35 protein-coding genes, 1 tRNA gene and 1 pseudogene are annotated in these 45,499 nt (G+C 46.2%); 33 read left to right on the forward strand and 4 right to left on the reverse strand.

Features of this window, described 5'->3' with window-relative positions:
• Window positions 1-646 precede the first annotated feature (646 nt).
• The 10 genes from ald (at window position 647) to ACESPQ_RS20385 (ending at window position 12,352) form a co-directional block, all read left to right on the forward strand.
• Window positions 647-1,756 carry an alanine dehydrogenase gene (ald, locus tag ACESPQ_RS20340; protein WP_257270629.1) on the forward strand — a complete coding sequence of 370 codons (1,110 nt, stop codon included), beginning with the start codon at window positions 647-649 and terminating at the stop codon, window positions 1,754-1,756.
• 404 nt (window positions 1,757-2,160) lie between these two features.
• The gene (locus tag ACESPQ_RS20345) at window positions 2,161-2,610 is read left to right on the forward strand and encodes a potassium channel family protein (protein ID WP_002608527.1); all 450 of its coding nucleotides are present in this window, start codon (window positions 2,161-2,163) and stop codon (window positions 2,608-2,610) included.
• Complete coding sequence (locus tag ACESPQ_RS20350) at window positions 2,607-3,278, forward strand: potassium channel family protein (protein ID WP_002608528.1); 672 nt, start codon at window positions 2,607-2,609, stop codon at window positions 3,276-3,278. The genes ACESPQ_RS20345 and ACESPQ_RS20350 overlap by 4 nt, the downstream gene beginning before the upstream one ends.
• Complete coding sequence (locus ACESPQ_RS20355) at window positions 3,275-4,777, forward strand: TrkH family potassium uptake protein (RefSeq protein WP_109771547.1); 1,503 nt, start codon at window positions 3,275-3,277, stop codon at window positions 4,775-4,777. Before ACESPQ_RS20350 ends, ACESPQ_RS20355 begins: the two co-directional genes overlap by 4 nt.
• A 35-nt stretch (window positions 4,778-4,812) precedes the next feature.
• Window positions 4,813-6,321: a DUF4118 domain-containing protein gene (locus tag ACESPQ_RS20360; protein WP_233108959.1), complete on the forward strand. Its 1,509-nt coding sequence runs from the start codon at window positions 4,813-4,815 to the stop codon at window positions 6,319-6,321.
• Window positions 6,314-6,997 (forward strand): response regulator, encoded by a 684-nt coding sequence (locus ACESPQ_RS20365; RefSeq protein WP_002608531.1) that lies wholly within the window; start codon window positions 6,314-6,316, stop codon window positions 6,995-6,997. Before ACESPQ_RS20360 ends, ACESPQ_RS20365 begins: the two co-directional genes overlap by 8 nt.
• A 757-nt stretch (window positions 6,998-7,754) precedes the next feature.
• The gene (gene kdpA, locus ACESPQ_RS20370) at window positions 7,755-9,473 is read left to right on the forward strand and encodes a potassium-transporting ATPase subunit KdpA (RefSeq protein ID WP_074747975.1); all 1,719 of its coding nucleotides are present in this window, start codon (window positions 7,755-7,757) and stop codon (window positions 9,471-9,473) included.
• A gap of 18 nt (window positions 9,474-9,491) precedes the next feature.
• Complete coding sequence (kdpB, locus tag ACESPQ_RS20375) at window positions 9,492-11,549, forward strand: potassium-transporting ATPase subunit KdpB (protein ID WP_373144850.1); 2,058 nt, start codon at window positions 9,492-9,494, stop codon at window positions 11,547-11,549.
• Window positions 11,550-11,560: 11 nt separating this feature from the next.
• On the forward strand, window positions 11,561-12,136 hold the full coding sequence (locus ACESPQ_RS20380; RefSeq protein WP_002608534.1) for a potassium-transporting ATPase subunit C: 576 nt from the start codon (window positions 11,561-11,563) through the stop codon (window positions 12,134-12,136).
• 93 nt (window positions 12,137-12,229) lie between these two features.
• A complete protein-coding gene (locus ACESPQ_RS20385) occupies window positions 12,230-12,352 on the forward strand; it encodes a hypothetical protein (protein WP_009587526.1) in 123 nt (40 codons plus the stop codon).
• A 241-nt stretch (window positions 12,353-12,593) separates the two neighbouring features.
• Here ACESPQ_RS20385 and ACESPQ_RS20390 read toward each other — a convergent pair whose 3' ends face one another.
• The gene (locus tag ACESPQ_RS20390; RefSeq protein ID WP_109771546.1) at window positions 12,594-13,661 is read right to left on the reverse strand and encodes an FUSC family protein; all 1,068 of its coding nucleotides are present in this window, start codon (window positions 13,659-13,661) and stop codon (window positions 12,594-12,596) included.
• A gap of 156 nt (window positions 13,662-13,817) precedes the next feature.
• On the opposite strand from ACESPQ_RS20390, the gene ACESPQ_RS20395 reads away from it, so the two are divergent.
• The gene (locus tag ACESPQ_RS20395; RefSeq protein WP_002608537.1) at window positions 13,818-14,255 is read left to right on the forward strand and encodes a MarR family winged helix-turn-helix transcriptional regulator; all 438 of its coding nucleotides are present in this window, start codon (window positions 13,818-13,820) and stop codon (window positions 14,253-14,255) included.
• A 418-nt stretch (window positions 14,256-14,673) separates the two neighbouring features.
• Here the strand turns inward: ACESPQ_RS20395 and ACESPQ_RS20400 are convergent, their stop codons facing one another.
• Window positions 14,674-15,450 (reverse strand): HAD-IIB family hydrolase, encoded by a 777-nt coding sequence (locus ACESPQ_RS20400; protein ID WP_008727532.1) that lies wholly within the window; start codon window positions 15,448-15,450, stop codon window positions 14,674-14,676.
• Between the two features lie 192 nt (window positions 15,451-15,642).
• Here ACESPQ_RS20400 and uvsE point away from each other — a divergent pair, with 192 nt between their 5' ends.
• The 10 genes from uvsE to ACESPQ_RS20450 all read left to right on the forward strand — a co-directional run bounded on the left by uvsE (window position 15,643) and on the right by ACESPQ_RS20450 (window position 26,646).
• Window positions 15,643-16,896 (forward strand): UV DNA damage repair endonuclease UvsE, encoded by a 1,254-nt coding sequence (gene uvsE / locus ACESPQ_RS20405; RefSeq protein ID WP_373144852.1) that lies wholly within the window; start codon window positions 15,643-15,645, stop codon window positions 16,894-16,896.
• 44 nt (window positions 16,897-16,940) lie between these two features.
• Window positions 16,941-17,561: a hypothetical protein gene (locus tag ACESPQ_RS20410; protein ID WP_008819492.1), complete on the forward strand. Its 621-nt coding sequence runs from the start codon at window positions 16,941-16,943 to the stop codon at window positions 17,559-17,561.
• 263 nt (window positions 17,562-17,824) lie between these two features.
• Window positions 17,825-18,181 carry a hypothetical protein gene (locus ACESPQ_RS20415; protein WP_224720960.1) on the forward strand — a complete coding sequence of 119 codons (357 nt, stop codon included), beginning with the start codon at window positions 17,825-17,827 and terminating at the stop codon, window positions 18,179-18,181.
• Between the two features lie 12 nt (window positions 18,182-18,193).
• The gene (locus ACESPQ_RS20420) at window positions 18,194-19,135 is read left to right on the forward strand and encodes a helix-turn-helix transcriptional regulator (RefSeq protein ID WP_002608542.1); all 942 of its coding nucleotides are present in this window, start codon (window positions 18,194-18,196) and stop codon (window positions 19,133-19,135) included.
• Between the two features lie 49 nt (window positions 19,136-19,184).
• Window positions 19,185-20,648 (forward strand): DUF2779 domain-containing protein, encoded by a 1,464-nt coding sequence (locus ACESPQ_RS20425; RefSeq protein WP_002608543.1) that lies wholly within the window; start codon window positions 19,185-19,187, stop codon window positions 20,646-20,648.
• Entirely contained in the window at window positions 20,641-21,492 is an 852-nt protein-coding gene (locus tag ACESPQ_RS20430) for a DMT family transporter (protein WP_257338009.1), read from the forward strand. Before ACESPQ_RS20425 ends, ACESPQ_RS20430 begins: the two co-directional genes overlap by 8 nt.
• A 326-nt stretch (window positions 21,493-21,818) precedes the next feature.
• Window positions 21,819-22,739 carry a CorA family divalent cation transporter gene (locus tag ACESPQ_RS20435; protein WP_008727533.1) on the forward strand — a complete coding sequence of 307 codons (921 nt, stop codon included), beginning with the start codon at window positions 21,819-21,821 and terminating at the stop codon, window positions 22,737-22,739.
• Window positions 22,740-23,714: 975 nt separating this feature from the next.
• On the forward strand, window positions 23,715-25,598 hold the full coding sequence (locus ACESPQ_RS20440; RefSeq protein WP_257338011.1) for a YgiQ family radical SAM protein: 1,884 nt from the start codon (window positions 23,715-23,717) through the stop codon (window positions 25,596-25,598).
• Entirely contained in the window at window positions 25,595-25,948 is a 354-nt protein-coding gene (locus ACESPQ_RS20445) for a CidA/LrgA family protein (protein ID WP_002608547.1), read from the forward strand. Before ACESPQ_RS20440 ends, ACESPQ_RS20445 begins: the two co-directional genes overlap by 4 nt.
• Window positions 25,945-26,646, forward strand: coding sequence for an LrgB family protein (locus ACESPQ_RS20450; protein WP_109771542.1), 702 nt, complete (start codon window positions 25,945-25,947; stop codon window positions 26,644-26,646). Before ACESPQ_RS20445 ends, ACESPQ_RS20450 begins: the two co-directional genes overlap by 4 nt.
• Window positions 26,647-26,724: 78 nt before the next feature.
• Here the strand turns inward: ACESPQ_RS20450 and ACESPQ_RS20455 are convergent, their stop codons facing one another.
• Entirely contained in the window at window positions 26,725-27,843 is a 1,119-nt protein-coding gene (locus tag ACESPQ_RS20455) for a hypothetical protein (protein ID WP_233108960.1), read from the reverse strand.
• Window positions 27,844-28,253: 410 nt separating this feature from the next.
• On the opposite strand from ACESPQ_RS20455, the gene ACESPQ_RS20460 reads away from it, so the two are divergent.
• The 5 genes and pseudogenes from ACESPQ_RS20460 to ACESPQ_RS20480 all read left to right on the forward strand — a co-directional run bounded on the left by ACESPQ_RS20460 (window position 28,254) and on the right by ACESPQ_RS20480 (window position 36,981).
• Entirely contained in the window at window positions 28,254-28,496 is a 243-nt protein-coding gene (locus tag ACESPQ_RS20460) for a hypothetical protein (protein ID WP_002608550.1), read from the forward strand.
• A pseudogene (gene ftsH / locus ACESPQ_RS20465) lies at window positions 28,489-30,341 on the forward strand (ATP-dependent zinc metalloprotease FtsH). Before ACESPQ_RS20460 ends, ftsH begins: the two are co-directional and overlap by 8 nt.
• A 98-nt stretch (window positions 30,342-30,439) precedes the next feature.
• Window positions 30,440-31,414 carry a zinc dependent phospholipase C family protein gene (locus tag ACESPQ_RS20470; protein ID WP_002608552.1) on the forward strand — a complete coding sequence of 325 codons (975 nt, stop codon included), beginning with the start codon at window positions 30,440-30,442 and terminating at the stop codon, window positions 31,412-31,414.
• Window positions 31,415-31,526: 112 nt separating this feature from the next.
• Window positions 31,527-32,456: a dipeptidase gene (locus tag ACESPQ_RS20475; protein WP_002608553.1), complete on the forward strand. Its 930-nt coding sequence runs from the start codon at window positions 31,527-31,529 to the stop codon at window positions 32,454-32,456.
• 289 nt (window positions 32,457-32,745) lie between these two features.
• Window positions 32,746-36,981 (forward strand): DUF7601 domain-containing protein, encoded by a 4,236-nt coding sequence (locus ACESPQ_RS20480; RefSeq protein WP_373144856.1) that lies wholly within the window; start codon window positions 32,746-32,748, stop codon window positions 36,979-36,981.
• 378 nt (window positions 36,982-37,359) lie between these two features.
• Here the strand turns inward: ACESPQ_RS20480 and ACESPQ_RS20485 are convergent, their stop codons facing one another.
• The gene (locus tag ACESPQ_RS20485; protein WP_002608555.1) at window positions 37,360-37,779 is read right to left on the reverse strand and encodes a DUF1893 domain-containing protein; all 420 of its coding nucleotides are present in this window, start codon (window positions 37,777-37,779) and stop codon (window positions 37,360-37,362) included.
• Between the two features lie 202 nt (window positions 37,780-37,981).
• Here ACESPQ_RS20485 and hpf point away from each other — a divergent pair, with 202 nt between their 5' ends.
• The 7 genes from hpf to ACESPQ_RS20520 all read left to right on the forward strand — a co-directional run bounded on the left by hpf (window position 37,982) and on the right by ACESPQ_RS20520 (window position 45,421).
• The gene (gene hpf, locus ACESPQ_RS20490; RefSeq protein WP_002608556.1) at window positions 37,982-38,518 is read left to right on the forward strand and encodes a ribosome hibernation-promoting factor, HPF/YfiA family; all 537 of its coding nucleotides are present in this window, start codon (window positions 37,982-37,984) and stop codon (window positions 38,516-38,518) included.
• 472 nt (window positions 38,519-38,990) lie between these two features.
• A complete protein-coding gene (locus ACESPQ_RS20495; protein ID WP_109771549.1) occupies window positions 38,991-39,224 on the forward strand; it encodes a helix-turn-helix domain-containing protein in 234 nt (77 codons plus the stop codon).
• Window positions 39,140-39,865, forward strand: coding sequence for a hypothetical protein (locus ACESPQ_RS20500; RefSeq protein WP_181952870.1), 726 nt, complete (start codon window positions 39,140-39,142; stop codon window positions 39,863-39,865). The genes ACESPQ_RS20495 and ACESPQ_RS20500 overlap by 85 nt, the downstream gene beginning before the upstream one ends.
• Window positions 39,858-41,549, forward strand: coding sequence for an ABC transporter ATP-binding protein (locus tag ACESPQ_RS20505; RefSeq protein ID WP_257338022.1), 1,692 nt, complete (start codon window positions 39,858-39,860; stop codon window positions 41,547-41,549). Before ACESPQ_RS20500 ends, ACESPQ_RS20505 begins: the two co-directional genes overlap by 8 nt.
• A gap of 107 nt (window positions 41,550-41,656) precedes the next feature.
• Window positions 41,657-41,733, forward strand: a tRNA-Arg gene (locus tag ACESPQ_RS20510).
• Window positions 41,734-42,065: 332 nt separating this feature from the next.
• Window positions 42,066-43,346, forward strand: a complete 1,281-nt coding sequence (locus tag ACESPQ_RS20515) for a GGDEF domain-containing protein (protein WP_242409918.1) — start codon at window positions 42,066-42,068, stop codon at window positions 43,344-43,346.
• Between the two features lie 491 nt (window positions 43,347-43,837).
• Window positions 43,838-45,421 (forward strand): sensor domain-containing diguanylate cyclase, encoded by a 1,584-nt coding sequence (locus ACESPQ_RS20520; RefSeq protein WP_109771538.1) that lies wholly within the window; start codon window positions 43,838-43,840, stop codon window positions 45,419-45,421.
• The last annotated feature ends 78 nt before the right edge of the window (window positions 45,422-45,499 follow it).

Consider the following 45,499-nt stretch of genomic DNA (forward strand, 5'->3'; position numbering starts at 1 on the left):
CGAGAGCGATGGAGTAGAGGTACGGTGAACGTACCAGTTACGTGTATCTGAACACGAACAAAAAGTTTTGATGAATGTGCAAGCATTCATTGGAAGCCGCTTGCTCTATAGCTGGCGGTAGTTCACTCAGCAGATAATCTCGATCAAAAGCAATGGGATAAACGAAGTCTGGGAAATGCTGAAAACATCGAAGTAAAGAAGAATATTGTCGATATCGCAATGCAGCTGTCTCTGTAGCTTGCAAGTGAGTAAACGTGGTTGTTAAATGGAATGTAATAATGACTAATTGCTGTACATCATATTTATATATCCTAGCGGTCAACACTCTTTCATAGCTTTCATCATTTAGCTGTCAGATAGATATGCAGTTATCTGTTTTTCCTTCGATTGATGATGTTTGTGAGAAAGGCGTGGCAAAGATAACTGCGGCGTCCTCCTTTTAAAGGCAGTAGCTGTTATTGATGTAGAATTCATAAAACACGTATACATAACACTGTTAATGAAGTAAAAACAGTATGAGAAAAAGGGTGGTCATTTTTACAATTTATGAAAAATGTTACAGAAAACTTTGTGATTCAGGAAGACTGAGCATGGAAACCTTTACCAAAAAGTGTTATAATGAAGCACATAAGGAGTGTGAATCATTATGAAGATTGGAATCCCTAAAGAAATAAAAAACAATGAAAATCGTGTATCCTGTACACCTGCGGGTGTATTTGCATTGTGCAAGGCTGGACATGAGGTGTATGTGGAAACAAATGCCGGAGCAGGAAGCGGCTTTTTGGATAAGGAATATGAAGAGGCCGGTGCACAGATCAAAGCGGCCGATGAAGTATTTGCTTTGGCTGATCTGATTGTGAAGGTCAAGGAATATCTGCCACAGGAATATCATTATCTGCGTGAGAATCAGCTGGTTTTCACGTATCTGCATATCGCGAATGATGAAGCCTTTGCGAACGCATTGCTGGAATCAAAGACAACCTCCATTGCCTATGAAACAGTACGTGACAAAAAAGGCGGACTTCCGCTGCTGACACCGATGAGTGAGGTAGCGGGGCGCATGGCGGTTCAGGTCGGAGCAACAATGCTGCAGAAAAACAACGGAGGACGCGGGTTGCTGCTGGGGGGAGTTCCCGGTGTATTCCCTGCCGAGGTTGTGGTGATCGGCGGAGGTACCGTTGGTCTCAATGCGGCAAAGATTGCCTGCGGCTTAGGCGCAATCGTAACAATCTTCGATATCAGTGCCGATCGTATGGGCTATATTGATGATATTTCCGGAGGAACGATTCATACAGCCTACAATAATGAATATAATCTGCGCAGAGCGCTGCGCACAGCGGACCTCGTTATCGGGGCAGTGCTTGTACCGGGCGCAAAGGCACCGAAAATTGTGACCGAGGATATGGTCAAAACAATGAAGCCTGGAAGTGCGATCGTCGATGTGGCGATTGATCAGGGTGGATGCATTGAAACAAGCGATCATATCACAACACACGATGATCCGTATTTTGAACGCTATGGTGTTATGCATTATTCTGTGGCTAATATGCCGGGTGCGGTACCTCGTACCTCAACGATGGCTCTTTCCAATGCAACGCTGCCGTATATCTTAAAGCTTGCGGAAAAGGGTGTGGATGCTTTGAAGGAGGATGCAGGCTTCCTTGCTGGATTGAATACATGCAAGGGGCATATCACCTGTCAGGGAGTCAGTGATGCTCTGCAGCTGCCGTATGCTGCTCCCATGGAGCTGCTGTAGGCACAGAAAGGATAAAACAAGTATCATGCATGTTGAGAATGGCTTTGCTTAAGGCTGTTCGTCAGCCTTCCTTATCAGATACAGATGGCATAAGAATTCAAATCAGGTGGGATTTGGATTCTTTTTTTATTTGGGGAGGAAAGGACAGTATGTATTGTTTCATGAATTTCTATCGTAAATTGCATTGCACTTCTTTAAAAAAGTTAACAATTTCCATATGTATGCTGTTCTCTATATGATTCCTTAACAGAAAAGCTGCAAAATCTTTATATTCTTAACGGAAATACCATCACTCTTAATGCAGTCTTTATACGTTCTTAACATTGGCTGCGGTTTGCTTACACTGTCTTTATATGCAACCTGTTACTATAGGGGTGGGAAGAAAAAGGTAAGAGGTGTTTATTATGTTTACAAGAAATCAATTAAGAAATCAGAAGGTGCTGGTTGCAGGCTGTGGAAGATTTGGAGCCTGCCTGGCTGCGGCATTGAGTGAGGCGGGGTATGATATACTGGTGATAGATAAACAAAAAAGTGCCTTCAGGCGTCTTTCTGACAGCTTTCAGGGCTTTGAAATCGAAGGGGATGCTGCGGATGTGAATGTGCTGGAAGCCTGTGATATCAGCCATTGCAATATTGTGCTGGTGGCAACGGACAATGACAATACCAACTGCATGATTGCCCAGATTGCCGCAACGATTTATCATATTGAGCAGGTGTATATCCGATTGAATGATCCCGACAAGGAAAAGCTGCTGGAGCAGACCTCCATTCGAGCAATTTATCCTGCACGGCTTTCCGTACAGGAATTTGAACAAATCAGCCATATCGCATTAAAAGGAGCTGCTGTTTTATGAAAATCGTTGTAGCCGGAGGACGCAGCAAGGCGGATTTTTTAATCGGATCTTTGCTGGAAAAGAAGCACGAGGTAACGGTAATCAACGATGAGGAAGCATATTGCCGGTATCTTTCTGAAAAATATAATATCCCGGTCGTTGTGGGAAATCCCTGCAAGCGGTATGTGCTGGAGGAGGCGGAAATCGATCATGCGGACATTCTCATAGCACTTCGCCCCGGTGATCCGGATAATCTGGCAATCTGTCAGACTGCAAAAAAAATATTCCATGTGAAACGGGCAGTGGCAACCGTTTCCAATCCCAGAAATGTTTCTGTCTTCAAAAAGCTCGGTGTAAATACGGCCATATCCGCAACGTATACGATTGCAAAGATTATTGAACAGGCAAGCACCATCGAGAATCTGGTCAATTCACTGTCCATAGAGCAGGAAAATATCGTGTTGAGCGAGCTGCTGCTGACCGGAAAGTGTGCGGTAGTAAACAAAAAGCTGAAGGAGCTGACCCTGCCAAAAAACGTTATCATCTGCTGTATCCTGCGCAATGTGGATATGATCGTACCAAATGGGGAAACCGTGCTGCAGGAGCATGACAAGCTGCTGCTTCTTTGCCCCACTGCTTTGCAGGAGCGTGTGCTCGATATGTTGACAGCGCAAGGGTTGGCATCATGAAAGAAAGGCTGCTACTGAAACAGCATGAGGTAACCGGATTTGGGCTGATGCTGGGCTATATCGGGGTTCTGCTGATGCTGATTGGAGGCATTGTACTGCTGCCGCTGCTCACGTTATTATGGTACCCAGAGGAGGCGTACGAGGCGAAGTACTTCATACTGCCCGGTATCGGAAGCATTCTGCTTGGCTATCTGCTATTCTATAATATCCGGGGAAGAGAAACAGGACGGCTGCAGCGCAATCAGGACGCCGTTATCGTTGTGACCTGCTGGATTCTGGCAATCATGATCTGTGCATTGCCCTTTCTGTTGAGTGGTAACTATACGTTCACGCAGGCGGTTTTTGAAACAACCAGTGCCTGGAGCACCACGGGATTGAGCGTTGTTGATGTGGAGCATACCTCCCACCTGTTTCTGATGCACCGCAGCACCATTCTGTTTTTCGGAGGTATCGGACTTGTGCTGGTCATGCTTTCCGTCTTATCCGACACGTATGGCATGCGCCTGTATGCGGCTGAGGGTCACAATGACCGCCTTCTTCCCAACCTGTTAAAATCCGCACGCATCATACTGACGATGTATCTGTGTTACATCCTGTCCGGAGTCGCATTGTATTGTCTGTTTGGTATGCCGCTGTTTGATGCACTGATTCATTCCATCGGAGCCTTATCAACGGGCGGCTTCTCCTCACATGCACAGAGTATCGGATATTATGATAATATCTGGATTGAAATGATTACAATCGTATTGATGCTGCTTGGCAATATCAATTTTCTGGCGCATTTGTTTCTGATTCGCGGTAAGCTGAGAAATTTCTTTCAGTATTGTGAAATTCGTTTTTCCTTTCTTGTGATTGCACTGGCTGTACCGGTTTTTGGATTCCTGTTATGCGCGGGTATGGGGACCGCCCTGCCGCATGCGCTGCGAACTGCATTGTTTCAAGTCGTATCCGCATTAACGACAACCGGCTTTCAAACGGTGGACACGTTTGTGACGCTGCCCTCCGCAGCCCTGCTTTTATTGATTGTACTGCAGCTGATCGGTGGAGGCATCGGATCAACTGCAGGCGGAATCAAGCAGTATCGCATCTATGCGCTATGCAAGGGCATCTGGTGGAATATAGAAAGTCAACTGCGTTGCGGAAATGTGATTCGTTCCCATAAAATCAACCGTGTTGATAAAAAGGAGGCTATCAGTCCTACCGAGCTTTCGCAAATGGGGCTGTATGTAGTGCTGTATTTCTGTTTGTTTCTTCTGGGAAGCTTTATCCTGTGCTGCTATGGTCATCCGCTTGCATACAGCATGTTTGAATTCTCCAGTGCACTTGGCACCGTTGGACTTTCCGCTGGCATCATGACCTGTGATGCACCTTCTCTTGTCCTGTGGACAGGAACGATTGGGATGTTTATCGGCAGGCTGGAAATCTATGTTGTACTGCTTGCGGCAGCAAGGCTGGGAAAAGATATCTGCAGCTGTGTAAGGCGTAGGAAAACGGCATGAAATCTGCTATAATTGGAACGGAAAAGAGGGGTCTGATGAAAAACAGTCATATATGGAAAAATCTGTGTATTACGACAGTGATACTGTTTCTCTGCACACTGGTATCCTTTGTCTTTGATGATATAGAAATACGCACCGAAAACATCATGCTGATCTATCTGATCGGGGTACTGCTGATCGTTGTGGAAACCGGAAGCTTTCTGTGGGGCATCACCTCCAGCCTGCTGAGTATTCTTACCTTTAATTACCTGTTTACCAATCCGACATTTTCATTGCAAATTGACGATTTCAATTATATTATCACGATTATCGTGTTCCTGATCGTATCCTTTGTGACGGGCTCTCTTGTCAATAAGCTGCAGCAGCATGCCCATAAGGCCAGAAGCAGTGCACGTCAAACCAGTGCCTTATATGAAATTACGAGAGCCTATCTAACCCTGTCCGGTGTGGATACGATTCTGCAGCATACGATTCGCTCACTGTATACTGCCCAGCAGACCATCTGTACCGTTTACTATACAGATGGGGAAGCCTTAAAGAAAATACGGGAGCCAATGGATACAGCTGCTGAGCCGGATGACGGTATGGCGGCGTGGTGTATGGAAAAGGACTGCGACTGCGGCAGGGGAACCTCCTTTTATGAAGAACAGGCCTGGACCTATCATCCCATGCACTGCAACAACCAGCTGATGGGTGTGTATGCGCTGTATGAGGAAACCTCCCTGCGTGAGGAACAGCGTCTGTTTGTTCATACGCTGATTTCACAGATGATGATGGCAGTGGAACGGGAGATGCTGTATGCGGAGCAGGAGCAAAGCAGGGTCGAAATAGAAAAGGAAAAGCTTCGCAACAATCTTCTGCGCAGTATCTCCCATGATCTTCGCACCCCCCTGACCGGTATTGCAGGAAGCAGTACGCTGATCTGTGAAAATTATCAGGATCTGGATGATGATACCATCTATCATCTGGTGAAATCCATCAGCAGTGATGCCCTGTGGCTCAATCAGCTGGTGGAGAATCTATTGAATATGACAAGGATTCAGGATGGAAAGCTGCTGCTGAAACAGCAGGAGGAGGTTGTGGATGATATCATCTGTGAGGCCGTATCGCGATGTGAAAGCAGAAAGCGGGAGCATACGCTGAAGGTGACGCTGCCGGATGAGGTTTTGCTTGTGGAAATGGATGGACGGCTGATCATACAGGTGCTGGTCAATATGATTGATAATGCCATCAAGCATACACCGGATGCGACAATGATCGATATTCGCTGCTATAAGGACCACGGCTGGGCGGTGTTTGAAGTCATTGATCAGGGAGAAGGCATTGATGAATCCATCCGCGAGCATCTATTTGAAAGCTTTGTGACCACCAAGAGTGAGTGCAGCGATTCCAGACGCGGAGTGGGTCTTGGCTTGACCATATGCAAAAGCATTGTAGAGGCACACCACGGTGAAATCTTTGCCTATAACCGTAAGGATGTGCAGGGTGCAGTGTTCGGCTTTCAGCTGAAGCTGGCCACAGAAAGGAAGGAATACCATGCATGATAAAATATTGCTGATTGAGGATGATGCCAGCATTATCCGATTTCTAAGCCTGTCTCTGGATAAGAACGGATATAAGGTGATAGAGGCACGAAACGGCATTGAGGGAATTTCATTATTCATGAGCGATAATCCGGATTTGATTCTGCTGGATCTGGGACTGCCGGATATTGACGGCAGCGAGGTGCTGCGTCAGATTCGTTCCCAAAGTGAGGTGCCGATTCTGGTAGTATCTGCCAGAGGGCAGGAAAGGGAAAAGGTGGAGGCACTGGATCTGGGGGCGGATGATTATGTTACCAAGCCCTTTCATATCAATGAGCTGCTTGCCAGAGTACGGGTGGCACTGCGTAAGAAAACACCGCGTGTTGTTAAGGAAAAGGTGTTTGTGCTGGATGGTCTGCGGGTGGATTTTGAAAAATACAAGGTCTATGTGGAGGACCGGGAAGTGCATCTGACACCAATCGAGTTTAAGCTTCTGGTGTTACTGATTGAGCATGCGGGCAAGGTGCTGACCCACAGCTTTATCATCCGTAATATCTGGGGGTACAGCTCCTGTGAGGATTCACAATCCCTGCGTGTCTTTATGGCAAATATCCGCAGAAAAATTGAAAAGGACAGCTCACATCCCCGCTATATACTGACAGAGGTAGGCGTAGGATATCGTTTTGTCGATGAATGACCGGTACAAACCGGTTTTTTCATTTCATAAGCATCCCGCTAAAACAGATGGCAATGTGCCATATCAGAGGACGTTGTAAAACTCCATGCACATGTTCGAGCTGTGCAATTACCTATTGATGCAGGGACTATGCAAAACTCATAAAAAAACGTATTGTGCAATGAAATATGCAAAGCAATGACCATACGGAGGGCCGCACAAAGCTAACGCTGTATCATTATGCACCTTACAGCAGTATGCAGCACACGAAACTGCATGGCATATAAAGACCATTTCTAAACCGCCTTCTTATCCGTGAGGGTATTTCCCACACATCTTCCACATCATGAAGAGAGATTGCATTTACAGCAAGGTTCTTTCTCGATTGTGGGGAAACCTAACATAGGGAGACTTCCATACGATTGTAGTTATCAATAGAAGCTGAAGTCTCCCTTTTGCAAACACCCTAAAGTGAGAAAGAACCTACAGCAAGCAACCCTCTTTTTATCTATCTTTCTCCAATCGCATCCCCTCTTGTTCCTGCCCTTTTCATTTTGCTTGAGCGGATTGTCAGGCGCAATCGCTTTCATAAAAAATCCTTACAGCTTCTTAACATTCGCCCCTTGTTCTTTACACCTGCTTTATATGGGATTCGCTATAATGGAACTCGTTAAGAAAGGAAGGGTTTGGATATGGAAATGATCGTTATCTTGTTTTATGGCGTTGCCATTGTCCTGTTAGCATATTTGTTTTACATGCTGTTTAAGGGTGAATCCATATGAACAGCGCATTGATTTTGCAGGATGTCGTTTATGTCGTGGCACTGCTTGCCATCGGATATCCGCTTGGCTGTTATATCTACAAGATTTATAACGGGGAGCGTGTAGCTCTCATGCGGATTTTTGCACCGCTGGAGCAGCTGCTGTACCGTGTGATGGGAGTCGATGAAGAACAGCAGATGCATGCGAAAAAATACGCATCCAGCGTTCTGTGGTTTTCGCTTTTCGGTTTTCTGATCGTTATGGGGCTGCATCTGGTACAGGCATGGCTGCCGCTGAATCCGGAGCAGCTGGAAAACACTAGTGTGCATCTTGCCTACAACACAGCCGCAAGCTTTGTATCCAATACAAACTGGCAGGCATATTCGGGAGAAACCACACTGTCCTATCTGACGCAGATGGCAGGACTTACCGTACAGAACTTTGTATCTGCGGCTACTGGAATCGCTGTTTTGTTTGTCCTGTGCAGAGGCTTTGTGCGCAGGGAAACAAAAAATCTTGGAAACTTCTGGAGTGATCTTGTAAAGATTACACTGTACATTCTGCTGCCTCTGTCTGTCGTGGTATGTCTGATCCTGGTCAGTCAGGGGGTTGTACAGACACTGGATCCGTATGCATCCTATACGACACTGGAAGGAACACAGGGTGTGTTGCCGCTGGGACCTGCGGCCAGTCAGATTGCCATCAAGCAGCTGGGCACCAACGGCGGCGGCTTCTTCGGTGTCAATTCGGCATTCCCGTATGAAAATGCAACACCGCTGTCCAATATTATTGAAGCGCTCTGCTTACTGCTGATACCGGCTGCTCTGTGCTTCACCTTTGGAAAAGCGGTCAAGGATACCCGGCAGGGAAAGACGATTCTTATTGTTATGACGGTAATCTTTGTCGCTGCACTGGTGGGCCTGAGCTGTGCGGAAATCTTCGGTGCCCCATCGTGGGATAGCGTAGCATCTCTTGGCGGAAGCATGGAGGGAAAGGAAACCCGCTTCGGTGTCGGCGGAAGCTCTTTGTGGGCTGCGGCAACAACTGCCGCAAGCAATGGCTCGGTCAATGCAATGCATGATTCTCTGACTCCCCTTGGCGGCATGATCACCATGTTTCTAATGCAGCTGGGCGAGGTCGTTTTTGGCGGTGTGGGCTGCGGCTTGTACGGCATGCTGGCCTTTGCCCTTTTAACGGTGTTCATGGCCGGGCTGATGGTCGGACGCACACCGGAATACATCGGCAAGAAGATCAATGCCTTCGACATGAAGATGGTCTGCATCATTATTCTGGTACCGCCGCTGTGTCTGCTGCTGGCAACCGCAATCACCACCCTTTTCCCGGCAGCACAGCAGCTGCAGGCTGACGGCGGGTGGCTGAGCAACACCGGAAGTCACGGCTTTTCTGAAATCCTGTATGCCTACACCTCCATGGCGGGGAACAACGGAAGTGCCTTTGCCGGCTTCCAAGCCAATACGGTGCTCACCAATGTGATGGGTGGTACGGTGATGCTGCTGGTACGCTTTCTTCCCATGGTTGCGGTTATCTATCTGGCGCAGAGTCTGGCCAGCAAGAAATATGTACCGGCCGGTTCGGGTACACTTGCGACAACATCCCCGCTGTTTGTCGGATTTCTGATTGTGATTGTGCTGATTGTCGGAGCGCTGACATTTTTACCGGTGCTGGCGCTTGGCCCGCTTGCGGAATTCTTTACGCAGCTGCATGTACTCGGTTGAAAGGGCAGGTGATATGCTATGAAGCAGGTAAATAAACAGGCAGTATACAGGGATTCCATACTGCAGGCATTAAAAAAGCTGGCACCCGCTGTTCAGGTGCATAATCCGGTTATGTTTATCGTATATATCGGGGCAATCTTTACTACCATATTGTTCATTGCCAATATCGCGGGGATAACGGATGAACCGTCCTGGTATGTATTCGTTATCGCGCTGATTTTATGGTTCACCGTGCTGTTTGCCAATTTTGCGGAGGCAATCGCAGAGGGCAGAGGACGGGCACAGGCGGAAAGCTTGAAAAAGTCAAGGAAGCAGGTAATTGCACATAAGCTCTCAAGCATTGCAGAGAAAGAAGCATATACCGATGTATCCTCCTCTGAATTGCAGGTGGGTGATATCTGCTATGTAAAAACAGGAGAAATAATACCGATGGACGGGGAAGTGATAGAGGGGATTGCTTCTGTCGACGAATCGGCAATTACCGGAGAAAGCGCACCGGTAATACGGGAATCCGGAGGTGATCGCAGTGCGGTGACAGGAGGCACTACCGTTGTCAGTGACTGGATCGTACTGCGGGTTACTGCCGCAAGCGGTGCGTCCTTTCTGGATAAGATGATTGCCATGGTTGAGGGAGCGGCACGAAAAAAGACGCCCAACGAAATCGCTTTGCAGATTCTGTTGATCACTTTGACCATCATCTTTCTGATGGTTTGCGCAACGCTGCTTCCGATTTCCCGGTATGTGAGAGATATGGTGGGACAGGGATCGGCAGTATCCCTGAGCAATGTGGTTGCCCTGCTGGTGTGTCTTGCCCCGACAACGATCGGTGCCCTGCTGTCCAGTATCGGCATTGCCGGCATGTCCAGACTGAATCAGGCAAATGTACTGGCAATGAGCGGACGTGCCATTGAAGCAGCCGGTGATGTGGATGTACTGCTGCTGGATAAAACCGGTACGATAACGCTGGGAAACCGGCAGGCAGTTGCCTTTCGGCCCGTACAGGGGGTGCAGGAGCAGGAGCTTGCGGAAGCAGCTCAGCTTTCCTCTCTGGCGGATGAAACTGCTGAGGGAAGAAGTATCGTTGTACTCGCAAAAAAGAAATTCAATATCCGTGAGCATTCCATGCAGCAGCTTCATGCCAGATTTATCGAATTCTCCGCAAGAACCCGCATGTCCGGCATTGATATGGACGGCGGTATGGAAATTCGCAAGGGTGCGGCAGATGCGATCAGAAGATACGTGGAGGCCGGTGGGAACACATATCCGAAGGAGTGTGAAGAAGCGGTTCAATCCATAGCCGAGCAGGGGGGAACACCGTTGGTTGTCGCTAAAAACCATAGGGTGCTCGGTGTTATCTATCTGAAGGATATCGTAAAGGACGGTATACAGGAAAATTTTGAAGCGCTGCGCAAAAGCGGTATCAAAACGATTATGATAACCGGGGATAATCCGATGACCGCCGCAGCCATTGCAGCGGAAGCAGGCGTGGACGATTTTGTCGCTGAGGCAACACCGGAAACCAAGCTGGAGCTGATTCGGGAATATCAAAGAAAGGGGCACTTAGTTGCTATGACCGGGGATGGGACAAATGATGCACCGGCCCTTGCACAGGCGGATGTCGCTGTGGCGATGAATTCCGGTACACAGGCAGCGAAGGAAGCAGGCAATATGGTGGATCTGGACTCCAGCCCGACCAAGCTGATTGAGGTTGTTCGCATCGGAAAACAGCTGCTGATGACACGCGGGGCACTGACCACATTTTCCATTGCCAATGATGTAGCGAAGTATTTCGCCATCATACCGGTGCTGTTTATGGGAATCTTTCCAAATCTGGCGGCTCTGAATATCATGCATCTGACAAGCACGACTACGGCGATTCTTTCAGCAATTATCTACAATGCCTTTATCATCATAGCATTGATTCCCTTATCCCTGCGCGGCGTGAAATATCGGGAGCTTCCGGCGGATAAACAGCTGCGGCACAATTTGATGATATATGGTGTCGGAGGAATTATCCTGCCATTTATCGTTATCAAGCTGATTGACATGGCACTTACCATGTGCGGCATTGCTTAGGAGGTAGAAAGATGAAAAAAGGAAAAAAGACATGGATCGCAGCATTGCTCTGTATGTTGTCGATGACGCTCATTTGCGGATTGCTCTATCCGCTGGTCATGACTGTCTCGGCATCGCTGCTCTTTCCCGAACAGGCCAATGGCAGCCAGCTTACGGTGACAAGGAATGGCAAAACACAGAATGTGGGATCCGCCCTGATCGGACAGTCCTGGACAAAGCCGGAGTATCTGATCGGACGACCAAACAGCGGCGCACCGACAAACCGCAGTGCTGTTTCCGACGAGCAGCAGCAGGCGGTTGCTGATTCTGTGGCATGGTGGCATGCATTTGATCCTCAAACCAGGGGAAAGGATATACCGGAGGATCTGGTAACGGCATCCGGCAGCGGTGTCGATCCGGAAATCAGTCCGCAGGCTGCCTATTTTCAGGTGGAGCGCATTGCCCGTGTACGAAAGATATCACAACAGAGTGTTCGCAAGATTATCGACAAATACACCACAGGCAAAACCTTCGGATTTCTGGGAGAGGAACGCGTCAATGTGTTAAAGGTCAATCTGGAGCTGGATGGTTATACGATCAGTGAGTAAAGGTATTTGCATCATCTTAACATCACCTCCTATCTGCTAACGGCACATTAACCTGACCGCTGTTAGAATATAGGTGTAAGGAAGGTGATGGATATGTTGAGTACCATCGATATCGTAATCAGTGCGGGAGGTATTCTGCTTGCGGCTGGTCTGCTGTATGCAGCCTACCGTCTTATGAAATCTGCCGTTGATACCAAGCAGTGCCATATGCACTGAAGTAAGACATTTTAAACAAAGCAACAACGATGTAAAGGAACCCTGGCGGTACCTGTAAAAGTAGCGTGTAAGCACACAGTGTGCTACATGCTCTAGCAGGTACCTTTTTTTATAGAAATCTGCTGCAGCTGAAAAACAGCACGGATAAAAGAAAGCGCCCGCATCTTGTCGAGGAACAGAGAAAACCCTACTTGTTCATTTCATTTTATACTGAAAAAAGCACCTGATCGTATCGGTGCGTTCATTCACCGTACGTACAGGTGCTGATTGAAAACAGTGCTGCGGTTTCCCTGTTTTTTGGATGATCATCTGCCATGGCGGTATGCACGCTCCATCGCTGTATACGGTGCACCTTTCGCGCTGTACCTGCAAGCATGTAAATCACGATTACGATCACGATGCCCAATACAAGGCAGAACAACCGGTTTTCGATGGCTGTTTTGGTGTCCAGAATGACAAGGGATGCATTCAAGGCTGAAATGGCATTGATTACCTGCTTGTATTTGTATTCCGGTAGAAAGAAGCCGATATAACCCAGAAGCATGATGACCAGCATTGCATACTGCTGAGGAATCAGCAGCTGGAAAAAAACAAAGAACAGCACGATCCCGGCCAGTGTACCGATGAAACGGTGGCGTATCCTTTCCAGTGTTTCGGAAAATTCCAGCTGTGTCAGGGACATCACGACGATGCTGATCCATAACGGCTTGGAAAGCTGGAGGATGGAGGCAATGAGCATGGCAAGCGATATTCCCAGCGACATGCGAAGAATATAGCTGCGATGCACCCTACTGCGCTGAAACTGCTTTTTCAGGGTACAGCCGTTTCTGCCGATGCCCTTTCGTTTCCAGTTCAGGACGATACAGCCGCAGATCAGCAGTGCTCCAAAGCTCACGCATGCCAGGCGTGCAGGAAACTGCGTCCAGGGAACATAGGTGGATTGTGAAAATACAAAGCAGAGCAGAAAGGAGATGTTCGCCTTCATTTCCATTGGCTCACTGATGAGTGCCAGCAACAAAACGAGAAACCAGAAATTGATGAGGAAAGCGAGAGCGGGGTGCAGCAATGCACTCTGCGCAGCGATTCCCCCGCCGATATACAGCAGCAGAACAATGCAGCACATAGCGCCGGGGCGTATATGCAGCTCGCTGTTGGGTAGCATGGTGAAGCCTACGGACAGGGCTACGGCAGTCAGCGTATTCTCCGCATGAAACATCATTTGAAACAAAAAGATAAAGCCGACATTGATAACAAACCGAAAAGCATTGTAGAGCGCTTCTTTAGCAAAGGACATACTGATTTTGCGCATGATATCACTCCTTTTTCTACCTTTTCTTGCTTTTTTACAAAGTTTCCGTTATGATGTGCATATAGTAAATACCAATGAATAGTACATAATTATGTACTAAGTGTATTGTATCTGTTTTTGAAAATATGTCAATACCAAACGAAGGAGGATAACACCATGAACCACACGACTTCCATGCAGGAACTGATTCGATTGCTGCCGCACTGGCACTATAAAGTAGAGCGCAGCATCCGCCGGCAACAGAAATCAAGACAGATCAGCTATGAAACTTATTTCTGTCTGATGACGCTGAAAAACTGCGGACAAATGAAAATGGGAGAGCTCGCAAAGGCAATGCGTCTCAGCAAGCAGCAGGCTACCCACATGATCGACAGTCTGCATCGCTATGGTCTTGTGGAACGAAGTGAAAATCCCGGCGACCGGCGAAGCATCTATATAGGAATCACAGCACAGGGCTTTCGCTTTCTAAAGGAAAATGCGCTGGATGCCACAGCATTATATGAACAGATGCTGCAGAAGCTCAGCGACAGGGAAATCGCAGCTTTTGAACAAGCCGTCCATACCATGCTGGAGGTACTTACAAAGCTGGATTAGCAGGTAAGTGCTGAATACAAATAGTTGCAGCGCAGCATTTCCATATAGAATAGAAACCGGTTACTTTATGAAGCTATATCAAAATGGGGAAAGGAAGCTGATCACCGGTGTAAACCATCATTCGCTTCCTTCTGCATGGGCTGAGGCATTTCAAGTAAGAAGCCTTTAGCCACAATGAAAAGTAAAATGCTGTTTCAGAGCTGAAAAAAAGCGTGTAAAACGCAGGCGATCGTTAAAGCAAAAGAAAAAAGACGCTTCATGATTTCAAGTTCTTTCTAATTTAGGGTGTTTGCGGACAGAGGAAATTCAGCTTCCATTGATAAAAGTGTTGAATCTCCTGTTTAAAGTTACCCAAATCGATTAAGAACCGATAGCAGATGAAACGCCTTTTTTTAATGCTGCTTGATAAATCGAAGTCCTACGAAATCCACCCGAATTTCAGGCATGCCTTATAGATACCGTCATCGACATTGCGCTCGGTAACGTAATCCGCCTTTTTCTTCAGCGCATCGCAGGCATTGCCCATAGCAATACTGAACCATGCATCATCAAACATAACCAGATCGTTATAATCATCCCCGAATACGACAACATCCTCCACAGGGCCGCCAAGGCGCTCCATCATATCCAGAATGCCTTCCTTCTTGCGGTCATGCTGAAACATCAGATACGTCTCGACAAAGCGAAGATTCCCCAGCGTATCCTTTTTCGTAAGTCTGTGCTCCTCCTCTTTGGGAACGGATATGTAAAGCTTATAAATATCCTTTACCTGATCAATGTCAAAGTCCGCATGGAATATGTAATTGGTTGGTTCCTTCCGCTCACCGCACTGCCGCAAGAAACGATCATCCACATCGTACACATCGATCGAATCATCCAGCATCACCAGTGCACCATAGCCCAGAGCGCGTGCTTCCTTATAAACTGCGATTGCCTTCTGCCGGTCTAGCGGTGTATTCATGATCAGCTCATCATTGATCACCAGACCATTCCCTCCGCAGCATACCATGTTATGCAAACCCGAAGCTTCCATAAAGCCCCTTGCTTTATAGTGTGCCCTTCCTGTGGCGATTGCGACAAAATGTCCGGCCTCCTGCAGACGATCCAGCGTCTTTTGGGCACTGGGAACGATTTTCTTCGTCTCATTATCCGTCAGCGTGCCGTCAATATCGAAAAACATATACTTCTTCTTCATGAATTCCATCCTCCTGTATCGTCTTTATCATAACGGCTATAAGGGAAATTGACAAGAAAAAACGATGCCGGGAAGCGATCGCATGCTGCAGGACTTCCCTTAATGGCAACTGCAGGCAGCCTGTTTTTCAGCGTCTGTTCATAATTATTCAGCTCATGCACAAGCTAAGTAAAGAGAAAAGGAGTTGTGTATATGAAAATCGGTTACGCCTGTATATGTCTTGACCCGCAATTTCATTTTGAAACCTGCATACAAAAATTCGCGACAGAAAGCCGGCTGCGCAATATTATCCGTGCAAATCTGGCAACGCTGCAAAAGCTGCTGGAATATAATGCAGGGCACAGCATCCGGATGTATCGTCTGTCCTCCGACCTGATTCCCTTTGGCTCCAGTCCGGTCAATACCATCCCCTGGCTGGAGGAATTCGCTGCGCAGTTTCAAAGCCTGGGGGACTATGTACGGGAGCACGGAATGCGTGTATCCCTGCATCCGGGTCAGTATTGCGTGATCAATTCACCGCGTGAGGAGGTTGTAACACGCAGTATCGATGAGCTACTGTATCATGCGTCCATTCTGGAAGCGATGGGATTGGATGCGACACACAAAATGATATTGCATGTCGGTGGCATCTATGGCGATAAGCAGCAGGCGATGCAGCGCTTTGCAAGGGTATACCGGCGTTTAGACCCCATCATTCAGAAGCATCTCATCATAGAAAATGATGATCGCTATTATACAATAGAGGATGTTTTGTATTTATCAGCGCAGCTTTCGATTCCTGTGGTATTCGATAATCTGCATCACGCCATACTTCCTCCTGCACTAGAGCGCTCACAGCTGGAATGGCTTTGGCTGGTAGCCGACACATGGAAAAAAGAGGACGGCATCATGAAAATACATTTTTGCCAGCAGGATGTGAAAAAGCGTAAGGGAGCTCATGCGATGCACATTGATGCCGATACATTTCTGGAATTTATCCGCGAGCGGGAAGGGCTGGATATGGATATCATGCTGGAGGTAAAGGATAAAAACATATCCGCAATCAAATGCAGGAATCTGTTAGAGAAAACGCTGCAGGATGCACAAGCGGAGTGGAAGCGATACCGGCTGTTGTTTTTACTCGACAGTACCCGCCTGTATGAGGTCTGGAATACGCTTATGCACAGCAGCTGTAGGATTCAAAGTCTTGATTTTTATCATGTATGCGAGGATATCGGCAGAAGAGTGCACACCGCTTCGGATGTTTCGCGTATGCTGCAGCATGTAATACAGAATATGGACTGGACACAGCGTACAGCCAATCTGCTGCTACGTGCTGTAACGGCATATGAAGCCCGGGAAAAAAGCCTGGAGCAGCTGCTGGACACCCTGCTTCGAGCGTGCGAGCGTGAACAACGGTATGACCTGTATGATGCGGTGCTGCTTCTGAAAACCTATGAGGTATAAAACCGTAAGGATGAGACATACTACCTATGACAGGAGGCTGGAATATGAATAAACTAGTACAGAAAGCAGCGTGTATCGCGCTTTTGGCTGCACTGATGGGCGGCTGCAGTATGAATGACAAGAAGGATGCAAATACGAAAACAAACGAGACCAAGGAAGCTGCGGAAAAAAGCGTAAAGGACGCCAAGAACAAGACGGAAGACAGCATTGATAATGTCATGAATTATTTCAAGGATAAAGGTCTGAAATATGAAAATTCCAAGGCGATCACCGATATTGACTTTGCGGCTTATGAGGGCAGAAGCTTTGATTACAACGGAAGCACCGGGTATTTGTATCGCGTGAAATCCGATGATGACAATATGAAAAAGGTCCTGAAGGAAGCAAAGGATAACGGCAAGGTGAAGGTCAGCATCAATAATAAGGAACAGGAATACGGTGCCAAGGTAAACGGTGATTTCCTATTCCTCTACGATACCAATGCAGACTGGAATGATGTTGTCACGGCATTCCCGAATTATACCTATGCAGGTACGGGGACAACCGGAACCAACGGAACAAATGGTGTAAGCGAGCCCTCCAATCCGGGGACTACGAAGAATGCGAATGAGCAGAACAGCAATGTCAATACACCAAATGATGCCAAAAACGGAATGGAAGACTAAACAGCTTACATAGAAAAGCGGATGCACCTCATTGTGAATCTGCTTTTTTTATACAGCCATCGTATGAATCTTTCAAAGATAGGGTAGGGAAGCTCACTTGCAGTAATAGCATGCATTTTTTTATATAGGACAGCGTATAGGGTAAGCCGCTATGCTGATGATATTGCTGTGTTCCCATATTTTTATAGATAAATTGCATTGTTACATGTATAATGTAACAATAGGGCATATCATAAAGACATCAAGAAAGGATGTGCCTTATGATGAGTGATAGAAAACTGGCAACAATGATGTTGAATGCTGTATGGAATGAGGATGTCAGAGGTCTGCGTCGCGTACTTCGCATGGGAGCGGATCCAAACTGGATATTCAATGGATATCCGATTCTGATTCATGCTGTTTTCACAAGAAATGAAAAAATTATGATGCTGCTGATCAAGGCAGGGGCCGTGCAGGTTGAGGAGGCACTGGGCTTTGCACTGGATCGCTGTGTGGGAGAGATGATATTTCCGCTGGCATTTCTGGGAATCGTGCCAAAGGAGGAAGAGGTCAAGGAGGAATTCGGACCTTACCCGTCCCGGTACTGTCCGCTCGATTATCCGCTGCCCGCACGAGCATAGACGGGAGGAATTATGAAACGATGTGCTGCCTGTATCCGTATGCTTCAGCTATTGCGTTCCCGCGGGTTTATGACACGCGAGGAGCTGGCACAGGAGCTGGATACCAATGTCAGAAATATTCTGGAATATCGCAAGGAGCTGGAGGAAGCGGGCTATGTGATCGAAGGGACCACTGGGAAATACGGCGGTTATCAGCTGAAATCGGGAACGCTTCTTCCGGTGGCGGGGCTGTATGAGGAGGAGCTGCGCTCCCTTCAGGAATCCAGACGCTATCTGGAAAGTCACCGTGACTTTCTGCCTTATGCAACATATTGCAGAGCAATTGATAAATTTCTGGCAACAACCACGCTGCAGGTGCGGGAAAGCGGCGTGTATGTGGAAGAGAGCGCGGATGTAACCGGTACAATGATATCGATGATACGCATCTGTGAGCAGGGAAGAGATGCCCTTTTTGCGGTGGAGCTGCAGTATAAAAGTCTTCATGCTTCTGATTTTGAAACCATCGTCATTCAGCCCTATGAGATCATCAATGTAAAGGGCAGCTATTATTGTCTTGCATATTCGCTGAAGGCCAGAGCTTATCGAAACTTCAAATTCAGTGAGGAGCGTATGCGGAATGTGCGGCTGACCAGACGTCCGTTTGTACGGGATGCGGACTTTCATATCCGTGATTATATCGGGAAGACAGGATTGATCCGTGATGAAATCATCGAGCTGAAGCTGTATGTCTATGGAGAAAGCGCCCGCCTGATCAGTGAAAAAAAGCCCGGTATTTCTCCGGTGCTGGAATGGGTGGATGAGCAGACACTGTATCTGACCACCATGATGGAGGGAAGAATCAGTGCGCGTAATTTTCTGCTGTCGCTGGGAAACCAGTGCCAACTTGTCAGTCCGCAGGACCTGAAGCAGGAAATCCATGCGATTGCAAAAGATATGCTCGCTTTATATTCCTAATTTCTCTTACATCTGGTATAATTTTACCTGGAGAGTGAGTTGATACGCAATGCTGCATCTTACAGATATAAAGAAATATGAGCGCTGTCCCAGAGCCTTCTGGCTGTCACGGCGCCAAAAAAAGGAATTTGTTCCCTTTGTAAATTATAATGAAAGCATGAGCGAGCTGGTAAAGCAGCTGCTGATGATCCGCGAAGAGGATGCGTTCGTCGGAAAGGCGAATGACAGTGGGGAACTTGCATTACAGGCGCTGCATGAGAAAAAAGTGCTCATCCACGCCCGCTTTGTCTATGAAGATTTAAGAATCAACGTACCGTTTCTGGTACAGGAGGATGGCAGGCGTATTCTTTATTTCACCTATCGCAGCTGTTTTCCCAAGGAGCATGAGGCTGTCCGTATGGCACAGTATCTGGCGGTGCTGGAAAAGCTGGGGGTCTCGATTGATGCAGTGTATGCCATTCATCTGAATGCGGCGTATGTCCGAGGAAAAGAGCTGGATGTCAGACAGCTGCTGATCGTTGATGAATATTTATACAACGGTAAGAACAAGGCGCACAAAACGATTCGGGAATTGCTGGATAAGCAGGAAATCGATTTGGATGCCATGCTGGAAAAGCTGCATGCCTGTGAGGCTATGGACGATATCCCCGTGAAGCGAAGTCATGTGTGTACACGCGGCGGCAAGTGTATGTATTATGACGACTGCTTCCCGGAAGAGCCGGCGGATGATTCCATTTTGAATCTGGTGCAGGCTGCTCAAAAATATGATATGCATGAGGAGGGGATCACCACCCTGCGGGATGCGGATATCGATCGAATCGAGGGAACACGTCATCAGTATGCGCAGATCATGGCGGCCCGCAATCACGGACTGTATGTGGATAAGGGAGCGCTGCGCTGCTGGAAGAAGGCACATATCCAGACACCGGTTTCCTATCTGGATTTTGAATGGGAAACCTATGCGTTTCCTCCGTATGAGGGTATGAAGCCCTTTGATGTCCTGGTTTTCCAGTATAGTCTGCATATTGAGGAGCAGCAGGAGCTGCGTCATGTCGGCTTTATCGGAGAGAGGGACTGCCGCAGGGCTTTCCTTGAGCATCTGCTTGCCCATATTCCGAAGACGGGAACGATTCTCGTCTATAATATGGAGGGGGCGGAAAAGCTGCGTCTGGTACAGCTGGCACAGCAGTTTCCGGAATATGAGGAGCGTTTGCGTGCTGTGTGGGAGCGTATGGTTGATCTGTCACTTCCGTTTTCAACCGGAAATGTCTATGATATCCGGATGGCAGGCTTTTACTCGCTGAAGAGGCTGGTACCTGTATTCTCTGATTACAGCTATCAGGATCTGGAAATTTCCTATGGTATGGATGCGGTTGAAAAATGGAGGGAATACTGTACGGCTGACGCAGAAAAAAAGCAGGAAATCTATGGGCAGCTGGAGCAATACTGTGCCATGGATACCTATGCTGAATATATCGTGTATCATGCCCTGGAGGATATGATGCGTGACTAAGCGACATATGGGAGCCTATTTGTGTGCCATGCTGTTATTTGGCACACTGGGCCTGTTTGTACGGCAGGCGCATGTCGCAGGTGATGTGCTGGCCTTTCTGCGAACGCTCATCGGTGCCGCGTTTCTGGGTGTTCTTCTTTTGCTTCAAAGACATCGCATACAGAAAATCGGTGGCAGGCAGCTGCTGTATGTACTGCTGTCTGCCGCCTTTCTGGGCTTTAACTGGGTCTTTCTGTTTGAAGTCTATGCCGCAGCTACGATTTCCATTGCAACGGTGATATATTATACAGCACCGCTGCTGGCGCTTCTGGCGGCGGTCTTCCTCTTTCATGAGTCTGTAACTTTGCGTATTGTATTGGGCATCGTACTGACGATGGGAGGCCTTTTGTGCATAACGCAGGTAACGGGCACTGCTGTGCAGCTCAAGGGAATACTGTTTGCGGCTGCCGCTGCACTGTGCTATGCGGGTGTGTTGCTTACAAATCAGTTCCTTCATGATATCGACGGTCTGTACTTTACCTTTTTGCAGCTGCTGTGCTCTGCAGGTATTCTGTTTGTTTATCTGCTGCTGGAAGGACGCATTCATCTGATACCAGAGCTTCCGGCAGCCTCATGGCCCTGGATCATGTGTATCGCCGTGGTGCATACCGGAGTTGCCTATGCGCTGTATTTTACTTCACTGCATCATCTTACCAGCTCGCAGGCAGCCGTTGGCAGCTACCTTGATCCCTGTATAGCGCTTCTATTGTCGATTTTTCTTCTGCGTGAGCCGTCCACCCTGATGCAGGGAATCGGAATTGCTGCCATAGTAGGCGGTATTATAATCAGTGATTCATCAGCATGAACCGTGTCTGGTGAATTTTTTTGTCAGCAGTCTTTCTGCCACTGCAGTTTCTTTGACAAAGGCTATACAGCGGGTGAAGACTGCCTGTGCTGTTCATAAGGGCTTTTCATCAAAGAGCTGCTGATACAGCTGCACAGTGAATACGGGCGGTACTGCCGTAACTTCAGGCAGATGTATCACCTGCAGAAGCAGGGACTTCCATGGACATAAGAGCCTTGTTTTCTATGAACGCTGGAATCCTCCGGACAAAGGCGGATCAGGGTCACAGGGATACTCTTTCAAATTTCGCCAAAGCTGTGGTACAATAAGCAAAAGGAAGTGAGCATATGCTGTATGATCTTTACCGGAAGCAAAAGACTTCCCCACAGAAAGCAATGGAAGGTCAGTTTCTGTTTGGCATATACAGGCTGGAGGAATGGAAGGGTCTTGTAGAAGCCTTCGGGTTTTCACCGGGGACCCTTGTGGAGCTGGATCACATGGATGAAAGCCGCACACTGCATAAGCTGGACAGCTATTACGGCTACTGCTTTGGCTTTGTACATCCGCTGAAAGTCCGCAAGGAAGCCGCAGCAGGTATAGGTTTATACTGCCGGCAAAGGGAAGTGATTCTAATCAGTGAGAATACGGATCAGCTGCTGGATTTTTTTCGACTGCTACAGCAGCTGCCGGCAGCACAGCTCAGTGCAGAGCATATTCTTTCGCTGTTTTTTGAATACCTTTTGAAGAAGCATAAGGAGGAGCACGATCAGCTCGAGGATTTGATTGAGGAGCTGGATAATGATATTCTGAATGATAATCTGCAAAATTTCAATCAGCGAATCACCGGAATCCGAAACAGGATTCGCTACCTGCTGCAATATGATGAGCAGTTCAGCGATGTATGCGAGGAGCTGCTGGAGGATGAAAACGACCTGTTTGCCCGAGAGCAGCTGCACCATCTTCGCATCTGTTCCGATCGGGTGGAACGGCTGGGACAGCATACCCGCACCCTGCGCGATTACAGTGTGCAGGTTCGTGAATCCTATCAGGCGCAGGTGGATATCCGCTTGAATCGCATGATGTATATATTCACGATCGTTACAGTGATTTTCCTTCCGCTGACACTGATTGTCGGCTGGTACGGCATGAATTTTACAGGAATGCCGGAGCTGCATTGGAGGTATGGATATCCCTTTGTCATCATTCTTTCTCTTGTTTCCATCGGCATCTGTGTATGGTCTATTTACCGAAAACGGATACGAAAATAAGAGGGAGGCAGATTTCACGGATAGCGTAGGTGCTCGTCTTTGCATGTATTGCATAGGGGAAACGTATGAGGTGGGGCGGTATGTGTAAGGATTTAGACAGGCTTTGCAGGGGACAGGTCATGGATACTCATCGGTTGTCTGTTATAGGCCTTGTGGGACATCGGTAGAAACAACGATATAGAAATTACTGCCACTCATATATTTGTTTTCGCTCTTATCCAAGCTGTTTTAAAGATATAAAGCGGTGAAGGGTAACGAAACATAGGAAGGAATGTGTAAAAAATAGCGGAAATAAGTTGACAAAGACTAACAAATTGCATATACTAAAGGAGAAGTTAGAAAAATATAACAAGATTGTGGTACATTCCTTCTCACGTACTGTATTCTTTTTCCTCTATAACTTTACAACCCAATAATAATCAGCTCTGACTTCTATTTATAAAGGACGGTTCCTCGACCGTCCTTTTATCTGGAAGACGTGGAATTCAAATGGTGAATTCCACAATGCAACGCCCGATCAAATGCTTAACCAGACTCGTGAACTTTCTTTTGGACGCAGGACTCTATATTTCATTGTAAGATAGATACGCCTGCTTCCCGGAAGATATGGTGTAATTTTTAAAATAAAAGTTGACAAAGGCTAACACATGGTGTATTCTATAGGAGAAGTTAGATAAAACTAACAAGACTGCAGAGCGTTCCTTTCTCACGTGCTGCTGTATTGTATCCTCTATAACTTTACAACCAATACTATCATCTGACTTCTTTTCTGAAAGGCGGTTTCCTCGACCGTCTTTTTTTAGTCCCTTTAAGAAACCATGCAGGCAGTCAGACGGGATTAGCATCCTGTCTTATCTCTGGGAAGGCAAGTGTAAGGGCTATCTTAAAAAACATCATCAAAAACACGTAAAATCCGATGGGAGAAGCCGTAAAAGTATGGTAAGATTATAGCGCAAGTGAGGAGTGTGTATTGCTATGGCTTTTTTACCAACGACCAGAGAGGAAATGCTGGAGCAGGGATTCGAGAGTGTTGATTTTGTTTATGTGAGCGGAGATGCCTATGTGGATCATCCGTCCTTCGGCTGTGCAATTATAACGAGAACATTGCAGGCATACGGCTACAGCTGTGCTATTCTGCCGCAGCCCGACTGGCACAACGATGAGGAATTTACACAATTCGGTGAGCCGCGTCTGGGGTTTCTTGTATCTGCCGGAAATATTGATTCCATGGTGAATCATTATTCTGTCAATAAGCGAAGAAGAGATAAGGATTCCTACAGTGATGAGGGAGTTATGGGAAAGCGGCCGGATCGCCCGACCATTGTCTATACGCAGATATTAAAGCGTCTGTTTCCGCATAAGCCGGTTCTGATTGGCGGTATTGAGGCAAGTCTGCGGCGTCTTTCCCATTATGATTACTGGGATGATAAGGTGCGCAGAAGCATCCTCATCGATTCACAGGCTGATTTATTGATGTATGGGATGGGAGAAAACACCATCATCGAGGTTGCCGATGCATTAAACAGCGGATTGCGGGCAGAGGATCTCTGCTATATCCGGGGAACCTGCTGGAAAACCAAAGCTCTGGAATACCTGAGCGATTATGTGCTGCTGCCCTCCTATGAAGCGGTGTGTGCAGATAAGCATACGTATGCAAAGAGCTTTCACATACAGCATGAAAACATTGATGCCATCGCAGCCAGTGTGCTGGTGGAGCCGTATGACGGCTGGTATGTCGTACAGAATCAGCCTCCGCTGCCGCTGACGCAGGAGGAAATGGATTTCACCTATTCGCTGCCCTACGAGCGCACCTATCATCCTCGCTATACATATATTCCTGCGATTGAAGAGGTACAGTTTTCCATTGTCAGTAACCGCGGCTGTTTCGGCTCCTGCGCTTTCTGTGCCATTACGCATCATCAGGGACGCGTGATTTCCACAAGAAGCAGGGATTCCATCGTCGATGAAGCGAAGCGTATTACGGAAATGCCGAATTTCAAGGGCTATATTCATGATGTCGGAGGACCGACTGCCAATTTTTCAAGAGAAGCCTGCGATAAGCAGCGGGAATACGGCGCGTGTAAGAATCGGGAGTGTCTGTTTCCCAAGGGCTGTGCAAATCTGAAGGTGGATCACAGCCGCTATCTGGAAATTCTTCGGGCAGTGCGCGCACTTCCAAGAGTGAAAAAGGTGTTTATCCGTTCCGGTATCCGCTATGATTACCTGATGTATGATAAAAATGATGAGTTCTTCGATGAGCTTGTACAGCATCATATCAGCGGACAGCTGAAGGTGGCTCCTGAGCATATCAATGCGGCAGTGCTGGATAAAATGGGGAAGCCGAGAAAAGAGCTGTATCTGAAATTTGTGGATAAATTCAAGCGGAAGAATGAGCAGTTCAACAGGAATCAGTTCATTGTTCCCTATCTTATGAGCTCTCATCCCGGCAGTGATCTGCAGGCGGCGATCGAGCTTGCCTGCTATCTGAAAAAAATCCACTATACGCCGAAGCAGGTTCAGGATTTCTATCCGACTCCGGGGACACCGGCAACCTGTATGTATTATACCGGTCTGGATCCGAAGACGATGCGTCCGGTTTATGTTGCACGAAGCTATGAGGAAAAAGCGATGCAGCGGGCACTGATGCAGTTTACCTATCCGCAAAATTATGATCTTGTCTACAAGGCGCTGAAGACAGCCGGCCGTATGGATCTGGTGGGGAATTCACCGAAATGTCTGATACCGTATCGCAAGGGGCATACCGGAAATAAGTTTGCAGGAGGAAGACAGAAGGAGCAGCACAGAAAGCCCTATGCAAATAAAGCTTCGAAACCGCAGCGAGGGGGGAAACGCTCATGAAAATCTTTCGTGAGGTACTCGTGATCTTCGGACTGTATTATGTCGGAGAGCTGATCAGTACGACGTTGTCCCTGCCGCTTCCCGGAAGTCTGGTCGGTATGATTCTGCTGTTTGCGCTGCTGCAGCTGCATATTGTTGAGCTGGAACAGATCGCGACGGTTTCCGATTTTCTACTGGGACATCTGCCGTTTTTCTTCCTTCCTGCCGGTGTGGCGCTGATGGCCAGCTTTTCTGCAATGAAGGGCTTATGGATCTGGATGCTGGTCATCTGTCTTGTGACAACGATCATCACGATGGGCTGCAGCGGGCGTATCATCCAGCATATGATGGAAAGGAAATCAAAGCCATGAAAGAGCTGCTGAAAAATCCGATGTTCGGCATCCTGCTTTCGCTGGCAGCCTTTGAGGCAGGACTCTTGCTGCAAAAGAAGACAAAGCTGATTTTCCTCAATCCGCTGCTTACCGCCATCATGATGGTCATCGCCGTGCTCATGATGAGTGGAATCGGGCTGGAAACGTATCAGCTGGGCGGTGATATCATTTCCTTGTTTCTTGGTCCTGCCACCGTGGTTCTGGCTGTTCCGCTGTATCAGCAGGTGCACAGCCTGAAAAACTATTTTGTTCCGATCATGGTAGGTATCGTCTGTGGAATTGCTGTCGGACTGGTATCCACGCTGCTGTGTGCCTGGCTTGTACGGATGGAGCCTGCCATCATTGCCAGTCTCGTGCCCAAATCCATTACAACGCCGATCGGCATGGAGCTGAGTGTTGAACTGGGCGGTATTCAGGCAATTACCGTACTTGCTATTCTGGTCACCGGAATCATCGGTGCCGTTGTGGCTGAATTTGTTTTCCGTGTTTTTCGCATCGAGCATCCGATTGCGCGGGGAATTGCACTGGGCTGCAGTGCCCATGCGATCGGAACCAGCAAGGCTTTGCAGCTGGGGCATGTGGAAGGCGCAATGAGCTCTCTTGCGATCGGTGTATGCGGAATTCTCACGGTTTTTCTCGCACCGCCGGTATGGAGTCTGGTATCCGCTTTACTATAATTCCATAACTGCATTGCATATGTATAAAAGGCAGGCACACGCATAGTTCGCGAGCCTGTCTTTTTCGTATCGGTATGCTTATATGGGAGGAATATTCAGCTCTTCACTGATTTCAAGCAGTAATCTGCAGTCACGATTATGCAGTGTGCCATCAATGGGAAGTGCAAGCAGCCTTTGGAATGCACATACATTTTCTGTAAAGGAGGCATTGCTTTGGCTCTTGTTATAGGCCTTCAATACCTTCCTTAGCAGCATCTCCATGTCCGATTCCTTCAGCTGTTCACATAAGGCAGGGGGCTCACGCTTCAGAATATCAGCATCCTGCAGGCTGTGGTACAGGTGTTTTGCTTCCTTTTTCAATACCTGCTGCCATTCCGCTTTGGAAGCAGCTGTCCTGCTGCTTTGGCACTGGGCGAGCCAGGCATACAGAAGCGATTTTCCAAGAAACAGCTTCAGTATTTCATAGCTGCCATTTGTCTCTTGCAGCAGCAGCTCCCATGCATCCCATGGCAGAAGCTGTGAAGGCTCCTTTGGCAAAGCATTTACAAGCGCCTGCAGTGCGCGCTTCCTGCTGTTGATTTTATCCTTGGCTGCGGCACTGTCTGCACCGCCGGCTTCTATATGAAGCTGGTTGTACAGCGCAGCTTCGCTTATCTCCTGCTCATCTGTTGCACATACGGGAACACAGGTCTGAAGAAAACGCTGCCACTGTTCTTGCTCGTGTGTCGTGGAAGAGGCTGTCCCGCAGGCAGCACTCGACATAGAGCAGGACATATGCTTCTCAAAAACCTCCTCAGCGATTTTATATACGCGCTGATGAAGGAGAAGCCAGGGCGGCAGGAACGCCGGATTCGTCTCCCTTGAAAGCTGCATCCAGATATCCTCCGCGCGCTGACGGAGCAGCTCCGCCGGCAAGGTAGGATTCAGATAGCGCAGAGCATACAGGAAGGCTTCAAAGGAAAACGACGGTTTGTTTTTTTCATGAAGCTTGTGCAATGATTGTAGCATTGGCTGAGTCTGTATATGCAGCTTTGGCATCATATAAACGATGAGCTCACTGTGTACACCCGGATACAGGGGCAGGACGATATGAGCGGCATGGAAGTGCTTTGCACGGATATCGATTTCATATCCGGCAGTCTGTGTTTCGTCCACATACAATGGGATTTCAGGTGTTCTTCCATCCTCTTTTGTCATGAAGAAATCTTCATAGACAAGAACGCTGTTGTGCTTCATTGTAATGCGGAGCATGGCATTCGGTATATTGAAAAGTCCCAGACCACAGGTGGCATGGATCTGTAACGTACCTGTTGCGATAGTATCACCCCCTACTTTACGGTATGTGAATGCAAAGAAACGGCATGGTGGTTTCGCCTACATCTTTATGTGAATTATGGGATGATTGCATGGAATTATGGATTTCAAAGTACAGCTGTTGACCATCCAGGGCTTCCGTATTATAGTATGTGTAAATATTTCATGCAGGGAATATGAAAGGCAAAGGTACGTGCTTTTATAACAAATGAGGAAGTGATTGCTCATGTACTTCGCTGCAAAATAGCAGTCTCATGGATACGATAAATCCTTTGTGCACAAAGGAACTGCGCATGAAAGAAAAGGCGAAGCACAGGATGATGAAGCACTCGATCATCCGTTTTTATAAAGCGTATGGTGTTACACAGACTACATTTGAAGAAGACACAGCCGGCAGGCTGAGCGACTTGTTTATCGAGCAGACAGGAAGCTCCACCAGACTCTTTATTTCAAAAGCTCAAAGAACGCCGGATTACGGAATTGCGGATTCCTGGCGGCTGCCGGGGTCCTGCATCAGGAGGTGCAAACATGAATAAACAAAAGAAACCCTTATATTTTTATTATCTGCTGATACTGATTGTCATTGTTGCGGGAAACATGCTGTTTTCCGCAATGGAACAGAGTCGAATCAAGGATGTCAGCTACAATACCTTTATTAAACAGACAGAACAGAAAAAAATCGACAAGGTGGAAATCGGTGATCAAAGCATCAGCTATACGCTGAAAAAGGATGAGAAGACGATTTATCAGACGGAAACGATGGAAACGGATACCGCGCTGTCTCAGCGGCTGTATGATGCCGGGGCAACCTTTACAAGAGTACACACGAAGGAAATGAATCCCTGGCTGTCCTTCCTGATAACGGGTATCCTGCCGATTATTCTGCTGTTCTGGTTCGGTAACCACATGTTTAAGAAGATGCAGAAGAAAATGGGCGGTGATGCCATGAGCTTTGGGGGAGGCGGCTTAGGCGGCTTTGGAAAGAGCGATGCGAAAATATATGTAAAATCACAGACAGGGAAAACCTTTCTGGATGTGGCTGGACAGGAGGAAGCCAAGGCTGCGCTGCAGGAAATGGTGGAATTTCTCAAAAGTCCCCAGCGCTATACCCAGATCGTGCACAGATGCCAAAGGGAGCTCTGCTTGTCGGGCCTCCGGGTACCGGGAAGACACTGCTTGCGAAAGCGGTGGCAGGGGAAGCAAATGTACCGTTTTTCTCAATCAGCGGTTCGGAATTTGTCGAGATGTTTGTCGGGCGCGGAGCTGCCAGAGTCCGTGATCTGTTCAAACAAGCCAGAGAAAAGGCACCGTGTATCGTGTTTATTGATGAAATCGACACCATAGGAAAGAAGCGGGATGGTGCAGGTGTGGGTGGTAATGATGAACGGGAACAGACGCTGAATCAGCTGCTGGCGGAAATGGACGGCTTTGACGGAAGTACCGGCGTCATCCTTCTAGCTGCTACCAATCGCCCGGAATCTCTGGATCAGGCACTGCTTCGTCCGGGACGCTTTGACCGGCGCATACCGGTGGATTTACCGGATCTTGCCGGGCGTCAGGCCATTTTGCAGGTACACGCCAAGGATGTTCGCATGGGCAAGAATATTGACTTTCGTGCAATCGCAAGAGCGACTGCCGGTGCGAGCGGTGCGGAGCTGGCCAATATTATCAATGAAGCTGCCCTGCTTGCGGTCAAGGATAACCGGACACAGGTCATCCAAAAGGATTTGGAGGACAGCGTGGAAACGGTGATCGCCGGATATGAACGTAAAAACGCTGTCATATCAACCAAGGAAAAGCTGATTGTATCCTATCATGAAATCGGCCACGCACTGGTTGCGGCCAAAGCGAAAAACAGTATGCCGGTAACGAAAATCACGATCGTACCGCGAACAAGCGGTGCACTTGGCTATACCCTGCAGGTTCCGGAGGAGGAAAGTAACCTGATCACCAAGGAGGAGGCATTCACCAAAATCATGACCTGCTGCGGCGGACGTGCTGCAGAGGATCTGGTGTTTCATTCCATCACCAGTGGAGCCAGCAATGATATCGAGCAGGCAACCAAGATTGCCAGAAGCATGATCACGCGTCTGGGAATGAGTGAAACCTTCGGGATGACAGCACTGGAAACTGTGAATAATAAATATCTGGGCGGCGATACCTCGCTTGCCTGCAGCGATCAGACAGCAACCCGTGTCGATGAAGAGGTCGTCAGGCTGATACAGCAGGCCTATGAGGAAGCACGCCGTATTCTGGAGGAGAACAAGGAGAAGCTGCATGAGCTGGCAAAATTCCTGTATGAGCGTGAAACGATAACAGGAGAGCAGTTTATGGAAATCGTCAATCGCGTTCCTCAGCTCGAAACAGCACAGAATTTGTAGAAAGAAAGCGAAAAGCAGCGCTTTCTTTTGCGTTATGAAAGGCGTGCTGTGCTATAATAGAGTATGTAAATACGTGAAGCAAGCACAAGGAGGGTTCTATGCCAAATATTATTACACATAAGATTTTTGCGGAAGAAGTGCTGAAGAGCATGACCAAGCACGATATCCGTTCCATGATAGAGCGTCATCCGCAGATATTCTATATCGGCAGCAATGGTCCTGATTTCCTGTTCTTTTCTCATATCAAACCATGGGAATCCTATAAAAGTCATGCGCTGAACAGGCTGGGCAGTGCCATGCATGCACATGGTATCAATGCGTTTTATGAAACAGCAATCGAATGCATCCGTGCACAGAAGCATGAGGATGTAAAGGAGCTGATGAGTGTTTATCTGTTTGGTCACCTGTGTCACTGGGCGCTGGATAAGACGACACATCCCTATATTTTCTATCGTACAGGGAACTGCCGGGGTGTCAGTGCAGGTCTGCATCACCGCTTTGAGTCTATGATGGATACCATGATGCTGGAAAAATACCGCGGCTTGAGTATCCGGGATTATCCGTGCTATGAAATCTGTGCATATGATGAGGATATTCTGAAGGCGATCGCCCGCATATACGTACCAGCTGCACGCAAGGTTTATCACCATGAGGTTAAGGTACACGATATCAGGGAAACCCTGAACTCCTGGTATGATGTACAGAAGCTGCTGTATGATCCTGCAAATATCAAATATCCGCTGTTAAAGGGCTTTGAGACGCTTGCACGCAAGCCCTGGGCTGTCAGCGGCAACGTTGTCCGTCCGTCTGTGGATGAGCGCTATGATGTATTGAACGAAGAGCATGCGATCTGGAAGCATCCGTGTGATGATACGATCACATCCAACGCTTCTTTTATTGATATGTTCAACGAGGCAATTGAAACGGCTGTTCGTGTAGTTGACAAGGCATACGGCTGTATAGAATACGGAGCTGACAGTCAATCTGTGCTCGAGCTTCTGCAGGATGCCGCCTACGATACCGGAATGGACGGCAAGCGGGATATGAAGTATTTCGATATTATCTATGACTGATGTAATTGCTGGTAAGGGGCATGTCCATGGTGCTATACATACGACATGCTCTTTTCTATAGGAGAGCTGTCAAAGATTGTGCATATACTGAAGGAAGAGAGGAGAATGTACTATGAAGCTGTTTGATTTGCATGCGGACATCGGATACGATGTCATGCAGAAGAAGCACACGGAAACAGATATACTGAACCGCTTTCATCTGCAGAAGTTTTTAGAGGGTGAGGTTTCTTATATCGGTATGGCATCCTTTTTTGAGGGAAGTGAAACGTGGGACTATATGCAGGATATGGTTTTGTCCCTGAAAAAGGAAATCGAGCATTGCGAGATGATCGATTTGGTGCTTTGTGGTGAGGATTTAATTGAAAACGGACATATCAAGGCAATACTGACTGTGGAGGGAATGTGCGGTATCAAGGAGCATGCCAGAGAAAAAATCGAGTGGCTGTATGCGCAGGGTGTACGCATTGCCTCCTTTTGCTGGAACGAGGAAAATCTGCTGGCAACCGGCGTAAAGGGGAATCCGGAGCATGGCCTTCATCCGCTTGGGGAAGAGGCACTGCAGGCAATGATTGACTGCAATATGCTGGTGGATGTATCCCATGCCAATGAGCGAACCTTCTGGGATATTATGGCACATCCCTCAGCACGCGTTATCGCCACGCATTCCAATGCGAGAGCGTTGTGTGATCATCCACGGAATCTTTGGGACGATCAGATTATCGCTATCGCAAAGCGGGGGGGAATCATCGGTATGAACAGTGCACCGGCGTTTGTCCATGAGCGTCCTGAAAAACGCGATATCCCTCATCTGGTTGCTCATATGCACTATATAAAGCAGCTGGCAGGAATCGAAGCACTGGCACTGGGGCTTGATTATATGGATTTCTATGAGGGCTGTGAGGAGCTGCATACAAAAAATCTGGAGGATTGTTCAAAGAGCCAGCGTTTGATTGAGGGAATGCTGACCCGGAATTTCAGTGAGGAAGAGGTAAGATTGATTGCCAGTGAGAATGCTCTGCGTAAGCTGAAAGAGGTTTTGTAAAGAAAGTTAAAAAAAGTTTTGGGCGCCCCTGAGCGCTTTTTTTTATCCTTTCAACTGCTTGAAGTCCTTTGTTTCTCATCGTATGCAAGGCTTGCGTCACATAAGAATAACACGATAAATACTATGCTTGCTCGTAATGGTACTTGTTTTTATATAAGAGAAAAAGTATAATAAACACGACTTTTGTAAAATATTGTATTTGCGGTTGGAATGCCGTTTAACATTATGCAAAGGGAATGATGGAAATCGTGAAAATGGCGGGATAAGGGATTTCAGGAGGATGATGGTTATGGTTAGAGGTATGAAACGTCTGATGGCATTTTTCGTAGTATTTACACTTTTGTTTCAAATGACAGATATGCCGCTGCATGCGGAAAACAGCAGGGATGTCAGTGCTTTACTGACAGTTAAGGAAGCGTATATTGAACAAAATCATAAGGATGTTGTGGAAAACAGCATGTTGACAGATACCGATCCGGTATCTGTATCTGTTAATTTTAAGGTGCCCGTTTTAGGAGACGGATTGACAGAAGAGGATTCTTATGTAAGAAAAGGAGATACTGCTGTAATTGAGCTTGCAACGAAGTATAAGCTGGCAGATACAGCTTCTCCAAGCTTTGCTCTGACAAGAAAGGTTGAGGAAAACGGCAGCAGCAGAGAAGTTAAAATCGGATCGCTTCGCATTGTTACAGACACGGATGCGAATAAAGTATATGCCCATATCGTTTTTGACGGTGATGATGAGGTGTTTGATGGACAGCCCATAGCCGGGGGAGGCGCCTGGTCAAATGTCAATTGTAAATTCTCAACAACTCTGGAATATAACGGTACAGGAGATGGCGCCACGCCTGGAGAACATGCTGTAACCATTTTGGGAAAAAGCTTTTCTGTAAAGGTGCCGGAACCGCCTGTTATTATGACTATGGAAAAAAGCGGAGCTGTTGAAGGAAAGTTTGTCAGCTGGAAGGTCAAAATAGATGCGCAACAGGCAGGAGCAGCTGCAGATTTTGGCGGCTATGTATTTCAGGATAATCTGAAAAGCGTTGGAAGCTATGTGGACAGATCCTTTAAAATCGGAACGGCAGAGGATGGCAGTGATGCTGTAGAAAGAGAGGTTTCCTATGAAGCTTCACTGCTGCAGCACACATTTCCGGAATCGGCAAAAGGGATTTGCTATGTGTTTTTCAAAACGGAAATCCCGGATGCAATTTATTATGCAAACAGCGAAAAAACGATAAGAAATACCGCTGTCATCCTAAAGGATGAGGGGCAGGTCAGTACATCCAGTGCCAGTGTGAACTATGATGGAACCTGGATAAAAAAGGAATTGAATGGAATTAACCATAAGGATGGAACGATATCATGGACGATTACAGCAAATCAGCCTGCTGCATCGTTAACGAATGCAGTCATTACGGACAAGCTGGATAGTAAATTGAACTGGCAGTCTGCAGCTTTGGAAATATATAATGGAACCTCCTGGGACGCAGGATCTGCTTCTTTTTCCAATGAACCGGCGGATGGAAAATATGAAATTGGTACTATAAATGCCAAGGTTCGACTGACAATCACGGCACAGCTCAAGGATAAATCGGAAATAGAGCATACCGTGGTATCGGTAAATAATCAAGCAACACTCAGCTGGGAAGGGAATACAGGAGTTGGCAGCAATTCTGTCTACAGCAGCATCGGATTCAATCCAATCACCAAGACGAAAGGAGCCTATGATGCGTCTGCACATACGGCGACCTGGAATGTGAACGTGGAGCAGTCCGATGTGAATGATGATTTACGTGTGCTGGAGCTGCTTGTGTATGATGCATCCTTTACCTGGGATGATGCTTATGAAATCACAGACAATACTGGAGCAGACTTAACGACAGTAAGCAAAGAGGTTGTAAAGAGCTTGACTCCCAGCTGTAATCAGCGGTATGTAAAGGATTCCTTTGCTACGGAAGCTGACAGTGCTGCTGTTCCTACACTTCATCATATCAAAAAGAATGGTACGGTGATTGCGGATGTTCTGGTCGTCACAGGGACAGATGTTAACGGGCTGGCTGTGGATAAACATAATCAGAGCTTCTCTTATAAATCACAGGTTACCAATCCGAATATTTATTTAAGTAATGATAATCAGAGCGGAAACAGTGTGAAAAATACAGCTTTTCTTTATAGTGGCAATAAACTTGTGAATCAGGCAAATGCAACTGTCAGCTGTCCGAATACCATACTGTTAAAGGATGCTTTGACAGCTGTGGATGGTGCAAAGGATTTGACGAATGCTGACAATGTTAATAAACAGGCCTCAGCTGCTGATAAGCTGTATAATTATAAAGATGGCTCTGCTGTTTTTCGCCTTCAGGTCAATGCAAGCGATTTGAAGGATATGACCAATGATGTAACAACTGTCGACGGCGAACAACTGGGAGATGTTACCGTGAAGGATATCCTTCCGAAGGGATGGGAGTTTCAGAATATCATAGCGGATAAAAAGTTTTTGATATATGAAGGGGTATCCGCGAACGGAAAGGTTACGGCGAAAACACTTGTTGAACCGGATTATATTACCAGTGATTTCACGAAAGCAGGAGAAGCTGCATTCACCTTTTCCTCATTGCAGAAGCCATATGTGATCCTGTTGAAGGCAGGACCGAATGAGCAGACGGCAAAGGGATATTTCGATAAGAATCAAAAGATTAGTCTTGAGAATGCTGCTTCCCTGACCGCAGAGCATATGACTGCGGAAAAGCATGTAAAGCAAAGCATACAGATAAAAAGCACCACAATATCCAAAACAAAGCAGCGACCTGACAATGGAATTCTGCAATGGAAAATCACCTACAATCCCTATATGCAGAAATATGGGAATGCGCTTATTCAGGATACCTTGTCTGAGGGAATCGAGCTGCGGATGAAATCTGATGGAGCTCTGGATATGGATGAACAAAACATAGCCATACAAGAGCTGGATATGGAAGCAGACGGTACCCTGAAGGCAGGGAAACCACTGAAGGATACAGCAAAATACATACGATATAATCCTGTAAACAGATCCTTGTATTTTACAATCCCTGATGAACAGAAAGTCTATCAGCTGATTTATCTGACCGATATAACAGGGGATTATCAAAGTACGCTATCCAATCACGCTATCCTTGCTTCCGGTCATACAGAAGAATCCGGAGTTACCGTGAATGACCAGGTTTATCGCTCAGATGCCCAATCTACAATGCAGCGCAGCGGCTGGCTGGAAATCACCAAGGTCAATGAGAAAAATATTCCTTTGGAAGGAGCGGAATTTACCGTATTCAGTAAGGAAAATGATGCTGTCATTCGAAAGGGAGTCACCCCGGTGAGTGGTGTTTTGACAATCCGGGGTCTGCCGATTGGAAGCTATTATATGAAAGAGACAAAAGCACCTGATAATTACCTGCTGTCACCGGTTGTTTATCAGATTGAGGTCATAAAGGAAGATGTATCCGTTCTTACAAAGATCAATGGAAGTAAAAACACGCTAACCCTGGTCAATACACAGGAGGGAACGAGCGGTGATTTAAAGATACGCAAGGAGCTGAAAGGAAATGATACTGATTCTGATTTGGAATTCAAATTCAGAATTCAGGCAGGTAAGCTAAACAAGGAAGTAGCCTATCTTGGAGAGGGAGGAAAAAAAGACGGCACGCTTGTCTTTACGGATGGTAAAGCGGAATTTACCTTATGCGGAGGGCAGAGTATACAGCTGGTGAATCTGCCAAAGGATACAGATTATACGATTGAGGAACAGGAATATCAGGAATTGGGGTATCAGATTGAAAAACAGAATGATAAAGGAACGATCAAAGCAGACGTGCTGCAGGAAGCGGTCTTTACCAATATTCGAAACAAGGTGTTATCGCCTGTATATTATCAGATGAATGTACATATTTCATTAGATGGACAAAAGCCGCAGAACGGGCAGTTCCGGTTTCAGCTGAAGGATGAGATGGGGGTAGTGCTGCAGACAGTGAAAAATGATGGCGGTGTGATTAAATTAAAGGAATTGAAATTCAGCAGTCCGGGTGTTTACACCTATCAAATTACACAGATGACCAATGCTGTGGATACGATTCGATACGATGAGGGCTTGTACACCGTTATCATCACCGTCATTGAGAAGGATGGTCTTCTTACAGTGGAGAGTGTTGTATGGGAAAAGGACGGGAAATCCTACGAATCAGATACACCGCTGTTTTCAAATACGACATCACAGGAGGAAACACCACAACAGCCGATTGCACCGGATGAATCACAGGAAGATGCAACATTGGATACAGAAGAGAAGGAAACACTTCCTGAGAAAGAGCCGGTAAAGACAAAGGAGCAGCAAACAGGGGATAAGAACAAAGGAGCAGTAAAGCATGAAAAGAAAAAGGCGACAGCTGAAACCTATGACAGCACGCATATGACATTATGGCTTTTGACTGCTTCTGTATCTTTTGCCTTGCTGGAAATCATCAAACTGTATGGGATGCGGAAAAAAAGCTAGATTATATCCTGCAACCACACGAACTATCACCAGCATCAAAAAAGAGGAAACTATGATACGGAATCAATCAACGCTGTTATAGTATTTAGATTGATGATTTCCACAGAGGAACGACGCAGCAATCTGCATATGACTGCTGCAAAATGATATAATTTAGATTCATGCATCTGAAACGAGCGATTGCAGTAGCTTCGGGAATGAAATGGATATGGTTATTCAGCGTTTCCTGCTTCAATGAAGCAGCAGACACCTCTCTTATAAAGGAAAACAGAGTATATGTCTGATGATGTAATCTTTACGGAAATATAAAAAAAGGGAGATTCTTCTGTTGATGTAAATCAACGGATGCGATATCTCCCTTTCCTTCCTGTTTGAATATTATACGTGCTGCTCTGCTTTCATGCTTTTCACCTTTGCATTAAGCAATCGCTGCGCAGCTGCCGGATCATTCACATCCATAACACACGCTTCCATCGGACACATACCGGTTTTGGTACGGTTGATGATATAGGGAACCTGTTCGTCATAGGTTACTGGTATGTTGTACAGCTGGAAAATTTCCAGAGCATGCGTGGAAATGACACAGGCATGTACCTGATGTACATCTCCGCGGACCATTAACAGCGCTGCTGCTTTGCCAATAACTTTGTCAACCAGCTGGGCACCCTGCAGATGTCCCTGATCCAGCAAATGCAGGATGGGAAGGATGCCGTTCGCATGTTCCTTGTACAGCCGCTGCTTCTGCAATACGACACAGGTAAGCTCCTCCGCTTTCAGAATTCTAATGAGTTCATCCATGATTTTCTCCTTTTGTTGTAAAAAAACAGGTCATTTTCCTTGCTTTTTCAATAAAATCGTGAAAATGAAACTGTATGAAAAAAGACGATATGCATCATCGCCCTTACAATACTAGTCTATCACAAATCCATGGAAAATGTAAGCCTGTTAAATCTAATTTTTTTGCGTATAATAAAGGTATACAAACAAGGAGGGATTTTATATGAAAGTCCAGATCTACGGAAAAAACATTACAGTAACTCCAGCGATTGCTGAAAAAATCGAGAAGAAATTAAACCATCTCGAAAAGTATTTCATAATTGATGAAAACGTAGTCGCTAATGTGGTGGTGCGGGTGTATCCGAATAAACAGAAAATCGAGGTTACGATCCCTACAAAATTTGCAGTATTGCGTGCAGAGGTTGTACAGGACGATTTATATGCAGCTATCGATTTGGCGATTGATAAATTAGAGGATCAGATTCGTCGTCAGAAAACAAGACTGACAAGAAAAAATAAAGAGAAACTGGCATATGCGTTCATTGAAGAAGAGGAAATTGAGGAAGAATTTGACGATACCGATAATGAACTGGTTCGTACAAAATCACTGGTTCCGGATACCATGGAGCTGGATGAGGCAATCATGCGTATGGAAATGCTGAACCACAGCTTCTTCATTTACCGTGATGATGAAACCAAGGAAATTGCGGTTGTCTATAAGCGTCATGACGGCGGTTACGGATTGATTGAAACAGAATAATAGAAATCAAAAGGCGATGTGCTACAGGCGCATCGCCTGTTTCTATGCTGAAGGAGATTATACACATAATTCACTATTGTATCACAATGTATTTCACACGATGAGGCTTTCAATTGTAAACGTACCGGATCAGCGAGTGAGATGCTGATGGTGTTATCATTATCACTGGTCTGCGGTATTCATGGGAGGAACCGCTACCTACAGCTTTAAGAAAGAGACAATTACACGATAGAGAAAGTGTGTAACACATATTATGTACAGCGGATAGGGTAGATGTGAGCTCTGCATAAATCGATTGATAAGCTATGATACGCAACAAAAATATAAAATTAAGATGTAAGCCGGCTTTGACAGTTTGTGATAATGTTAACTCTTTTGCAACTTCGGGTTGATTTCATCCACTTTCTATCCATTGTTATCAACTGGCATTTTATTTATAATGGGAATGTAGAAAGGTTGTGATCATATGGAGATGACGCTTGGAGGCAGAATTCAGACACTGCGAAAGCAAAGAGGAATTACACAGGAGGAGCTGGCCAAGGCTATGCAGGTATCGACACAGGCAGTATCCAAATGCACCAAAGGCGCGCAGAGCGGGAATGCGGTGGAACACCGGATGCCATGCTGTTACCGCGGCTGGCAGATTATTTCAATGTTTCAGTTGATTATTTGTTTGGAAGAGGAAAACAGGAGCCGGAAAGACTAAGTGATCTTGTCTTTCAGAAGCTGAAGGGGCTAAAGCGAAGCAAGCAGCTGGAGCTTGCGTTTGAAATCTGCTATATGATGGAAAATGCAATCGGTAAGATTCCGCATCATGAGGCACTTCCCAATCAGGAAAACTTTATGATGCAGGAGGGCGCAGACCCCCTGCTGTATCAGGTTTTGCATGATGATGTATATTCCTGCATGCGTCTGAATGAGGAATTTCATTATTTTTTATATGTACCGCAGCCGTCCTGTGGTTTTTTACATGCACTTCCCGCACAGGAGGAATTCGAGGAGCTTCTGGCCTTTTTGAATAAACCGCATTGCTTTGCGATGCTGTATCAGCTATCAAAATGTCCGCAGGGAAGAGGCTTTCAGGTAAAAGGGCTTGCGAAAAAGCTGAGCATTGAAGAAGCCGATGCCGCACAGATTTTACAAGATTTAAAAAAACGGCAGATTGTTCATGAAATTCAGCTTGAGAAGGAAAAGGGCTTGGAGCCGATTTATGTACTCAGTGAAAAGCCGGGCTTTCTGCCCATGCTGCTGTTTATGGCCGCCTACATACAGTCAGGTATATTATACGGATACTTCGCCATGGATCGTGAGCTGCCTATATTGAATGGGGAGGTGTCTCATGAATAGCATCAAATCTGCGGTATACAAAAAGAATCGGCTGAATTTTATCCTTGCCTTGCTGGGCTCGATTGGCAATGCAGGGATTGCTGTAGGGGTTGCCTTTTTACTGCGTGAATTTGTTGATATATCAATCAGCGGATCCATGGATGCTCTTTACCGTATGCTCAAAATGTTTGTTCTGCTTTTGCTTGCAATGGTGCTTGTGGATGTCATCAGCTTTATATACACCAACCGCTTTATCTGTCGTGGAATGCGTCAGTACAAGCATATACTTTTTAAAGGGCTGCTGCAGCGTAGTATTTCGTCCTTTCAAAAGGAAGCAGTTGCACAATGCATGTCCGCATTGTGCAATGATGCGACGGTGATCGAAAAAAATAATCTCGAGGCGATTTTTGAAATCTGCACGTATGGGATGATGCTTGCTGCAGGTCTTGGCTCTATGCTGTATCTGGACAGCTATTTAACAATCTGTGTGATTCTGGCAAGTATGGTGCCGCTGCTGGTATCTGTATTCTTTTCCGGCGCTTTGCAAAGAGCAGAGTGTTGTACATCGAAGCACCATGTGGACTTCATTGCTCTGCTGAAGGATTTGTTCAGTGGTTTTACGGTAATCAAAAGCTTTCAGGCGGAAGCTGTAGTGCTCGATGCTTTTGAGCAGGAAAATACAGCGCTGGAGAAATCCAAAAAACGTCGCAGGGATCTGATTTCCATACTGATGCTGCTGTCGCAGATATCTGGGTTTCTAGTGAATCTGGTCGTTTTCGGTCTAGGTGCCTGGTTGTGTATCCAAGGCAGAATTACTGCAGGGACGGTGATTGCATTCGTCCAGCTGCTGAATTATATTACACTGCCGATTGAAAAGCTCCCTGCACTGTACTCAAAAAGAAAGGCCAGTGCCGCCCTCATGGAAAAAGGGGAAGCTGTTTTGCATGTGAAGGAGGAATCGCTTCCTGAGAAAACAGTAACAAAGTTTCGGCAGGCTGTAGCACTGGAGCATGTGAGTTTCTCATATGAGGAAGGGAAAAAGGTTTTGTCTGATATCAACATTCGTTTTGAAAAGGGAAAGCGATATGCTGTTGTTGGAGCGAGCGGAAGCGGGAAATCCACTCTGCTGCAGCTGTTGCTGGGATATGATCGAGGCTATGAGGGAAGAATTTTTCTGGATGAAGTAGAGCTCAATGCATTAAGCAGAGAAAGTCTCTATCGTCTGGTATCCATGGTGGAGCAGAATGTTTTTGTATTCAATGCAACACTGCTGGATAATATCACAATGTTTCAAAGCTTTCCTCCGGCAGTCTGTGAACATGCCCTAAAGCGCAGTGGTCTGGATACATTTGTACGTGAAAAGGGTGCCGAGTATCTGTGCGGAGAGAACGGCTGTCTACTATCCGGTGGGGAAAAGCAGCGCATCAGTATAGCACGCGGTTTCATTCGCAATGCACAAATCCTTATGATGGATGAAGCAACGGCGGCACTGGATACTGCAACCGCCCGTTATGTAGAGGAGTCAATCCTGCACCTTGACGATGTAACCGCAATCGTGGTTACCCATAAGCTGCATGCCGATATTCTGAAGCAATACGATGAGATTCTCGTTATGAAGGATGGACGAATTGAGGAAGCAGGAACATTTGAGGAGCTGTATACAAGAAAGGGATGCTTCTATTCCCTGTATCGTCTAAGTGTCTGATATGAAAAAGGATCTCTTATAGAGGTTCTTTCGTGCGTTTTACATAAAAAAGCAAAAAATAGTTGAAATCCGAAAGAAAATTTGCTATTATTATTAGGCGTTGAGATGTCTACATAGCTCAGCTGGATAGAGCACACGCCTTCTAAGCGTGCGGTCGCAGGTTCGAATCCTGCTGTGGACGCCATTCGAAAATACAGGGCTTTCCTTTCATGTTAAGGAAAGCCTTTATTTATTGTAACAGTGTACACAAAGTGCCCCTTGCAGGAGGCATTTATCCTGCTAGGAAAGCGTTCGCGCCTGTAGATGCCCCAATAAAACCTGTTTCTGACAGCATCAAGTTTTTCGAAAATATGAAAACAGCGTGTAAAATTATAAAAAGCATTTATAATAGAAGCATAGCCGATGGGAGAGGATTTCTATGGATAAAAATTATGAAAGCTGTGGAGTCTGGAAGATATACAAGCTGAGATCATGCATGTACGCCTTATCGATTTGAAGCGGGAATATGAGCTGTGTATGATATTATCAGAAAAGGCAAAGCTGTCCAATGACGTTTATGCACTGGCCTTTGCCTATACCTTTATCAGCGATTTTTATCTGGCCTCAAAGAAAAATAAAGATTGCATCCGTTATCTGGAGCGTGCAAGAAAGCTGTGTGAAAGCACGGAATACACTGAGCTTCTAGCCAGAATATACAATTTCTATGGAATGTATTATAATTCGAATTATGAAGAAATCAAAGCCCTGGAGGCATATCTGAAATCAATGGAAGCAGCTGAAAAATGTCAGAATCTGACCCTGATGTTAAGCGCATATAACAATATTGCGACATGCTTTGAATTAAAACGCAATTATACAGAAGCAATTCATTATTATAAAAAATGCTATGAGCTCCTGCAGTCTATGGAAAAAAACAGCGCCTATTCCAAAGCTATCGTGTTATCAAATCTGTGCAACTGTGAGTATAGATTAAAGGACGCTGCAGCATTATGTGCTTACTTTTCCCGCTTTGAAGATCTGGACCGGCAGAGCTTTGAGGAATCGATGAATCTTTTGTATCTTTTCTGTAAGCTGATGTATCTGCGTCTTCATGAAGCTGTATCTGTGCAGGCTGTTATGGAAGAGCTGCTGCAGGCATATCGCGAGTTCTATACCATTATCCTTACGATTGAGGATACCGATATGGAGGATAACAGCAGTGGGCTTACCGCGGCTTTGGAGCTTTACCGTACGAAGGAACGACAGGTATCCCTGGAAAAAGAAAATGAGCAGCTAGAACGGCTCATGAATATCGATGATTTAACCAATATCTATAATCGTCGCTGCTTTAATGAGGATATTACAGCTACTGATTTACAAAAAGAGAAAATTGTGGCAGTGGCGATGCTGGATATTGATTATTTTAAGGAATATAACGATATTTACGGACATCAGATGGGGGATCAGGCATTGGTAAAAATCGGCCGCTGCATGAAGCAGTATGAAAAAAAGGGGGAGATTCAGTTTTATCGGTATGGAGGGGATGAGTTTTCTGCTATTTTCATCGGGCAGTCAGAGGAATCCGTACGGAAAACGATGGCGGCACTTACGCATGATATCCGTGAACAAAAGATTCCCCATAAGGGCTCAAGGACAGCACAGATTTTGACCCTGTCCTTTGGTTATGCGTTCAGCCCACAGGAGCCTGTGGATATGACAGTTCTGATCAGGCAGGCAGATGAACAGCTGTATCAGCATAAAAAGCTGCGTCGACAGCGGTGTAAACATGCAGATGCAGTTACAGGGAACGTACAGTAAACCAATGGAAAAGGAAGCAGAGCGTTAGTGTTATAAATAAAAAATTTAAAGCGATAGCGACGTTTGCTCAATATAAAGGATATAAGTATAAGTACATTTTACAGGAATGGAATATACTCCTGTAAGGGGAAATTTTCTGATATGTCAGATACAGAAGCAGAGACGCTCACATTTGATAGCTGCTTCTGTTTTTTTCTTCTGTCTCAAGGTCTGTACATTTATAACAGAAAAACGATACGTTTCTATTAAGAGTAGACATAACATGTATCTATTCCCATACCATTGAAATGATTTTAAACTGTATGTAAATGCGATACATCCTTAGAAAAGCTACATCTTGTATAAGCAAAGGTAAAAATTTCTTTTCATAATAAGTAGGAACGTTTTTTTTATTTGTGGATTTGTTTCCATGAAAAGAATATAATAAAGATATAACAATAATCGCCGTTAAATATGAATCCGTAAAATTGCAGATGGAAAGGAAGAGGACCATGTATCATGAACATGTAGCTGTAACTGTTTTATCGACCACCTCTGATATACAGGCCTGTCTGGAACAGGGTATTGCCCGTGATCTTATGCATTGCCATATTCAAACATCCGGTGCACATGGTGCCTGGAATAGCAGTGACATCATTCTTTGTGAGCTTTCTCTGTCCAGTCTGCAGCCGATTCGCAGCCGAATGAGGGAGGATGCCTATCTGCTGTATATCTGTGATGCTGATGCTGCTTCCTGTGCGGATTGCTGGGACGTTGCAGATGAGGTGATTTGCCGTCCGCTGTCTATGGAATATCTTGAAAAGCGTATCCGTTGTCTATATGAGTGCTATCGGCAGAAGGAGCGTGCATGGCTGCTGGATACATATCTCAATACCCTCATTGACAGTATGCCGGATCTGGTTTGGTTTAAGGATGAGGAAGGCTCTCATGTCAAGGTAAACAGCGCTTTCTGTCATACGGTGGGAAAAAGCAGAGTGGATATTGAGGGAAAGAATCACTGTGCAGTGTGGGATGTGGATGTTGATGACTGTGCCGAGACAGAGGATATCGTACGACGGGAAAAGAAAACCTGTCAATTCAACGAGCTGGTGAAAAGCCCGCATGGACTGCGGCAGTTTCGCACCTATAAATCGCCATTATTTGATAAACAGAACAGGATTATTGGCAGTGTTGGCATCGGGCATGATATCACCGATTTGGAAAATATGAGTACCGAGCTGGAAATCCTGTTAAACAGTATGCCATTTGCCATCCTCATTCGAGATCAGGCGGGGACTGTGCTTAATGTCAATGATAAATTTACTGAATTTTTTGCTGTATCCAGAGCTTCCATCCTCGATGTAGCATATGATGACTGGTTTTCGTCCCTGCTGAGGGAAGGCAAACAGCTGAAAAAGGAGTCGAATGGAAAGGCGATTCTGACATTTGAGGGGAATCGCAGAATTTTGGAAATCAGCAATGAAACAATTTATGATATATTCAAAAGTCGCGTCGGGGATTTGTGTATCTATCGTGATATGACGGAGGAATACCTTCTTGAACAGCAGTTGAGCAGTAATTCCAATACCGATTATCTGACTGGTCTATACAACCGCAGATATTTTTATGAGTATTATGCCGATTTACGGAAATTTAAGCAGATATCCATATTGTATGTGGATCTGGATTATTTTAAAACGGTGAATGATACCTATGGACATCAGGTAGGTGATGAAGCGCTGCGTATCAGTGCAGAGGTGCTGAAGAAAATGTTTCCAAAGGATCTGATTGCACGTCTGGGCGGTGATGAATTTCTGGTATCCATGACAGCAAGCATGAGTGCGCAGGAGCTGCTGCGGCAGGGGAACCGGCTCATTCATGAGCTGCAGAAGCACTTTGAGAGGAATGCTTATTATATGAATCTGTCGGCCAGTGTCGGAATTTCGTATACTACAGATCCCGTTATGCGTATTGATGATTTGATCCGAGAGAGTGATACGGCTTTGTATAAGGCGAAGCAGCAGGGCAGGTCAAAATGTCAGCTGTATGAACGGGCCGCAAGCAATACGCGATATTTGAAAAAAGCCATCCGCTGAGGCAATGTCATTAAGTTAAAGAAAAATAGATGAGAGACATTTATACAAAAAGTATAGGTGTCTTTTTTATTTAGGCTT

The sequence above is a fragment of the Clostridium sp. HGF2 genome, assembly GCF_964240115.1.
Taxonomy (GTDB): Bacteria; Bacillota_I; Bacilli_A; order Erysipelotrichales; family Erysipelotrichaceae; genus Clostridium_AQ; species Clostridium_AQ innocuum.

What these genes read in the sequence shown, in the direction of transcription:
- ald (WP_257270629.1), top strand. Translation starts at nt 647, where the DNA reads ATGAAGATTGGAATCCCTAAAGAAATAAAAAACAATGAAAATCGTGTA.
- ACESPQ_RS20345 (WP_002608527.1), top strand. Translation starts at nt 2,161, where the DNA reads ATGTTTACAAGAAATCAATTAAGAAATCAGAAGGTGCTGGTTGCAGGC.
- ACESPQ_RS20350 (WP_002608528.1), top strand. Translation starts at nt 2,607, where the DNA reads ATGAAAATCGTTGTAGCCGGAGGACGCAGCAAGGCGGATTTTTTAATC.
- ACESPQ_RS20355 (WP_109771547.1), top strand. Translation starts at nt 3,275, where the DNA reads ATGAAAGAAAGGCTGCTACTGAAACAGCATGAGGTAACCGGATTTGGG.
- ACESPQ_RS20360 (WP_233108959.1), top strand. Translation starts at nt 4,813, where the DNA reads ATGAAAAACAGTCATATATGGAAAAATCTGTGTATTACGACAGTGATA.
- ACESPQ_RS20365 (WP_002608531.1), top strand. Translation starts at nt 6,314, where the DNA reads ATGCATGATAAAATATTGCTGATTGAGGATGATGCCAGCATTATCCGA.
- kdpA (WP_074747975.1), top strand. Translation starts at nt 7,755, where the DNA reads ATGAACAGCGCATTGATTTTGCAGGATGTCGTTTATGTCGTGGCACTG.
- kdpB (WP_373144850.1), top strand. Translation starts at nt 9,492, where the DNA reads ATGAAGCAGGTAAATAAACAGGCAGTATACAGGGATTCCATACTGCAG.
- ACESPQ_RS20380 (WP_002608534.1), top strand. Translation starts at nt 11,561, where the DNA reads ATGAAAAAAGGAAAAAAGACATGGATCGCAGCATTGCTCTGTATGTTG.
- ACESPQ_RS20385 (WP_009587526.1), top strand. Translation starts at nt 12,230, where the DNA reads ATGTTGAGTACCATCGATATCGTAATCAGTGCGGGAGGTATTCTGCTT.
- ACESPQ_RS20390 (WP_109771546.1), bottom strand. Translation starts at nt 13,661, where the DNA reads ATGCGCAAAATCAGTATGTCCTTTGCTAAAGAAGCGCTCTACAATGCT.
- ACESPQ_RS20395 (WP_002608537.1), top strand. Translation starts at nt 13,818, where the DNA reads ATGAACCACACGACTTCCATGCAGGAACTGATTCGATTGCTGCCGCAC.
- ACESPQ_RS20400 (WP_008727532.1), bottom strand. Translation starts at nt 15,450, where the DNA reads ATGAAGAAGAAGTATATGTTTTTCGATATTGACGGCACGCTGACGGAT.
- uvsE (WP_373144852.1), top strand. Translation starts at nt 15,643, where the DNA reads ATGAAAATCGGTTACGCCTGTATATGTCTTGACCCGCAATTTCATTTT.
- ACESPQ_RS20410 (WP_008819492.1), top strand. Translation starts at nt 16,941, where the DNA reads ATGAATAAACTAGTACAGAAAGCAGCGTGTATCGCGCTTTTGGCTGCA.
- ACESPQ_RS20415 (WP_224720960.1), top strand. Translation starts at nt 17,825, where the DNA reads ATGAGTGATAGAAAACTGGCAACAATGATGTTGAATGCTGTATGGAAT.
- ACESPQ_RS20420 (WP_002608542.1), top strand. Translation starts at nt 18,194, where the DNA reads ATGAAACGATGTGCTGCCTGTATCCGTATGCTTCAGCTATTGCGTTCC.
- ACESPQ_RS20425 (WP_002608543.1), top strand. Translation starts at nt 19,185, where the DNA reads ATGCTGCATCTTACAGATATAAAGAAATATGAGCGCTGTCCCAGAGCC.
- ACESPQ_RS20435 (WP_008727533.1), top strand. Translation starts at nt 21,819, where the DNA reads ATGCTGTATGATCTTTACCGGAAGCAAAAGACTTCCCCACAGAAAGCA.
- ACESPQ_RS20440 (WP_257338011.1), top strand. Translation starts at nt 23,715, where the DNA reads ATGGCTTTTTTACCAACGACCAGAGAGGAAATGCTGGAGCAGGGATTC.
- ACESPQ_RS20445 (WP_002608547.1), top strand. Translation starts at nt 25,595, where the DNA reads ATGAAAATCTTTCGTGAGGTACTCGTGATCTTCGGACTGTATTATGTC.
- ACESPQ_RS20450 (WP_109771542.1), top strand. Translation starts at nt 25,945, where the DNA reads ATGAAAGAGCTGCTGAAAAATCCGATGTTCGGCATCCTGCTTTCGCTG.
- ACESPQ_RS20455 (WP_233108960.1), bottom strand. Translation starts at nt 27,843, where the DNA reads ATGACAAAAGAGGATGGAAGAACACCTGAAATCCCATTGTATGTGGAC.
- ACESPQ_RS20460 (WP_002608550.1), top strand. Translation starts at nt 28,254, where the DNA reads ATGAAAGAAAAGGCGAAGCACAGGATGATGAAGCACTCGATCATCCGT.
- ACESPQ_RS20470 (WP_002608552.1), top strand. Translation starts at nt 30,440, where the DNA reads ATGCCAAATATTATTACACATAAGATTTTTGCGGAAGAAGTGCTGAAG.
- ACESPQ_RS20475 (WP_002608553.1), top strand. Translation starts at nt 31,527, where the DNA reads ATGAAGCTGTTTGATTTGCATGCGGACATCGGATACGATGTCATGCAG.
- ACESPQ_RS20480 (WP_373144856.1), top strand. Translation starts at nt 32,746, where the DNA reads ATGGTTAGAGGTATGAAACGTCTGATGGCATTTTTCGTAGTATTTACA.
- ACESPQ_RS20485 (WP_002608555.1), bottom strand. Translation starts at nt 37,779, where the DNA reads ATGGATGAACTCATTAGAATTCTGAAAGCGGAGGAGCTTACCTGTGTC.
- hpf (WP_002608556.1), top strand. Translation starts at nt 37,982, where the DNA reads ATGAAAGTCCAGATCTACGGAAAAAACATTACAGTAACTCCAGCGATT.
- ACESPQ_RS20495 (WP_109771549.1), top strand. Translation starts at nt 38,991, where the DNA reads ATGACGCTTGGAGGCAGAATTCAGACACTGCGAAAGCAAAGAGGAATT.
- ACESPQ_RS20500 (WP_181952870.1), top strand. Translation starts at nt 39,140, where the DNA reads ATGCTGTTACCGCGGCTGGCAGATTATTTCAATGTTTCAGTTGATTAT.
- ACESPQ_RS20505 (WP_257338022.1), top strand. Translation starts at nt 39,858, where the DNA reads ATGAATAGCATCAAATCTGCGGTATACAAAAAGAATCGGCTGAATTTT.
- ACESPQ_RS20515 (WP_242409918.1), top strand. Translation starts at nt 42,066, where the DNA reads ATGATATTATCAGAAAAGGCAAAGCTGTCCAATGACGTTTATGCACTG.
- ACESPQ_RS20520 (WP_109771538.1), top strand. Translation starts at nt 43,838, where the DNA reads ATGTATCATGAACATGTAGCTGTAACTGTTTTATCGACCACCTCTGAT.